General features: G+C 70.1%; 44 protein-coding genes and 1 pseudogene. 19 read left to right on the top strand and 26 right to left on the bottom strand.

Annotation, left to right across the window (positions count from 1 at the left end; translation table 11 throughout):
* Together AB0C96_RS31700 and AB0C96_RS31705 are read right to left on the bottom strand one after the other, a co-directional pair.
* Positions 1–209, bottom strand: a pseudogene (locus AB0C96_RS31700) (hypothetical protein); the annotation flags it as partial.
* A 657-nt stretch (positions 210–866) separates the two neighbouring features.
* Positions 867–1,661 (bottom strand): class I SAM-dependent methyltransferase, encoded by a 795-nt coding sequence (locus AB0C96_RS31705; protein WP_362922177.1) that lies wholly within the window; start codon positions 1,659–1,661, stop codon positions 867–869.
* Between the two features lie 630 nt (positions 1,662–2,291).
* Here AB0C96_RS31705 and AB0C96_RS31710 point away from each other — a divergent pair.
* Positions 2,292–2,999: a M24 family metallopeptidase gene (locus AB0C96_RS31710; RefSeq protein WP_362922179.1), complete on the top strand. Its 708-nt coding sequence runs from the start codon at positions 2,292–2,294 to the stop codon at positions 2,997–2,999.
* A 56-nt stretch (positions 3,000–3,055) separates the two neighbouring features.
* On the opposite strand, the gene AB0C96_RS31715 is transcribed toward AB0C96_RS31710, so the two are convergent.
* The 3 genes from AB0C96_RS31715 to AB0C96_RS31725 all read right to left on the bottom strand — a co-directional run bounded on the left by AB0C96_RS31715 (position 3,056) and on the right by AB0C96_RS31725 (position 6,569).
* A complete protein-coding gene (locus AB0C96_RS31715) occupies positions 3,056–3,706 on the bottom strand; it encodes a response regulator transcription factor (RefSeq protein ID WP_362922181.1) in 651 nt (216 codons plus the stop codon).
* Between the two features lie 197 nt (positions 3,707–3,903).
* Positions 3,904–5,607 carry a histidine kinase gene (locus AB0C96_RS31720; protein WP_362922292.1) on the bottom strand — a complete coding sequence of 568 codons (1,704 nt, stop codon included), beginning with the start codon at positions 5,605–5,607 and terminating at the stop codon, positions 3,904–3,906.
* Positions 5,608–5,942: 335 nt separating this feature from the next.
* Positions 5,943–6,569 (bottom strand): choice-of-anchor C family protein, encoded by a 627-nt coding sequence (locus AB0C96_RS31725; protein ID WP_362922182.1) that lies wholly within the window; start codon positions 6,567–6,569, stop codon positions 5,943–5,945.
* 443 nt (positions 6,570–7,012) lie between these two features.
* Between AB0C96_RS31725 and AB0C96_RS31730 the strand changes: the two genes are divergently transcribed.
* Positions 7,013–7,804, top strand: a complete 792-nt coding sequence (locus AB0C96_RS31730) for an alpha/beta hydrolase (RefSeq protein ID WP_362922184.1) — start codon at positions 7,013–7,015, stop codon at positions 7,802–7,804.
* A gap of 26 nt (positions 7,805–7,830) precedes the next feature.
* Here AB0C96_RS31730 and AB0C96_RS31735 read toward each other — a convergent pair whose 3' ends face one another.
* Both AB0C96_RS31735 and AB0C96_RS31740 read right to left on the bottom strand, forming a co-directional pair.
* A complete protein-coding gene (locus tag AB0C96_RS31735) occupies positions 7,831–8,322 on the bottom strand; it encodes a cupin domain-containing protein (protein WP_362922186.1) in 492 nt (163 codons plus the stop codon).
* Positions 8,323–8,506: 184 nt separating this feature from the next.
* The gene (locus tag AB0C96_RS31740; RefSeq protein WP_362922187.1) at positions 8,507–8,785 is read right to left on the bottom strand and encodes a hypothetical protein; all 279 of its coding nucleotides are present in this window, start codon (positions 8,783–8,785) and stop codon (positions 8,507–8,509) included.
* 102 nt (positions 8,786–8,887) lie between these two features.
* Between AB0C96_RS31740 and AB0C96_RS31745 the strand changes: the two genes are divergently transcribed.
* The gene (locus AB0C96_RS31745; RefSeq protein ID WP_362922188.1) at positions 8,888–9,361 is read left to right on the top strand and encodes a MarR family transcriptional regulator; all 474 of its coding nucleotides are present in this window, start codon (positions 8,888–8,890) and stop codon (positions 9,359–9,361) included.
* Positions 9,362–9,473: 112 nt separating this feature from the next.
* Here the strand turns inward: AB0C96_RS31745 and AB0C96_RS31750 are convergent, their stop codons facing one another.
* The gene (locus tag AB0C96_RS31750; protein ID WP_362922190.1) at positions 9,474–10,250 is read right to left on the bottom strand and encodes an ABC transporter permease subunit; all 777 of its coding nucleotides are present in this window, start codon (positions 10,248–10,250) and stop codon (positions 9,474–9,476) included.
* Positions 10,247–11,206, bottom strand: coding sequence for an ATP-binding cassette domain-containing protein (locus AB0C96_RS31755; RefSeq protein WP_362922192.1), 960 nt, complete (start codon positions 11,204–11,206; stop codon positions 10,247–10,249). Before AB0C96_RS31755 ends, AB0C96_RS31750 begins: the two co-directional genes overlap by 4 nt.
* A 295-nt stretch (positions 11,207–11,501) precedes the next feature.
* On the opposite strand from AB0C96_RS31755, the gene AB0C96_RS31760 reads away from it, so the two are divergent.
* The 3 genes from AB0C96_RS31760 to AB0C96_RS31770 all read left to right on the top strand — a co-directional run bounded on the left by AB0C96_RS31760 (position 11,502) and on the right by AB0C96_RS31770 (position 14,275).
* Positions 11,502–12,677 (top strand): sensor histidine kinase, encoded by a 1,176-nt coding sequence (locus tag AB0C96_RS31760; RefSeq protein ID WP_362922193.1) that lies wholly within the window; start codon positions 11,502–11,504, stop codon positions 12,675–12,677.
* Positions 12,674–13,414: a response regulator transcription factor gene (locus tag AB0C96_RS31765; RefSeq protein WP_362922195.1), complete on the top strand. Its 741-nt coding sequence runs from the start codon at positions 12,674–12,676 to the stop codon at positions 13,412–13,414. Before AB0C96_RS31760 ends, AB0C96_RS31765 begins: the two co-directional genes overlap by 4 nt.
* A gap of 174 nt (positions 13,415–13,588) precedes the next feature.
* Complete coding sequence (locus AB0C96_RS31770) at positions 13,589–14,275, top strand: LPXTG cell wall anchor domain-containing protein (protein ID WP_362922197.1); 687 nt, start codon at positions 13,589–13,591, stop codon at positions 14,273–14,275.
* Between the two features lie 138 nt (positions 14,276–14,413).
* Here AB0C96_RS31770 and AB0C96_RS31775 read toward each other — a convergent pair whose 3' ends face one another.
* Positions 14,414–15,085 (bottom strand): TetR/AcrR family transcriptional regulator, encoded by a 672-nt coding sequence (locus tag AB0C96_RS31775; RefSeq protein WP_362922199.1) that lies wholly within the window; start codon positions 15,083–15,085, stop codon positions 14,414–14,416.
* Between the two features lie 99 nt (positions 15,086–15,184).
* Here AB0C96_RS31775 and AB0C96_RS31780 point away from each other — a divergent pair, with 99 nt between their 5' ends.
* Positions 15,185–16,105: an alpha/beta hydrolase gene (locus AB0C96_RS31780; protein ID WP_362922201.1), complete on the top strand. Its 921-nt coding sequence runs from the start codon at positions 15,185–15,187 to the stop codon at positions 16,103–16,105.
* Positions 16,106–16,401: 296 nt separating this feature from the next.
* Positions 16,402–17,637 carry a glycosyltransferase gene (locus tag AB0C96_RS31785; RefSeq protein ID WP_362922203.1) on the top strand — a complete coding sequence of 412 codons (1,236 nt, stop codon included), beginning with the start codon at positions 16,402–16,404 and terminating at the stop codon, positions 17,635–17,637.
* Between the two features lie 105 nt (positions 17,638–17,742).
* Here the strand turns inward: AB0C96_RS31785 and AB0C96_RS31790 are convergent, their stop codons facing one another.
* Positions 17,743–18,228 carry a carboxymuconolactone decarboxylase family protein gene (locus AB0C96_RS31790; protein WP_362922204.1) on the bottom strand — a complete coding sequence of 162 codons (486 nt, stop codon included), beginning with the start codon at positions 18,226–18,228 and terminating at the stop codon, positions 17,743–17,745.
* A 203-nt stretch (positions 18,229–18,431) separates the two neighbouring features.
* On the opposite strand from AB0C96_RS31790, the gene AB0C96_RS31795 reads away from it, so the two are divergent.
* A complete protein-coding gene (locus tag AB0C96_RS31795; protein ID WP_362922206.1) occupies positions 18,432–19,349 on the top strand; it encodes an RNA polymerase sigma-70 factor in 918 nt (305 codons plus the stop codon).
* A 75-nt stretch (positions 19,350–19,424) separates the two neighbouring features.
* Here AB0C96_RS31795 and AB0C96_RS31800 read toward each other — a convergent pair whose 3' ends face one another.
* Positions 19,425–21,053, bottom strand: coding sequence for an alpha/beta hydrolase (locus AB0C96_RS31800; RefSeq protein WP_362922207.1), 1,629 nt, complete (start codon positions 21,051–21,053; stop codon positions 19,425–19,427).
* 261 nt (positions 21,054–21,314) lie between these two features.
* On the bottom strand, positions 21,315–21,662 hold the full coding sequence (locus AB0C96_RS31805; protein WP_362922209.1) for a DUF1330 domain-containing protein: 348 nt from the start codon (positions 21,660–21,662) through the stop codon (positions 21,315–21,317).
* A 365-nt stretch (positions 21,663–22,027) separates the two neighbouring features.
* On the opposite strand from AB0C96_RS31805, the gene AB0C96_RS31810 reads away from it, so the two are divergent.
* The gene (locus AB0C96_RS31810; RefSeq protein ID WP_362922210.1) at positions 22,028–22,873 is read left to right on the top strand and encodes a hypothetical protein; all 846 of its coding nucleotides are present in this window, start codon (positions 22,028–22,030) and stop codon (positions 22,871–22,873) included.
* Positions 22,867–23,454 carry a hypothetical protein gene (locus tag AB0C96_RS31815; RefSeq protein ID WP_362922212.1) on the top strand — a complete coding sequence of 196 codons (588 nt, stop codon included), beginning with the start codon at positions 22,867–22,869 and terminating at the stop codon, positions 23,452–23,454. The genes AB0C96_RS31810 and AB0C96_RS31815 overlap by 7 nt, the downstream gene beginning before the upstream one ends.
* Before the next feature lie 82 nt (positions 23,455–23,536).
* Here the strand turns inward: AB0C96_RS31815 and AB0C96_RS31820 are convergent, their stop codons facing one another.
* From AB0C96_RS31820 to AB0C96_RS31835, 4 genes are all read right to left on the bottom strand, one after another.
* Positions 23,537–24,274 (bottom strand): DUF1772 domain-containing protein, encoded by a 738-nt coding sequence (locus AB0C96_RS31820; protein ID WP_362922214.1) that lies wholly within the window; start codon positions 24,272–24,274, stop codon positions 23,537–23,539.
* Between the two features lie 196 nt (positions 24,275–24,470).
* Positions 24,471–26,543, bottom strand: coding sequence for a protein kinase (locus tag AB0C96_RS31825; protein WP_362922215.1), 2,073 nt, complete (start codon positions 26,541–26,543; stop codon positions 24,471–24,473).
* A gap of 59 nt (positions 26,544–26,602) precedes the next feature.
* Positions 26,603–28,783, bottom strand: a complete 2,181-nt coding sequence (locus AB0C96_RS31830; protein WP_362922217.1) for a protein kinase — start codon at positions 28,781–28,783, stop codon at positions 26,603–26,605.
* Positions 28,784–28,787: 4 nt separating this feature from the next.
* On the bottom strand, positions 28,788–29,609 hold the full coding sequence (locus AB0C96_RS31835; protein WP_362922218.1) for a serine/threonine protein kinase: 822 nt from the start codon (positions 29,607–29,609) through the stop codon (positions 28,788–28,790).
* Positions 29,610–30,157: 548 nt separating this feature from the next.
* Between AB0C96_RS31835 and AB0C96_RS31840 the strand changes: the two genes are divergently transcribed.
* Entirely contained in the window at positions 30,158–31,546 is a 1,389-nt protein-coding gene (locus AB0C96_RS31840; RefSeq protein ID WP_362922220.1) for an AMP-binding protein, read from the top strand.
* Between the two features lie 129 nt (positions 31,547–31,675).
* Here AB0C96_RS31840 and AB0C96_RS31845 read toward each other — a convergent pair whose 3' ends face one another.
* Both AB0C96_RS31845 and AB0C96_RS31850 read right to left on the bottom strand, forming a co-directional pair.
* Positions 31,676–33,403 carry a mycolysin gene (locus tag AB0C96_RS31845; RefSeq protein WP_362922222.1) on the bottom strand — a complete coding sequence of 576 codons (1,728 nt, stop codon included), beginning with the start codon at positions 33,401–33,403 and terminating at the stop codon, positions 31,676–31,678.
* Positions 33,404–33,841: 438 nt separating this feature from the next.
* Positions 33,842–35,269, bottom strand: a complete 1,428-nt coding sequence (locus tag AB0C96_RS31850) for an NAD(P)/FAD-dependent oxidoreductase (RefSeq protein WP_362922224.1) — start codon at positions 35,267–35,269, stop codon at positions 33,842–33,844.
* Positions 35,270–35,465: 196 nt separating this feature from the next.
* Between AB0C96_RS31850 and AB0C96_RS31855 the strand changes: the two genes are divergently transcribed.
* From AB0C96_RS31855 to AB0C96_RS31865, 3 genes are all read left to right on the top strand, one after another.
* Positions 35,466–36,002 (top strand): hypothetical protein, encoded by a 537-nt coding sequence (locus AB0C96_RS31855; RefSeq protein ID WP_362922226.1) that lies wholly within the window; start codon positions 35,466–35,468, stop codon positions 36,000–36,002.
* Positions 36,003–36,366: 364 nt separating this feature from the next.
* Positions 36,367–37,716 (top strand): NAD(P)-binding protein, encoded by a 1,350-nt coding sequence (locus tag AB0C96_RS31860; protein WP_362922228.1) that lies wholly within the window; start codon positions 36,367–36,369, stop codon positions 37,714–37,716.
* Positions 37,717–37,749: 33 nt separating this feature from the next.
* Positions 37,750–39,033 carry an NAD(P)/FAD-dependent oxidoreductase gene (locus AB0C96_RS31865; RefSeq protein ID WP_362922229.1) on the top strand — a complete coding sequence of 428 codons (1,284 nt, stop codon included), beginning with the start codon at positions 37,750–37,752 and terminating at the stop codon, positions 39,031–39,033.
* Here the strand turns inward: AB0C96_RS31865 and AB0C96_RS31870 are convergent.
* The 5 genes from AB0C96_RS31870 to AB0C96_RS31890 form a co-directional block, all read right to left on the bottom strand.
* Positions 38,978–40,462, bottom strand: coding sequence for a TfuA-like protein (locus tag AB0C96_RS31870; RefSeq protein ID WP_362922230.1), 1,485 nt, complete (start codon positions 40,460–40,462; stop codon positions 38,978–38,980). The two genes, AB0C96_RS31865 and AB0C96_RS31870, sit on opposite strands and share 56 nt — an antisense overlap.
* The gene (locus AB0C96_RS31875) at positions 40,462–41,646 is read right to left on the bottom strand and encodes a YcaO-like family protein (RefSeq protein ID WP_362922231.1); all 1,185 of its coding nucleotides are present in this window, start codon (positions 41,644–41,646) and stop codon (positions 40,462–40,464) included. Before AB0C96_RS31875 ends, AB0C96_RS31870 begins: the two co-directional genes overlap by 1 nt.
* A gap of 48 nt (positions 41,647–41,694) precedes the next feature.
* Positions 41,695–41,838 (bottom strand): hypothetical protein, encoded by a 144-nt coding sequence (locus AB0C96_RS31880; RefSeq protein WP_362922232.1) that lies wholly within the window; start codon positions 41,836–41,838, stop codon positions 41,695–41,697.
* A gap of 104 nt (positions 41,839–41,942) precedes the next feature.
* On the bottom strand, positions 41,943–43,109 hold the full coding sequence (locus AB0C96_RS31885) for an L-histidine N(alpha)-methyltransferase (protein WP_362922234.1): 1,167 nt from the start codon (positions 43,107–43,109) through the stop codon (positions 41,943–41,945).
* A 28-nt stretch (positions 43,110–43,137) separates the two neighbouring features.
* Positions 43,138–50,835: an SDR family NAD(P)-dependent oxidoreductase gene (locus AB0C96_RS31890; RefSeq protein WP_362922236.1), complete on the bottom strand. Its 7,698-nt coding sequence runs from the start codon at positions 50,833–50,835 to the stop codon at positions 43,138–43,140.
* Positions 50,836–51,990: 1,155 nt separating this feature from the next.
* Here AB0C96_RS31890 and AB0C96_RS31895 point away from each other — a divergent pair.
* Entirely contained in the window at positions 51,991–52,722 is a 732-nt protein-coding gene (locus tag AB0C96_RS31895; protein ID WP_362922237.1) for a glycosyltransferase, read from the top strand.
* A gap of 241 nt (positions 52,723–52,963) precedes the next feature.
* On the opposite strand, the gene AB0C96_RS31900 is transcribed toward AB0C96_RS31895, so the two are convergent.
* Positions 52,964–53,470: a DUF5959 family protein gene (locus AB0C96_RS31900; RefSeq protein WP_362922239.1), complete on the bottom strand. Its 507-nt coding sequence runs from the start codon at positions 53,468–53,470 to the stop codon at positions 52,964–52,966.
* 275 nt (positions 53,471–53,745) lie between these two features.
* Here AB0C96_RS31900 and AB0C96_RS31905 point away from each other — a divergent pair, with 275 nt between their 5' ends.
* The 3 genes from AB0C96_RS31905 (at position 53,746) to AB0C96_RS31915 (ending at position 56,644) form a co-directional block, all read left to right on the top strand.
* Complete coding sequence (locus AB0C96_RS31905; RefSeq protein WP_362922241.1) at positions 53,746–54,408, top strand: HEAT repeat domain-containing protein; 663 nt, start codon at positions 53,746–53,748, stop codon at positions 54,406–54,408.
* A 6-nt stretch (positions 54,409–54,414) separates the two neighbouring features.
* On the top strand, positions 54,415–55,419 hold the full coding sequence (locus AB0C96_RS31910) for a HEAT repeat domain-containing protein (protein ID WP_362922243.1): 1,005 nt from the start codon (positions 54,415–54,417) through the stop codon (positions 55,417–55,419).
* Between the two features lie 328 nt (positions 55,420–55,747).
* Positions 55,748–56,644 (top strand): LysR family transcriptional regulator, encoded by an 897-nt coding sequence (locus AB0C96_RS31915; RefSeq protein WP_362922245.1) that lies wholly within the window; start codon positions 55,748–55,750, stop codon positions 56,642–56,644.
* A 70-nt stretch (positions 56,645–56,714) separates the two neighbouring features.
* Here AB0C96_RS31915 and AB0C96_RS31920 read toward each other — a convergent pair whose 3' ends face one another.
* Entirely contained in the window at positions 56,715–57,509 is a 795-nt protein-coding gene (locus AB0C96_RS31920) for an SDR family oxidoreductase (protein WP_362922247.1), read from the bottom strand.
* Positions 57,510–57,671: the final 162 nt, after the last annotated feature.

Raw genomic sequence — 57,671 nt, forward strand, 5'->3', positions numbered from 1 at the left:
GACGCTATGTCCTCCGCATCCGCCGCACTGGACACAAAGACACCGGCCAAACGCCGAGCCGACTCGAAATGATGCTCATAGAGAACACCGAACGCGACATCGTCCCCGGCACGCGCACGCTCGACCAACTCCGCATCCGACCGCTCCGCCCGAACACCACTCCCTGCCTCCTCCAGATCTCCGGGCTCCAGCCACGGTTCCCCCGTCATCGCCACCCACCCCTGAAACTCACCACGCGCCCATCTGTCGTTGGAAGGCCCGGCCTCGGTGGCCGAGCGGAGCTGCGGGACACCGTCCCGGCAAACGGCGGTTCCTCGTCCCGCCGAACCCGTCAACTTTCCTATGTGCCAGGGCAGTTCGCGTCACGCCGGCGCGGTGATCCGATGCGAATCAGTGCGCGGGCGGCGCCCCCGAGGTCGGCGAGGTTAACACCGCCCCCATTCGTTGGCCGCCGCAGGCAGTGGGCACATCGCTGCCGGGGCGAGAGGGAAACGGCGCCACGGGGGCGGTTTCGCCGAGGAATCGTGTTTGTGGCAGCACTTCGAGGCGAAGGGGCGCGTTCGGAGCGACGTACGCCCTGGTAGAGCGGCTGCGGGATGGAACGCTGTGTCGGTTGGTTGTGGCCGCCCCCACCCGCGCAGCCCGTGAAGTCCCGGGCTGCCGGTGAAGTCCCGGGCTTCCCGGGACGCCTGGGCTTCCCGGGACTCCTGGCCTCGGCTGCATGAAGCGCGACGACCGCGGCAGGCTGAGGGGCGGAGGAGAAGGGCGCAGGGCCGCGCGGTCTTTGAGGAGGAGGAGGAGGAGGAGGAGGTTCTGCTCGCTCCACACGTCGGGCAGAGCCTGCAATCAGTTCCGCCCGCCGCCGCTCACGGGGTCGCACGGATGATGACGAGCGACCCTTCGTACGTCGGCTGTCTGCGCAGGTGGCCGAATTCTTCGTCCCAGGCGCCGGATTCCAGGTCGCGGCGCAGGGTCTCGTCGAAGTGTTCGCGGACGCGGTCGTCGACGAAGCTCCAGGCCGAACACGCCTGGCGGGCCGCCGGATCGAGCAGCATCTCGGGGCGGCCGAAGTACGCCTCGTTGAAGCCGTCCGTGCAGTCCAGGGGGATCGGCACGGTCTGGATCGTGCTGGTGCCGCCCAGGGTGGCGGTCAGCTGCTCGACGGGCGGGTAGCGGCGGGCCTCGGTGTCGAGGACCTCGGGCGCGTACCGGTACAGCCAGAAGTCCCCTACCCGGGCGGGGTCGCAGGTGAGGAGGATGACCGGCCCGCGGGTCACGCGCCGCATCTGGCGTAGGCCGACCTCGACGTCTGACCACTGGTGCACGCTGAACAGCGTCATCGCCCCGTCGAACTCCCCGTCGGCGAAGGGCAGGTCCTCGGCGACGGCGTCGATCGCCAGGGCGAGCCGGGTCGGGCGCTGGGCGCGCATCGACTTCGAGGGCTCGACCGCCGTCACTTCACGACCGGCACTCTCGTACGATCCGGTGCCGGCACCGACATTGAGCACCGTCCGGGCGTCGCCCAGGGCCTCGGCGACGAACCGGGCGATCCGCGCGTCCGGCCGTCGGGAGGAGGAGTATCCGGAGCCGATCGCAACGTCGTCGGTGTAGGCGGAGTAGCCGATGTCGCCGGCGCTGCCGGACCGGGTTCGTGTGGTCATGGGGGCCTTACCTCGCCTCGTGAGCAGGAGTCAGGGGTTGAGGGGAAGAAGAGCCCCGCGCGCTCTCGGTTGGGTGCCGGTCGGCGCAGATGGGGCCCGTGAAGTTGCTGCGACCAGAGTGGGAACGCTTCCCGGCTGTCGCCGGTACGTTCGCCGCCGGGTGTGGAGGCGGCTCCTGGGTGCCCCATAGTCAGGTGCGGACATCACTTTCGTACCCGCTGTCGGCCACCGATCCGCCTCCTTCACACCGGTGCATCTGGATGCCCATCCTGCATCTGCGGTTGAGATTCGACAATCTTCTGGCAATTGCTTGTTCAATCGCCCACACTGCATCGCAGATGAACATCGGATGTTGGAGGTAGTGACAGGGTTCACCGGCGCCGGAGCCGGAGCCGCGGCGTGGGCAAGTGACTGTCGTCCGGGACGGGTGGTGGGTCTACAGGGCGGTGCCGCACGTCGACTCGTCGGAGGCGCGTTGCGCATGCCGGTGTCAGGCGCGAATCCGCTTGTATCTGCGGAGGTGGCACGACGATGATCGGCCGGGAGTGTACGAAACACTCAAGTGTGTACATCGGCACCGTGCTGCGCCGATCTCAGCAGGGCGCCCGCCAGGACGTGAGGGAAGACTTCGTGACAGACGAGACGCTGGATGTGCCGGAAGCCCGGCGGGCCGAGGGGCTGGTCGCGGCTCAGGAGAAGGCCATTGCACTGTTCGCCGAGGTGGAGAAGCGCGGCCTGGTGGCGCCCGGCCGGGGGGAGCGCGAGGTCAGCGACCTGATCCGCGATCTGGCCAACGAGATGTTCGGCACCACCAAGCACTGGCACAAGCGGATCATCCGCTCCGGCCCCAACACCCTCCTGCCGTACCGGGACAACCCGCCGGACCGGGTCATCGGGTCCGACGACATCGCCTTCGCCGACTTCGGGCCGATCTTCGAGGAGTACGAGGCGGACTTCGGCCGCACGTACGTCTTCGGCGACGACCCGCACAAGCACCGTCTCCTCCAGGACCTGCCGCGCATCTTCGACGCCGGCCGTGCCTTCTTCGCCGCAAACCCGGACATCACCGGCCGACAGCTGTACGCCGAGGTCGAACGCCTGGCCACGGCGGCCGGCTGGACCATTGGCATCTGGCACGCCGGCCACCTCGTCGGCGAGTTCCCGCACGAGACGAACGACGGGGCCAAGGCCGAGTCCTACATCACCCCGGAGAACGACACCCCGTTGCGCCGCACGGACCGCGCGGGCCGGACCTGCCACTGGATCCTCGAACTCCATCTGGTCGACCGGGAACGGGGCTTCGGCGGGTTCTACGAACAGCTCCTCGACCTCGCCTGAGGCCCGGCCCGGAGGTCCGGGCGGTCCCGACGGTTCGGTGCTCAGCGGGCGGAGCGTCAGCTTCTCAGGCCCGCGTCGCTTGCCAGGAGTGCCGCCTGTACCCGGTTCTCGCAGCCCAGTTTGGCCAGGATCCGGCTCACGTACGTCTTGACCGTCGCCTCGCTCATATGGAGGCGGCGGCCGGCGTCCGCGTTGGAGAGGCCCTCGCCGAGGAGGGCCAGGACCTCCAGCTCACGGCTCGTCAGGGCTTCCAGCCGGCGGCGGGCCTGATCGGCGCGGGCGGTCCGGCCGGAGGCCAGCGAGTCCACGACGTGGCGGGTGGCGCCCGGTGACAGGTATGCCTCGCCGGCCGCCGCGGCGCGCACCGCACGGATGAGTTCCGCGGGTGCCGAGTCCTTGAGCAGGAAACCCGCGCTGCCCTCGGTGAGGGCGCGCAGCACGTTCTGCTGCGCACCGAAGGTGGTGAGGATCAGTACGCGGGTGTCGGGGACGGTCCGGCGCAGCTCGGCCAGGGCCGTGAGCCCGTCCATGACCGGCATCTGGATGTCGAGCAGCGCCACGTCGATCCGCTGGGCGCGGGCCAGCTCGATCGCCTCGCGGCCGTTGGCCGCCTCCGCGACCACGTCGATGTCGTCGGCCGAGGTGAGGATCATCTTGATGCCTGCCCGAATGAGCGGCTCGTCGTCCGTGACGAGAACCTTGATCACGACTCTCCTGTGCTGTTCTGAGCGGTGTTCTCCGGGGCCACCCTGCCATCATCCCCGGACGGGTCACCCGGCAGGACGTCAGGGGCCCGTCCCCCTGCGTTCCTGCCCCCCGTTCCTGCCCGCGCGCCCGTACCGCCCCTGCCCTTGGCCCTGCTCCAGCCCCTGGCCGTGCTCCTGCCCCTGCTCCTACGCCTGCCTCAGTTGCTGACCTCGAAGGACTTCTTCTCGATCAGCTTCCCGCCCTTGAAGCAGAACCGGAAGACCGGCTGCTTGTCCCATTCGCTGCTGGTCTCGTTGGACATGAGCGTGAGGCATTCGGCCCCCTCGGGCTCGGGTGGCGCGCTCTTGTCCAAGCCGTCGGTCAGGAACGATTTTCTCTCGGGCAGTTTGGCGCGGACCTGCGCCTCGGACTGTCCCACCTTCACCTCGTCGTACAGCTGCGGACCGATTCTGGCCTGGTCCGACTCACCGGCCAGGAAGAGTGCGCCCACGCCCATGGCGACCACCGGAACGAGCACGAAGATCAGCGCCGCGATCCCACAGCCGATGGCGATGCCGCTTCGCTTCTTCCTGCTCATCGCCTTTGCCAGCTCTTTGGGAAGAGCGCTCCCGTCGATGACCGGAACGCCCTCTTCCGGGAAGCCGGTCGGGGGCTGCTCCCGCGAGCCGCCGGCGGGATCGGCGAAGGCGGTCCCTGCGGCCCCCGGCGAGATGCTCGGGACACCGCGCTCCGGCGAGGTGTACGGCAGCACTCCCGCCAGCCGGAAGCCGCCGTCGGGGGTCGGGCCCGCGTGCACCATGCCTCCGATGAGCCTGGTCCGCTCCCCGAGCCCGGTCAGCCCCTGACCGCCGCTCACCACGCTCCGGCCGATGCCCGTCGCCTCGGCGGCGGGGCCGTTCGCGACCTCCACCACCAGCGCATCCGGCTCGTAGCGCAGCTCGATGGTGATCACGGCGCCCGGCGCGTGCTTGTGGGCGTTGGTCAGGCCCTCCTGCGCGACGCGGTACGCCGCGTGATCGGCGGTCGGGGCGAGCGCGCACGGCTCGCCGGAGCGTCGCAGCTCCACGGCCGCCCCCGCGGTCCGGGACGCCTCCACCAGGCTCTCGATGCCGGCGACCCCTCGGGACGGCACCGTGGGCTCCTCCTCGACGGGCTGGAGGGCGTGGGAGGCGGCCCGCTGGCCGGGACCCTCCGTGCCGTCCCGCAGCAGTCCCACCACCTCGCGCAGCTCGTGCATCGCGGCCACCGACGCCTCGCGCAGCACGCCGACCGCCTCCCGCTGCTGTCCGGTCAGCTCGCGGTCCACCTCCAGCGCGCCGGCGTGCACCGCGATGAGCGTGAGCTGATGACCGAGGCTGTCGTGCATGTCCTGCGCGATGCGCTGGCGCTCCCGCATCCTGGCCTGTCCGGCGATCATCGTGCGCTCGCGCAGCTGCTGGGCGTTGTACTCGCGCAGCGTGTCCGTCAGCGTGCGGCGCTGCGACCAGTAGCGGCTGATGAGGCCGGGGACGACCATCATGACCAGCAGCAGCGGGGCAGCGATGGCGAGGGTCAGCAGTGAGGGGAGCGTCTCCTTCAGGAGAGTCAGGCCGAGGCTGAGCACGTAGGCGGCGGCGAAGGTGCCGGCCGCCCTGCCGACGCCGTCGATCCGCCGCCCGGCCGACCAGGCGGCGATGAGGATCAGTGGAGTGAGGCTGTCGAACTCGGCCATTCCGGTGGCGGTGACCAGAAGCACGGTTGCGGGAAGGACCCGGCGCAGCGGTGACAGCAGTGCAGCGGCCAGCGCCACCGCGACGATCCGCACGATGCCGCCGCCGGAAAACGCCTCGATCATTGCCGCCAGCAGCCCTAGCACCGCGCACAGCAGCGTTTCGCCCACGATGCGCCAGGGCGTCCACATCCCGGGGGCGAACAGCGCCCTGGCCGGATCGGTCAGTCGCCGGGGCGCTGAGCGCAGCTGCGCCGCCAGCCTGCGACGGGCCGATTGCACCCGGTCCGTGCGCTCCACATCAGTCATCAGGCCACGTTAGACAGTCGCAGCCGGTCACCGCACCCGCCGTTGGTCGCGACGGCCGACGACGAAAGTTGTACAGCGCTGCGAGCCGAAGCCGCCATCGTCACCCGGCTGCGGCTGCGGCTGCGGCTGCGGCTCCGGCTGCGGCTCCGGCCCCGGCCGCGTTCGACATCGGCGGCGGCACGGACTGCGTCAGGGCAGTGGGGCGTCCTGGGGCGCCGTCAGTTGCAGCAGTCGGGCTTGCAGCGCTCGACCGTGACGTCGTCGATGACCGGCCCGCTGGCGGTCCTGGGAGCGGTGGTGCTGGCGAACGTCAAGGTCGTGGACTTGCCGGTGGCCACGAAGGCCACCTCGCGCATCACGTAACCCATGTCCTTGTACGACTTGCCGGTGACGTCGAAGGAGAAGTCCTGGACGTCCTGCCCGTCGATGAGCACCTTGCCGGTCTTCACGGTCGGGCCCTCCGGGTGCGGGTTGCCGGCCAGCGCGTACGACACCGTGTACCGGACACCTGGTGTGGTGGCGAAGGTCTGGGCCACCGCTCCCGGCTCCATGCCGTTGAGGTCCACGGACTGGTCCCCCTCGGCGGCCTGCCAGTATCCGGCGTCGTTCAGGTCGACCGATCCGCTGGTGACCTTCCACGGGCCCATGTGCTGCCCGGCCGTGAATTCCTGGAACGTGTTCGGCTCCACCTTCGGGGTCTCGAAGCTGCCGTCGTCGAAGTGGCTGACGGCGCTGGGGGCGACGGCCTGGCCGCTACCGGTGGTCGGGGCGGCCATCGCGGGGCCGGCACCGGCGAGAAGGAGTGTCGCGGTGAAAGCGGTGACGTAGGTACGTGCGGTCAGCATGTGAGGCCTCTTGGCTTTCTGGTCATTGCCGTGAACCGAAGTTCCGGACCGTCGACGGGGTGCGAGTGGCCGACCCGCCGTGCTGCCAACAATCGCCTCGTAGGGCGTCACTGCATATGGCTGTTGGTGCGACCCAAGAGGCAGTTCCGTGCCGACCATCGGGCGGCTTGCGGCACTGTCCGAAAACCCCTCCTCTCCCGAAAGACTCAATGGCTGGTCACGGCATGGACGAAAAAAGTCGCAGTGCCGGTCGAGGTTGTGCCGGATCCCATCGTCTGCAACCCCGGCCGAGCCCCCGAAGGCCGCCCGGTACCGGCATTGATCACGGTTCGCTATAGGTGTAGGAGCGGATCGCTCATTGGTCGGCGGGCGTGAGCGCGGTTGGCTGAGGACACCACCAACCGCGGGACCCGCAGGGGCCCACGAGGCGAGGAGACGCCACGATGCCCTACCTGGACGTCGACGACATCACCCTCTACTACGAGGACGAGGGGACCGGCCCCGCGCTGCTGTTCCTTCACGGCTGGGGCACCAGCGGCCTGACCTGGGGTGCGCAGCTTCCCGACTTCACCCGGGACCACCGGGTCGTCACGCTCGACTGGCGGGGCTGCGGTCGGTCGGACCGCCCCGTCCGGGGCAACATCATCGCCGAGGTGGTCGGCGATCTGGTGGCCCTGATCGGAGCGCTGCGGCTGGACCGGCCGGTGGTCGTCGGCTCGTCGATGGGGGCGGTCTTCGCCGCTGAACTGGCAGTGCAGCGGCCCGAGTTGATCGGTGGCGTGGTTGCCGTGGGCGGACCGGGGTACTGGCCGACGACGAAGGCCCAGGCGCAGGCGGAGCTCGTGGCCGACCTGCGCCGCGACCGGGCCGGTACGGTCGCCGGCTGGGTACCGAAGTGGTACGCGCCGGGCACCTCGCCCGCGCTCATCGACTGGACGGTCCGTCAGATCCTGGACTCCGGCGTCTACATCGACGAGCACCAGGCCACCGCCGTCGGCTACGACCCACGCCCGACACTGCCCGGGCTTCAGGTGCCGATCCACTACATCCACGGTGAGCTGGATGCGATCCCCCTGGAGGTGGCCCGGACCTGTGCCGCCCTCACGCCCGGCGCCGAGGTGACCGCGATCGTCGGCTCCGGCCATCTGCCGCACCAGGAGCTCCCCGACGAGTTCAACGCCGCGCTGCGCGCCGCGCTCGCCCGAATGGCCCCGGCCGCCCGCGCCGTCGCGTAACCCACGCGCACGTGCCAGGCGGCAGACTAGTGCGACGCGTCCGTGGAGGCCTGGTAGGGGCTGGTGCGGTAGCGGCTGCGGAACTCGGTCAGGAGTTCATCGGTCGCCTCGGCTCCGGCGCTGACGGCGGCGTGGACGTCGCGGAAGTAGTTCTCGTAGCCGGCGGGGGTGTAGAGGCACAGGGCGCGTGCGGTGGTCGGGCCGGCGTTGCGGAAGCCGTGGGGCGTGCCTCGGGTGGCGGCGAGCAGATGTCCGGGGCCGGCCGTCACCTCGCCGTCTCCGGTGTGGAGCGTCAACTCGCCTTCGAGAACGTAGAAGTATTCGTCGTGTGCGTCGTGCACATGCGGCCTGGCGCCGATGGTGCCGGGGGCAAGGGTGAACTCCTCGAAGGCGAAACGCCCGTCCGTGTGCTCGGCGGTGAGCCGGAAGAAGTGCTCGACGCCGGCGACGTCGAGGAGTTCGCCGTCCTGGGGGCTGCGCAGCAGCGCGCGGGCGGGGGTGTCCATCTGATCACTCATGACGGCATTGTGGCTCAGGTTGTGGCCCGCGCAGCGGTGGGTGGGGGAGTTCGGTCACGCCCGCCACGTGCGGTTGGGGCCACCGGACTGCCCGGCGGCCCCAACCGGGCAGTCCCAGCCGCTCGGAGATCGGCGGGTGCAGTGAACTGGCGTGGCTTCAGCGGGCGTTGTCGGCCCCTTCGTGCTACGCGGCGTCGGCGAGGATGCGTGCCACCGCGGGGGAGCGGGGCTCGAAGACGTCGAGGAGTCCGATGGTGTGCAGGGCGGGGGCGAGCTCCCGCATCTGTGTGAGGAGGGCTTCGTACTCGGGGGTGTCCTCGGTGAGGTCGTCGAGGCGCTTGGCGTTGGCGACGAATGCGGCCACCGAGCCCTTGCGGACGGTGTGTCCGTTGATCTCGGTCGAGTCGATTCCTGTGGGCAGGACGTCTTCGGGGCGTACCGCCGGCTGGTGCTGATGCGACATGACAGTCCTTTGCGTGGTCGATTTTGCGTGTTCAGTGCACGTGCTTTCTGCACGCATATGACGTTAGCAGGACTCCGTGTTTTTTGCACGTATCATTGAGGGGTGAGCGAAACGACCCGTGACCGTACTTCCGCCGCCCGCGTGGCCGCAGCCATCGGAGCGCTGACCATGCGGTCCACCCGTGCCGGGCTCTACAGCCGGCTGACTTCGGGCGTGGAGGGCGTGGACGCCACGACCTACCCGGTGTTGTCCGGGCTCGACCGCCTGGGGCCCGCCACCGCCACCAGGCTCGCCGAGACGATCGGCATGGACCGCACCGTCACCACTCGCTACGCGACCCGGTTGCAGGAGGCCGGGCTGATCAGCCGCCGCCCCGACCCGTCCGACGCCCGTGCCACCCAGCTGGTCCTCACCGAAGACGGTGAGCGGGCCGTCGTGGCGCTGCGCAAGGCGCTGGAATCCTTCCTGGCCGAGGAGATGACGACGTGGTCGCCGGGTGAGGCCGACGCCTTCGCCATGCGCCTCGAACGCCTGACGGAAACCCTTGCGCACCTGGACGGGGGCCGTACGCCCTGAAGCGGTCCGGTGGCTTCAGGGCGACGTCGGGGCGCGGTCTGCACGGCCTATACGGCCTATATGTCTGCGGCCTGCACGGGCCTTGAGTCGCCCGTTCGCCGGCCCGCGGTGTTCAGGCGTCGCGGTGCCGCAGGGTCAGACAGCCACCGAGAAGGGCAACGGCTGTCCATGTCGCGAGGATCGACAACGCCCCCCACGGGCCGTAGTCATGGCTGAAGCGCGGGTCGCCCTGCGGACCGGTGAGGTGCATGAGCACCATGCCGGCCTGGTCGGGAAGGTACTGGAGGACGGTCTTCAGTGCCGGGACGTTCCCCAGCCCCTGGGAGCTGAGGAACAGCAACGGGAGCAGGATCCCCAGCGAGATCACGGAGCTGCGCAGCAGCATCGCCACTCCCGTGGAGAAGACGCAGATGAGCGTCAGATAGGCGCAGCCCCCCACCAGCGCGGGCAGCACCCCGTCCGAGTCGATCCCGGTGCCGTAGGGCCCGAGCGCCGACTGCGCCGCGACGAAGGTGACGGCCACCGTCACCACCGAGACGCCAAGCGACACCAGTGCCCCGGCCAGCACCTTGCATCCGAAGAGCACACCACGCCGCGGCACCGCGGCCAACGAGGTCCGCATGGTCCTGGAGGAGTACTCCGAGCCGACGACGAGCACCCCGAAGGCCACGAGGGCCAGCTGACCTATCGTCAGTCCGTACAGCCCGGCGAAGATCGGGTCGAAGTTCACCACACGGCTGATGCCGGCGCGGAGACTGCGCGCGACCAGAGTGCCCGAACCGGCGCTGAGAACGACCACAAGGCCCAGCGCCCATACCGTCGACCGCAGGGTCCAGATCTTGATCCACTCGGACGCCAGGACCACCCGCACGAAAGCCACGTTCTTCACCGCTGCCCGCTCCCGTTCCCGTTCCCGTGCGGGCTCCCGCTCCAACTCCCGCTCCCGCTCCGGTGGTCCGCGCACTGCCCGGTGAGCCGCATGAACGCCTCCTCCAGCGAGGCCGCCTGCCGTGTCACCTCGTGCACCCTCACCCCGTGCGCCGCCACAAGCTCACTGATCCGCTCCGGACGCACGTCGACGGCCACCAAACCGCCCACGTCGCTCCCTTCCTCGACCCGGACCCCGGCACCGGCCAGCACCGCGCGCAGCCGCTCGGGCTCGGGAGAACGCACATGTACGCACGACCGGGTATGGCGGTCGATGAACTCGGCGGTGCCGGTGTCCGCGAGCAGTCGCCCGCGACCGATGACGATGAGGTGGTCCACCGTCAGCGCCGCCTCGCTCATCAGATGGCTGGAGACGAGCACCGTCCGGCCCTCGTACGCCAGGTCCTTCATGAGACTGCGGATCCAGCGGATACCCTCCGGGTCCAGCCCGTTGACCGGCTCGTCGAGCAGCAGCACCCGGGGATCGCCCAGCAACGCCGCGGCGATACCGAGCCGTTGGCCCATGCCCAGGGAGAACGTCCCCGCCCGCTTGCCCGCCGCGCTCCGAAGCCCGGTCAGCTCGATGACCTCACCCACCCGGCGCTCGGGGATGCCGTTGCTGCGCGCCAGCCACCGCAGATGCGCACGGGCCGTCCGTCCGCCGTGCACGGACCCGGCCTCCAGCAGGGCGCCCACGGTGCGCAGGGGTTCGCGCAGCTGCCGGTAGGGCAGGCCGTCGATGCGGACTTCGCCGCTGGTCGGCCGGTCCAGGCCCAGCATCATGCGCATCGTGGTGGACTTGCCCGCGCCGTTCAGCCCGAGGAAGCCGGTCACGCAGCCGGGGCGTACTTGGAAGGAGAGTCCGTGGACGGCCGTGGTCCGCCCGAAACGCTTTGTCAGTTCGCACACTTCGATCACATGACGGACGCTCCCGCACGACGGTGCTCCGGCGCATCGGCCCCGGGCGGGAGCGCGCCGGCTCCGCCCACAGGCGGAGTGGCCTTGCCGAAACGGTCGGTTGATCCGCCCCGAGGATGAGAGACGGCGGGCAGCCGGGAGGCGGAGGCGGTGTCCGGCCCGCCGTGGATATGTTCATGCGGTGGACCTACGTCATGCGGTGGACCGAAACCGAGCCGTGGAACGACGCCGAGGGGTGGCTCGATGCCGATCGGTGGACCGGCGCCGAGCGGTGGAAGCGGACGACCGTCCCCCGATGTTCGCCCGGCGGCCGAGCCGGTGCCGACTGGTCACGGTGGACGGTGCGGTCGCGCTCGCGTATGCGGCGGCGACGGTGCTGACCGGCTCCGCCCGGACCGCTCCGGTGCCCGGGCCGCTTCCCGGTGGGCCGTCGCCGTGGCAGCAGTTCGCGCTGATAGCCGCGGTCGCCGTGCCGATCGCGTTCCGGCGGATCCAGCCGCTGCCCGTGTTCACCGTCGTCACCGTCGTGACCGCGGTGGCCGTGGCCCAGAACGCGGTGTGGGACCCGTTCCTCCCGGCGGCCTGCGCGCTCTACACCGTCGCCCTCACCAGCCCGCTGCACCGCTGGTGGGAACGGTGGCTGCCCGGCCTTACGCTCGCGCTGCTCGGTGCGGCCGGCGTCCTGGGACAACTCCGCGCCGAACAGCCCTCCTGGCGAACGGGCGGCCTCGGCATGCCCCTGCTCGGTCTCGTCGCACTGCTGGGGGCATGGCAACTGGGGCGTGCCGTCCGGCAACGACGCGCCTACGCAGTCCGTATGGCCGAGCATCTCGCTCAACGCGCCGTCACCGAGGAGCGACTGCGCATCGCCCGCGAACTGCACGATGTCGTCACCCACAGCATGGGCCTGATTGCCGTCAAGGCGGGCGTCGCCAACCACGTCGTACGCACACGCCCCGAAGAGGCCCACGACGCGCTGCGCATCATCGAGAGCACCAGCCGCGAGGCGCTCACCGACATGCGGCGGATGCTCGGTGTACTGCGCTCCGACACCGACGGCGAACGGCTGCCACCGGCCGCACTCGGCCCCGTACCCGGCCCCGACGCGCTGCCCGAACTGGCAGAGCGGGCAGGCGCCGAACTATCGGTGCACGGCGTCGAACGGCTGCCGGACGGCATGCGGCTCACCGTCCACCGCATCGTGCAAGAGGCGCTCACCAACGTGGTCAAGCACACTGCCCCGGGCACCCGCTGCCGGGCGGTGGTCCAAGCCAACCACCACGAGGTGCACATCGAGGTCACCGACGACGGACGCCGTCAGACGTCACCGGCACCACCCACCACCGGCGGCCACGGCATCCTCGGAATGCGGGAACGGGTCGCGATGTACGGCGGAACCTTCGCCGCCGGACCACGCCCCGAAGGCGGATTCACCGTCACCGCCACCTTGCCCTACCAGAAGGCCTCATGACAGACGCAGCCCCACCGAGCCACCCGCCCCCCGGCCCCACCATCCGGGTTCTGCTCGCCGACGACCAGGCACTGCTGCGCGGCAGCCTGCGCGTCCTGGTGGACGCCGAACCCGGGTTCCTCACCACCGCGGAGGCCGCAACCGGCGCGCAAGCGGTTCAGCTCGCCCGACAGGAACCGCCGGACGTGGTCCTGATGGACATACGGATGCCCGACATGGACGGCATCGAGGCGACCCGGCAGATCTGCGGCTCACCACAGACGGCGGACGTAAGGGTGCTCATCCTGACGATGTTCGACCTGGACGACTACGTGTACGCAGCCCTGCGCGCCGGCGCCAGCGGCTTCCTGCTCAAGGACACCCCGCCGGGCGAGCTGCTGGCCGCCCTTCGCGTCATCGCCGCCGGTGAGGCCCTGCTGGCACCGGCCGTCACCCGGCGCCTGATCGCCGAGTTCGCCCGCCGCCCCGAGCCCTCCCAACGGCTCGGCCGTGCCCTGAACGGCGTGACGGCGCGGGAACGGGAGGTACTCACGCTCATCGCCCGCGGACTGTCCAACACCGAGATCGCCGAGCGGTTGTACCTCGGGGTGGCAACCGTCAAGACGCACGTCAGCCACCTGCTCACCAAACTCGACGCCCGGGACCGCGCCCAGTTGGTGATCGTCGCCTACGAAAGCAGCCTGGTCGAGGCGGCACGGCCATGGCCGCCGGACAGCCCCCACAGCCGGCCAACCTGATCGTCGGTCTCCGGAAAGATCCGTGGCCCATACCCAATCGTTATGTGGGACCAATGGGGCAAGAGATGCGCTAAATGCCATAACGGTTTTGGGGATGCCTTGACGATCTCCTGGGGAGGGCAGGAAGCTGAGCCGCCCCCCACGGCGACCCTCCTCTTCCCCGATGGAATGCCCATGCGCCCGCTTGTCAGTGCAGGCACGCTCACGGCCGCTGTGGCCGCTGCCCTGCTGTCGACCCCTTCCGCTCACGCCACCGCCCCCGGCGACAACGGCACCGTGAAGATTCACGACGCCGCGACCGGTGAGGAACTCCGCAAGAACGAGCCTCATGTGTGCACCTTCTACCTCGATGCCTTCGGCTTCGACACCAACCAGAAGGTCGACTGGCGCATCGAAGCCTGGGCCCCGACCGCCGACGTCAAGGGCGAGACCGTCAGGTCCGGCTCCCTGACGCTCGACGGTCAGGGACACGGCCGGACGCAGGACCTGTCCCTGCCCGACGGCCACTACAAGCTGTTCTGGAACTTCGACGGCGAGCACGGCCGGGCCAAGCACAAGGTCTTCTGGACCGACTGCGCGGACACGTCCCAGCCGGGCGGCGGCAAGCCGTCGGCGTCCGCCACCGCGTCCCCGTCCGGCCACACGCAGCCGAGCGCCGCTCCGGCCTCCTCCGCCCCCGCCGGCACCGCGGCGAAGCCCGCGGCCTCGTCGTCGCCGTCCAAAGCCCCGTCCGAGCAGGGCGGTGACCTCGCCGAGACCGGTAACGGCGCGCCCGTGGGCCTGCTGTCCACGGCGGCGGCCGGGCTGGTCGCGGCGGGCGGATACCTGGTGTTCCGCCGTCGCAAGGCCCAGCAGCACTGACGCACCGGCACGCCGCAGGAGCTCCTGGACGTGTGCCCTCTCGACGCGCACGCCGTCCGTACGGCGGCGTGCGCGCCTCCCAGCGTGCCCGGCGAGCCGCCGTCCGCCGCTGCGCTGCGGCCGCTTCGGCGCTGGATGTCAGCCCAGAACGCCGGCGAGGGCGCGGGGGAGTACGACGTCGAAGGGGTCGGGTGGGCTCGGGTTGGCGGGGGCGGCGGCGAGGAGGGCGGCGATGCGGGGGTGGCTGCCGGTGGCGGCCACGTGGGTCAGGTAGGCGGCCTGGCGCCGGGAGTTGGGTTCCGTGGTGGCCAGTTCGTTCTGGACGAAGAGCGCGGTCAGGGCGTTGAGCAGGGCGAAGGCTTCGAGCTTGGCGGCGGGGGCGGCCGGGTGGTCGGCGAGCACGTCGAGCACGTGCTCCAGGAGGTCGACGCCGCGGGGGCCGAGGGTCGGGCGGGTGATGACCAGGGCCGGCAGCCAGGGGTGGCGTCGCATGATCTGCCGGGCCTGCTGGGCGATGCCGAGCAGGTCGGCCTGCCATTCGCCGGTGGGGGCCGGTAGGTCGTACTCGCCTGCGGTGCTGTCGACCATCAGGTCGAGCAGGTCGTCGCGGGTGGCGACGTAGCGGTAGAGCGAGGCGGCGCCGGTGCCCAGGGCCGCGGCGACGCGGCGCATGGAGACGGCCTCCAGTCCCTCCTGGTCGGCCAGCGCCAGCGCTGCCTTGGTGATCTCGGCGCGGCTGCGCTCGGCCGGACGTCCGACCGCTGCTTGCTCCGGCCGCAGCCAAATCACTGGTTCCTGTTGCGCTGTCACCGGTACCTCCTCTGATTGCCATCACCCTACCCCTTCGCATACGTTGTTCGCGAACGCCGTATGCGAACATCGTATGCGAATGATGTGGAGGGTGGACCGATGGTGCGTTACGCGGACAACGGCGGAATCCAGATCGCCTTCGAGGATCTCGGTGGTGCGGGCGGTGACCCACTCCTGCTGGGCATGGGGCTGGGCACCACGCGGTTCTGGTGGCCGGACGGACTGGTCGACGAACTGGTGCGCCGCGGCTTCCACGTCGTGACCTACGACCAGCGCGACGCGGGCCAGTCCACCCATCTCCCGGCCCGACGCGTCGGTCCTCCGGTCAAGGCTCTGCTGCGTCGAACGGCTCCCGCCTACAACGCCGAGGACTTGGCGGACGATGCGGTCGCCGTGCTCGACGCCCTCGGCTGGCAGCGCGCCCACCTCTTCGGCCACTCCATGGGCGGACTGCTGGCCCAGCGCATCGCGATACGCCACCCGGAGCGCGTGCTGAGCCTCATCACCTCCTCGGCCGTGCCCAGCGACGCGAAGGGCCTGGGCCTCCTTCGCTACGTGCGCCCGGCGGCCGTGATCCGATTCGCGCGGCTCCACCATCCCGACACGCCCGAGGGCGACCTGGCCCTCGCCGTGGCCGTCGCCCGCATGCTGGCCGCGCCCGGCAAGAGCATCGGTGAGCGCGACGTACGCGAGTTCGTGGACAAGGAGGCCGCGCACCAGGTCACCAGCTTCCGCGACGCGCAGGCCCAGAGCCGGCAGATCGGCGCGAAATGGCACGGTGCCGGGCTCGCCCGGATCACCGCGCCGACCCTCGTGCTCCACGGCGAGCAGGACCCCTTGCTACGCGTGACGGCCGCGCGCGACCTCGCCGCGGCCATCCCCGACGCCCACCTGCGGACCATGCCCGACGTCGGCCACTTCCTCACCCGCGACGACTGGCCCGCCTATGCCGCCGCAATTCGCGCACACGCCGACCACGCCGGCCCCAACCCGCCCCATGCCAGGACCGCAGCCGCGTAACAACCACCGCCCCGGCCCGCCGGAGGGCCTGGCGCGGATGCAACGGCAACTGCCAGGCCAGGACGGCGTGTTGGTCGTAGCGTCAAAGAAGCGGGTCCAAGACGGCGTGCGGCCGAGGGGAGATCCTCGGCGCGTGGCCGAGGGGAGATCCTCAACGGCAAAAGACAAAGGCAAGGAGACCCCACTCCCTGCCACTATCAAGCTATAGCGCACAGGGGGGCTTGCGGCAAGACCCTGGTCGTACCGCAGAATCGGCGGCCGAAAGCCAGAGCCTGAACACATGGGGGATTCGCGACATGCGTGTGGTGTTGTCGACGTGGGGGTCGCGCGGGGACGTCGAACCGCTGGTGGGACTCGCGGTGCAACTGCGGGAACTCGGCGTGGAGGTGCGGGTGTGCGCTCCGCCGGATCAGGAGTTCGCGGCGCTGCTGGCGCGTGTCGGCCTGACGCCGGTGCCGCTCGGCCCGACGGTGCGCTCGGTGGTTGCCGGTGAGCGGCCGCCGTCGGGGGCGGACGCGTTCCGGCTCGCGCCCGAGCTGGTCGCCGCGCGGTTCGCCACGCTCACCGCGGCGGCGGAGGGATGTGACGCGCTGCTGGCAACCGGCCTGATGCCGGCCGGCGCACGGGACGTGGCCGAGAAACTGGGCATCCATTACGTGTACGCGTGCTTCCACCTGTCCGGGCTGCCGTCGCGGCACTTCCGTCCTGGGGTGCGGCCGGGGAAGCCGTCCCCGCAGGACGAGACCGACCACCGAGTGCTGTGGGAGCAGGACGCCCAGAGGGTGAACACGTTGTACGGCGGGGCGCTCAACAGCCACCGGGCGGCGATCGGTCTGCCGCCGGTGGACAACGTCCGCGACCATGTCTTCACCGACCAGCCCTGGCTGGCGGCAGACGCGACGATGTGTCCGTCGCAGGGCATGACGGACCTCGACATCCGGCAGACCGGGGCGTGGATCCTGCCCGACGACCGTCCGCTCCCAGAGGGACTGGAGGCGTTCCTGGACGCCGGCGAACCACCGGTGTACGTGGGCTTCGGCAGCATGGCCGCGCACGCCCCGAAGGACATCGCCCGGGTGGCCACGGAAGCGAGCCGCGCGCACGGCCGCCGCGTACTCCTCGCCCGGGGCTGGGCCGACCTGGCCCCGATCGACGAGGTCGACGACTGCTTCGTCGTCGGCGAGGTCAACCAGCAGGCACTGTTCCGCCGGGTGGCCGCCGTCGTGCACCACGGCGGCGCGGGCACCACGACGACGGCGGCCCGGGCCGGGGCGCCTCAGGTGGTGGTGCCCCGGATCGCGGACCAGCCGTACTGGGCCGACCGGGTGGCCGAGCTGGGCATCGGCTCGGCTCACCACGACCCGACGCCGACCGTCGACTCCCTTTCCGCCGCGCTCACTACGGCCCTGACGCCCGAGACCCGCGCACGGGCGAGGGCCGTGGCCGGCGCCATCCGCACCGACGGGGCGACGGTGGCCGCGAAACTGCTACTCGACGCAGTCAGCCAGGGAAGGCCGCCGGTGTCCGGGTGAACCACCACCGACCAGACGGTCAGTTCAGGGGCGCCGCCGTGCCCGCCATATGAGCGCCCGGCCCGGGGCGAATGTCCCCGGGCCGGGCGGCTGTTCGCCTGCCGATCAGCTCGACGTACTGCCGAACATGCCGGGCTCGTAGGAACCCCCTGCATTGCGCACGATCACGCCGAGCCGGTTGGCGGCGTTGATCTGGGCGACCAGGGAGACCAGCGCGGCGATCTGATCGTCGTCGTAGTGCTTGCGGACTTGGTCCCAGGTCTCGTCGGACACGCCGTGGTGGGCGTCGGCGAGCCGTGTCCCCTCCTCGGCGAGCGCCAGCGCGGCCCGCTCGGCCTCGGTGAACACGGTGGACTCGCGCCAGGCGGCGACCAGATGGAGACGGACTGCCGTTTCACCGGCGGCCGTTGCCTCCTTGGTGTGGAGATCGGTGCAGAAACCGCAGCCGTTGATCTGGCTGGCGCGCAGCGACACCAGCTCCTGTGTGGACCTCGGCAGCGACGACTGGGCGATCACCAGGCTGGCGTTGCCGAATCGCTTGGCGAACTTGGCGCCGACCTCATTGTCGACCAGGTGGAAACGGGGCTCCATGACGTTCGTCCTCACTCGTGGAACTGCTTGCGCGCCGCGCGCATCGTCTGCGCGGCGTCCTGACGCACACCAGATGCCGGCGACCCGGATCCTGTGACACCCGCGGTCACGTGACGTACGCCACCGACCGCGGATGTCACAGAGCGGCGCGGACCGGCGTCTTGTGCGCGACACGGTCGAGAGAGAACAGGCAGGGGCGAGCGATGAGTGAACGAACAGCAGGCACAGCCGAGCACCTCGCTCGCGGCGGCCGCATGGAAACCGCCACCGAGGGGTTCGTGGCCCACCGGAACCTGCTGTTCACCGTCGCCTACGAGATGCTCGGCTCGGCCGCCGACGCGGAGGACGTCCTACAGGAAACCTGGTTGCGGTGGGCGGGCGTCGAGCTCGATGCGGTGCGGGACCAGCGCGCATACCTGGTCCGTATCACCACGCGCCAGGCGCTCAACCGACTGCGTACGCTCCGCCGTCGCAAGGAGTCCTACGTCGGCCCCTGGCTGCCCGAGCCGCTGCTGACCGCACCCGACGTGGCCGAGGACGCCGAGTTGGCCGACAGCGTCTCGATGGCGATGCTCCTGGTACTGGAGACGCTCGCGCCGACCGAGCGGGCGGTGTTCCTGCTGCGCGAGGTGTTCGACCTGGGGTACGACGAGATCGCGGCAGCCGTCGACAAGAGCCCGGCCGCGGTCCGCCAGATCGCCCACCGGGCACGGGCGCACGTCACTGCGCGCCGTCCACGCGGAGCCGTCTCTGCGGCCGAGACCCGCGACGCGCTCAAGGCGTTCCAACGGGCGGTCGAGACAGGCGAGTTGCAGCACCTGCTCGACATCCTCGCGCCGGACGTCGTCCTCCTGACCGACGGCGGCGGCGTCGTGCGGGCCGCCCTGGCGCCCGTCGTGGGGGTCGGCATGGTGGCTCCCGTGCTGGGCAGGATCGCCGCCACGGTGTCGCTGCGGGCAGCACAGGTCAATGGCTACCCGGCGCTGATTCTCCGGCTCAACGGCGAGATCGACACCGTCATGGCGGTGCGTGTCGACGACGGCCTCATCACCGGGCTCTACGCCGTGCGCAACCCCGCGAAGCTGTCGCGTATGGAACAGGAGACCGCGCTGCGCCGTTGAGGCCGGGTGCCGGGTGCCGGGTGCCGGGTGCCGGGTGCCGGGGCTGCGGGCTGTTGTGGGTTGCGGGTTGCGGGGCTACGACCGGTTCCGGACGACGCCGGCCATCCCACCCCCGCCGGTGGCGACGCCACCGTGCGGCTTGGGTGCGGAGAAGGGCGGCATGTCCTGGCGGCACGCCGTTCCGGGCGGCGGGAGGGTGCCGTCGATGAAGTAGCGGCTCTCGTGTGCGGTGATGCAGCCACTGGGGTTGACCAGTGCGGCGTGCCCGTAGCCGTTGTTGGTGAGCAGGCGGGCGTTGGCCAGTTCTTCGGCCATGGCCTGCGCGCCTGCGTAAGGGGTGGCCGGGTCGTAGGTGGTGCCGACCACGAGGACGGGGTGTGCCGTCCGGTTGTTCCACGGGCCGTTGTAACCGTTGGCGGCTACCGCCGACCAGGTGGCACACGGCTCTGCGGCCCACGTCCAGAAGCGTCCGGTGTCGCCGGCACGGATGGCGCTGGCCTCCTCCAGTGCGTGATAGACGCCGGGGTCACGTGGATTGGGGCTGTCGCCGCAGAGCACGGCGGCCGCCTGCTCCAGGCCCGTGTACGGAGTCGGGACCGGAAGCGCGGGTGGGGGTGCGGACGGCGCCGGGACGCGGCCGTGCCACAGATCCTGAAGCCGGCCGGCGAGATCCGTCCACCCGGGGTGGACGATATGGAGGCCGTTCACTGCGTCACCCACGGTCTTGCCGTAGGTCCACGTCTCCACCGGACGCTGCCGGAGGCGCCCCATCAGCCGGTCGAACTTGTCCCGGGTTGCCTTCGGGCTGCCGGCGGAGAAGCCGCACGAGGCGGTGGTGGTGGATCCGCACAGGGTGAGGAACTGGTCCAGGGTCGCTGCCGCGCTGCGGTCCGAGCCCATGCGCAGGAACGTCGGGAGCCGGGGATCCTCGCCGGAGGCGTGGTTCGTCCAGGCCTGCGGGGCGATGTTGCTGTCGAGGACCATGGCGCGGACCTTGGCGGGGAAGAGGTTGGCGTAGGTGGCGCCGAGGATCGTGCCGTAGGAGATGCCGAGGTAGGTGAGGCGCGGGTCGCCCACCGCCTGGCGGAGCTGGTCGAGGTCGCGAGCGGTGTCGGCGGTCGACACATGGCGCAGGAGTTCGGGGTCACGCTGCTGGCATCTGCGGGTCAGAGCCTCGAACGCAGCTATCCAGGTCCTCCGCTCCTGTTCGCCGACCGGAAAGCCGGCCGGTTTGCCGGCATCCCAGGCGTCGGCATCCGCGCGACGCGTGAAGCAGTTCACCGCCGTGCTGTTGCCGACCCCGCGGGGGTCCCAGCTGACGATGTCGAACCGCTCCCGTACCTCCCGTGGGAAGACCCCGATTTCCTGCGGCATCTGGACCGTGCCCGGCCCGCCGGGTCCGCCGGGGTTGAAGAACAGGGTGCCGATGCGGCGTCCGGGGCCGGTTGCCTTCCGTTTCACGACCGCCAGGTCGATGGTGCGGCCGCGGGGGTTGCCGTAGTCCAGCGGCACCCTCGCGGTCGCGCAGTCGAACCGACCGCCCTGAACGCAGGGTCTCCAATCGAGCTTCGGGGCGGACACCGAAGGCATCGGCCTGCCGTCGGCGACGAGGTCCAGTCCGCTCAGTGTCGTCGAGCAGGTCACCACCGCGGCGATGACCGCGGCACAACATCGACGGCTCGCCACCGGCCCAGATATGCGCATGCCAGGTCCTTTACGGCTGAGCGCCCGGCCCACCCGTGTGCGGGACGTCGGCACGCATCCGTGTCAACGACACCGCGGTCCGGCACGGCGCGCGAGCCGAGCGCAGCCGAGTGGCGGACCCGCCGCCCACATCCTTTTGGGACCGGGACCGGGACCGGGACCCCGACCGGGAACGGCACCGGTCCCGCGCCGCGAAGCACCTGGTCCGTGCTCGGAACCTCCCGGCGCCGGCACCCCGGGGACTGCTCGGCACCCCGGGGACTACTCGGCAGGCAGGGCCTCGCGGATCGCCTGGGCGGTGGTAGCTGGGTCGTAGCCCTCGGGGACGCCATCGACCAGGATGATGTCGCCCTCGATGTGCCGCGAGCGCAGCGGTGCGATCTCCTGGTACTCGGGCGAGTCCCACCAGGCCCGCGCCTCGGCGATCCCGGGGAAGCCGATGACCACGACATGCCCGGGCCAACTGCCCTCCTTCACCTCGTGCTGCGTCGCGTGCACGAGGAAGCGGCCGCCGTACGGAGCGAAGGTCGCAGTGATGCGCTCGATGTACTCGGCGATCTCCGGGTGCGGAGCGGCCTCCTGTAGGTGGCCTATGACGTAGGCGGGCATGGCGTCCTTCCGGTCGGTGGGGCTCCGATACTCCGACGATCATGGCATGCGGCTACGCCGGGGGCGGTGACTTCACAGATCAAGTGCCTTCAGCGCGACGGCGGCGTCGCCGTCGGGCCGGGGCCGGCCGAACGACCGGGGGCGATGTTCCGCGGACGGCCGGCGGCCAGCCAGCTGTGAGGCCTCGATATCCCGGAAGTACGGCGTGATGCGTCGCTACGATGGCGGGCGTGGCGGCGAGGAGACGATCAGTGGCGGCGAGGAGCCGATTAAGGGTACGCACGGCCTTTCCGCGGGCGCGAAGGACGCCTCAGCCGACGGAACCGCGTGGATTCGCCAAGTGGCTGACGTCGTCCAGGGTCTGGGTGGGCACCATCGTCGTGGGAGTGGCCGGCACGGTGCTCACGAGCGGGCTCCTCGCGTTGCCGGGACAAGTCCTCAACCCCCTGGCGACCAAGGACAAGTTGAGGTCGGGACCGGACTTCTCCGCCAGCGCCGACGTGGTACGCCTTGATGACGAGGGCAGAAGCGCGGTCACGCAGGACGAGTTCCGGCCGAGCGCCGCGCAGGCGCGGTTGCTGACACGTCCGAACTCGGCGGCCACCGCGGGCTTCACCCGGCTGCTGCGGTCGATCGACGCGGTCAACCTGGACGCCGTCACCGTGCGCGTGACACTGACCGGCCACCGCAACCAGCAGATCGACATCGAGGACATCCGTCCGCTGATCGTGACGCGCACGGCCCCGTTGTCGGGCAGTCTCCTGTGTGTACCGCCTCAGGGCGGCGCACCCACGATGAACATGGTGTACGACATGGACCGCCTGCTTCCCGTGGCCCACGACGTGAAGTTCGGCAGCGACGACGCTCATGGCGACGGGAACCATGAACAGGGGCTCGGCCCACCGTTCTTCGCCCAGCGCACCATCACCCTGCACGACAACGAACAGCAGGTGCTCCTGATCCGGGCCACCACGCGGCGGCACTACGTGGCGTTCCGGCTTGAGGTCGACTACATGCTCGGCAGCCGGCGGAAGAAGGCCGTGATCGATGAGCACGGCAAGCCGTTCCGGACGAGCGCGCTCGTGCCGACGTCCGCGGGAGGGCGGCCGGCCTATCGCAGCGTCTACACCTTGCAGGAGGACTACTCCGTACGCCGGGCCGATCCCTCGGCGTCGACCGTTCCGAACGGCCCACGGAAAGTGACATGTTGAACAGCCGGGACGCGGGTCGCCGACGCGTCCGATGGCTGATGCTCGTACTGCTTGTTGCGGCGGCCGTTGCGACGTCGGTTTGGCTGCTGTGGCGGGACGAGGGCGGCGTACCGTCCCGTGCGTCGGGGAAGTCGCAGGCGCACCCTTCGGCCACCGCGGCGCGGTGCTCGCCGACGAACCTCGCCGGGGTGGGCGGGCAACGAGCCGCCGCCGCTTGGCGCAAGGTGGTCGAACCGGTCCACCAGGCAGCCTGTGCCCACGACTTCGCCGCGCTGGCCCGTCTGCTCGGCGGAGGCCGTCCGACGAACTTCCTCACCGAGGAGTGCACCGGGTGCACATCGGCCGAGATCGTCGCCATGTGGCGCGAGGAGTTGGGCTTTGATCCGGCCGCGCTCGCCCGTCTGCTGGAGGTTCCCCCCGTCGTGGACCAGGGTGGGCTGACCTACGAGCGCGACGACATGACGGCGGTCTTCGCCCGGGGGACATGGCAACTGCCCGGAAACTGGTCGGCGTTCTTCGTGCAGTGCCATGAGGACGACATGTGCGCCGGGTTGGCGCCGTCGCCGTCCGGCGTGCCTTGAGCGGGGCGGGCCTGATCGCCCTCTCGGTTGAGCGGAGTCGGCGTGGACGGCGAGCAGGGTTTCGCGGATCTCGCCGACGTCGTCACCGATCATGTACGGAGCGGCCGGCCGCCCGCAGTTCGCCGACGGCGAGCACGATCAGGAGAACGAAGGCGGCGAGGGCGGTGAGCGTGCGCATGTTGTTGAACAGTTCCCAGCGCCGCAGGACTTCCGCATGATCGGCCGGGGCCGATGTGAGCGCCCACTGCTTGATCCGTCCGTTGATCGGCACGTTGCCGAACCGGGTTATCAGGAAGGACGCCAGGGCCAGAAGACCTGCCGCACCCGCGAGCAGCCGGGCGCGGCCCGCTGTCAGGACGGCGAGCGTCAGGGAACTCAGGATCGACGCACCCATCGCTGCCTGCATGGTGATGCCGTTCATCTTCATCAGTTCGGCGTGGAATGACAGCCGCATCTCAAGCGGGACGGCGTTGAAGGTGGGGACGAGATTGGCCGCGCCGTAGCCGAACGCGCCGGCGAGGAGGCCGGTGCAGAGCAGGGCGAATCCATGGACAAGTCTGACGCGCATGTTCGTCGGCTCCGGTGCATTGGCTTGGGGGTGGATGAATGGCCCGTGGGGTCGGCCCCGATAGGCGATGAGCCGGGAGCCGGGGCCGGCTTCAAGGCTGGCCGAGTATCCGCCGGAAGTCCAAGATCCTTTACTTCTGGCATCCAGAACCATCTGTTCTGAAACATCGGCGACTGCGGTAAATCGACATTGTGGCGCCGGACGCAAGCCCGCATGGATCGTCTCCCACGGCCCGAATCTCTCGCAGGTCACGCCACTGCACCCTGGACCTCACCCGGTGCGGAATCCTGTTGGTCACCTGTCGGTGATGTCGCCACCGGCCACAACGCCCATTGCTCACCGGTGGGAACGGTTCAGCCGTCCCCACTCGGCATCCGCCAGATCGCCCCGCCCGACGCCCACCTCAACGACCACCGCACACGGCTTCACATGGGCGGGCCGACGGGTCCTAGTACACCGGCAGCGCGAGCAGTGTCGTCTTGTTGAGGACGAAGAGGCGGTTGCCGCTGCCGGCGGTGGTGCGGGAGGCGCCGGTGAGGGCGTACGTCTGGCGCTGGATCCCTCCGGAGCGCGGCAGGCCGCTCACGCCGGTCTCGTCGCTCTCCACGACCCAGACGCTGTTCCCCTGGACGACCGGCGGCCGCCACGGCGGGGCGACGCCGGCGATCATCATCGGGTCAGCGGCCTGGCTGCCGTCGGAGTGCAGCGACCGCAGCGCCCCGCCGTCCAGCGCATAGACCACTCCGCCGGCCACGGTGGGTGGGCCCCACCCGTACATCCCCCGTCTGGGGGGGTACATCGGGTTTTGGGCCCACAGCTGGCGGCCGCCGGCCACCTGCACCGCCGCCAGGCTGTAGCCGCCGAGATAGACGGTCGTGCCGTCGATGGCGGGCCGCAGCGGCCCTGCGGCCTGTCCCTTGCGGACCCATGCGCGGGCACCGTCCTCGGCCCGGACCGCGGCCACGTCCCCCTTTTCGGTGCAGAGCACCAGATGGCCGGCGCCGAGGGCCGCGGCGGGGTGGCCGCCCGACAGCGGAAGCGGTGGCCGCTGAGTCCACCGCACCTTCCCGTCGGTCCCCACGCAGCGCAGCCGGCCGTCCGAGGTCAGCAGGTAGACGGCGTGGGCGTCGGCGGCCAGCAGGGCACCCACCTCCGCGTCCACCGTCCACCGGGGGGACCCGGTGGCGGCCACCCAGGTGCGTAGCGTCCCCGCGCCGTCGGCGGTGGCCACCAGCCGGTCCCCGATCGACAGGTAGCCGGCGTCCGCCTTCGCATCGCCGATCCGCCACCGCTCCCGGCCGTCGGTGACCCGGCGCGCCGCGATGCCGCCCCCGGAGGCCGCGAACACCACCACGTCGCGCACCGGTAGCGGGGCCGGCGACGAGGCGTCGGCCACGGCCTGGACGCTCCAGAGCGGTTTCGGGGGGCCTTCGGCGGAGCCCAGCGGTGCGGCCCGTACCTTTGCGGCCGGTGGGATGTCGAAGGGGTCGGACGGGGCGTCGCTGCGGCTGAGCCACCAGGCGGTGCCGCCGCCCGCCGCGGCCAGCAGCGCCCCGCCGCCGGCGGCCGCGACCAGCAGCCGCCGCCGGGTGAGGCGAGGCGTGCCGCCCTCGGGGGTGGACGAGGGACCGGTCGCCTGGGCCGTCAGGCGGCGCGCCGCCGCCTCACGCTGCCGGATCTCCGCGCCCAACTGGCCCGACGCCCACAGCCGTTCGGTCTGCCGCGGCGCCGCAGCGGCGTCGGCGACCTGGTTGGGCAGCGGGCGGGCCGCCGGGTCCTTGGCGAAGCAGGGTGTGATGAGGTACCGCAAGCCTGCCGGTACGGCCTCCAGGTCCGGTTCGCCGTGCACGACCTCGTACAGGACGGCCGTGACCTCGGCGCCGGTGTACGCGGGGCGGCCGGCCGCGGCGAAGGCGAGGACGGCGCCGAGGGAGAAGACGTCGGCGGCCGGTCCGACGCGCTGCCCGAGGACCTGTTCCGGCGCGCCGTAGCCGGGGGTGACCGGGATCTGCCCGGTACGGGTGAGGGTCAGGCCGTGCTCGGGGCGGGCGATGCCGAAGTCGATCAGGCGGGGGCCGCGCGAGGTGAGCACGACGTTGGGGGGCTTCACGTCCCGGTGGACCAGCCCTGTGGCGTGCACGTCCTGGAGCGTGCCGGCCAGCGACCGCGCCAACTCCCGTACGGCGGCGTCGTCGAGCGGACCGAAGCGTCCGACGGCGTCGTCCAGCGTCGGACCGGCCAGGAACTCCGTGGCGATCCACGGCCTGCCGCCCTCCAGTTCGGCGGCCAGCACGCGCGCCACGCCCTCGCTGGTCACCGCCCGCGCGGTCTGCGCCTCCCGGAGGAAACGGTCGGCCAGGTGCCCGTCGTGGGCGAGCTCCGGTAGCAGGACCTTGACCGCGGCGGGGCGGCCGGAGGCGTCCGCGCCGAAGTACACCTTGCCCATGCCGCCCTCTCCGAGGACGCCGTGGAGGCGGTAGGGGCCCAGGCGCAGCGGATCTCCCTGGCCGAGGGGTTTCACAGGCGGTCGTCTCCTGGATCGGGAACGGGGCGGTGTGTCCGCCGGGCAGTGGCGAGGGGTCAGGCGAGCGGGAGGGCGATGGTCCGCTTCTCCTGACGGATGTACAGCTGGCCGCCCTTGGAGTCGGCGGTCAGGACGAGGGGCGTGGCCTCGTACGTCCAGACGGCCTTGCGGGTGTGCAGGTCGATGGCGCGCAGGCCCTTGTCGTCGGCGCAGTAGGCGTACTGCTTGCCGATCGCCGGGGCCACGTCCCGCTTGCTCTTCCTGCCGGACAGCCCCTTCTCCTGCCAGTTCAGCGTGCCGGAGAGGGCGTCGACGGAGATCAGTCCCCGGTCGCCGTCGGTGCAGTAGACGACTCCGTCCTGGACGGTGGGCGCGCCGTACCGCCGCTCCCCGCCCGCGCTGCTGTCGCCGTCGCCCCCCATGCCGACGAGCCACTCCAGCCCGCCGTCCGACAGCCGGCGGGCGGTGAGGTTCGCGGCGCCCAGGTAGACGTTCCGGTCGTCGGCGACCAGCCGGGACGGTGGGGTGCCCGCGAACGTCTCGGACATCTCCCACAGTTGGCGGCCGTGGCCCTTGTCGTGCGCGGAGAGGCCGATGAACGACGAGCCCTTCGACGGGCTCCCGCACAGCACCACCCGGGACCCCACCACGGCGCCGCACAGCACCGCCGGGACGCCCTCGGCCTGCGGCCCGTCCACCGGGCTGCGCCAGCGCTCCTTGCCCGACCCGAGGTCGGCCGCGACCAGGTACCAGGCCTTGCCGGAAGCCGCCCGGGCCACCAGGTACGCGATGCCGTCGGCCACGCACAGCAGCTGGTTGTACTGCTCCTTGCCGGTGAAAGCGGAGAGCTCCACCAGGGGCTTGCCCGGGTAGCCGGTGGTCTGCGCGACCTCGCACACCGCCAGCGACGCCGCCGCCTCGTCGTGCTCCCGCAGGGCGTACACCCGGGTCCCGTCGGTGGCCGACCGCCAGGGGTCGGCGATGTTCGCCTGCCACGTCGACTGGCCCGACTCGGCGTTGATGCCGCAGAGCACGATCCCCGCACGCATGACGAGGTTCCGGCCCACCCTCATCACCTCGCCCCCGGAGTCCGGGCACCACAGGGCGTTGCTCCACAGCTGGGTCGGAGGCTTCGGCCGGTCGACGGCATCCTTCTTCTTGCCGCCCCCTGTGTCCTTGGAGCCCGCAAGCAGGGCCCAGCCCCCACCGCCGAGGAGGCCGCCGCCCAGGAGGGCGCCCCCGGTCACGGCCAGCAGCCGGCGCCGTGAGACGCCCGGCACGGGGGCGGTCTCGGCCCGTGGTGCCTCGGCGGGCACCGGCGGCGGCAAGCGGTGCGGGGGCTCGCGCCACACCTCGTCGCTGCGCCGGGAGATCTCCCGCAGCACCGCGTCGGGCAGCAGGTCCGCGAAGCCGCCGCGGTCGCCCGAGGCGCCCCCGGCACCGCCCAGCGCGGTACGCAGTTCGGTGGTGGACGGGCGGTGCGCCGGGTCCTTGGCAAGACAGCGGACGAGCAGGGGCCGCAGCGCCTCGGGAACGCCGCCGAGGTCCGGCTCGCCGAACCGGACGCGGTACAGCAGGTCGGTGGGAGCCCCGCCGCCGAACGGGCCGCGGCCGGTGGCGGCGAAGACCAGCACACCGGCCAGGGCGAACACATCGCCCGCCGCCGCGTGTTCCAGACCCGCCGCCTGCTCGGGCGACATGAACGCCGGAGTTCCCACGGCGCTGCCGACGCTCGTCAGGTGCTCGTCGCCGAAGGCCCGGGCGATGCCGAAGTCGATGATCCGCGGGCCTTGGGCCGTCACCAGGACGTTGGACGGCTTCAGGTCGCGGTGCACCACCTCCGACCGGTGAAGCTGCTCCAGTCCGGCGGCGAGGGACGCGCCGAGGGCGCGCACGGCCGGCTCCGGCAGCGGCCCGCCCGACTCGACGGCCGTGTCCAGCGGCGGGCCGAGGACGTACTCCGTCGCCAGCCACGGGGTCGGTGCCTGGGGGTCGGCGTCGACGACCACCGCACCGTGATCGGTGCCGATGACGCGTGCCGCGTCCGTCTCCAGCCGGAAGCGGGTGCGCAGCGTGGTGTCCGCGGCCAGACGGGTGTGCAGCGTCTTCACCGCGACGGTGCGTCCGCCCGTCGAACGGGCCAGGTAGACGGTTCCCATGCCGCCTCCGCCGAGGCGGGCGAGGATCCGGAACGGCCCGACGGTGTACGGGTCGTCGTGCAGAAGTGGGGAGAACATGGCCTCAGCGCCCTTGGGTGGGGAGTGCGGCGGCGAGGACCTCCGCCGACTGACGGGACAACGCCTCGACGACACGGCCGGGAAGCGACATCGGCTCCGTGGAGCCGGCCAGCGTTCCGTACGCCGCGCCCGGCAACAACTCCGCCAACACCTGAGCCGGTTCGGGCCGGCTCTGCGGGTCGCGCGAGCGGCACGCCGTGATGACGTCCCGCAGGCCGGCGGGGATCTCCTGCCGCTCGGGCACGGTGTGCCCGGTCGCCGCGTACGCCAGCACGGCTCCTAGGGCGTAGCTGTCCGCCGTCCGGTCCGCCGGGCTCCCCGACGCCAGTTCGGGAGCGAGGCAGCCGGTATCCAGACCCGTTGCCGCCGTGGGGGAGGCCCCCGGGTTCGCTCGGGTCGCGCCGAAGCAGCCCAGGAGCGGCCCACAGGCGGTCAGCAGCACGCCCGCCGGGCAGACGCCGCCGTGCACGATGCCCAGGACATGGGCCGAGGCCAGGGCTTCGGCCAGCGTGCCGCCGAGCGTACGGACCAGCGGTTCCGGCAGCGGGCCGCCGTGCGCGGCCAGGACGGCGGGCAGCGGCAGTACGGGCCGGTAGGGAGCGGAGTACCACGGGAAGGCCGGCGTCCCCCCGAGCTGGACGACCGGCCACAACCCGGGCTGGGCCAGCCGGGCCGCCTGCTGCGCCTCGACCGCCCACGGTGCCGGGTCCCCGCCGGGCGGCGGCAGGCACGCCAGCACGGTGTGCCCGCCGTCAGCGCTACGGGCCAGATAGCGGCGTTCGGGAACGCCCCGGCTTCCGTCGGCGTCGAGACGGGCCAACGTCACAAATTCCCCGATCTGCGCAGGATCGTCCTGCCGCAGCCTCTCCACTTGGTATATCCCCCGTCAGGCTCGTTTTCGACGCGAGCCTATATGTGGGCCGAACGCGGGACGGGAGGGGGCCCGCCTTCAGGGCGGCGGACGCCGACCGGCATCCGTAGTGCGCGTTTCACGCGGGAGACGCCCCTGCGGCATCCGCCGCCGACCTTGCCGGAGCAACCGGTCCGGGACAAGGTCCCCCCCGTATCTGTAGGAACACCACCCGCCGGACGAGCCGGCGAGGTCGGTCACGGTCACAGGCCTCCTGGTCAGCGGCGCTCATTGGACTTTCCGCTGAGGGAATTCCGGGTCCATGGTCGGGAAAGCGCATTGCCTATAGGGGTGTTGACAGATTGGCTTGTCAAGGTCAGGGCGGAGGGGCGATGGGGATGGAGGCCGGGGCCGCGGCCATAGAGATCAGAGGCCACCGCTGCCACGCCCCCGTCACGGCGACACACGACGCGCACGGCTTCCGGTTCAGAAACCTGGAAACCGACCGGTACAGAAGGAAGCGAATGACATCCATGCTCGACGGCTGCACTCCCTGGCCCGAGGAGTTCGTCGACCGCTACTGGGCGGCCGGGCACTGGCGGGGCAATACGCTGGACAACCTGCTGCGCGGCTGGGCCGTGCAGTACGGACTGCGGACCGCGCTCGTGCACGGCGGAACCCGCATCACCTACGCGAACCTGAACCGGCGCGTGGACCGCATGGCCGCCGGATTCCGGCTGCGCGGCCTGCGGCCCGGGCAACGGGTCGTCGTCCAGCTGCCGAACGTTCCCGAGTTCGTCATCACCGTGTTCGCGCTGATGCGCGTCGGCACGGTCCCCGTGCTCTGCCCGGTCTCGCACCGCGCGCCCGAGGTGTCCCACCTCGTGCGGGTCACCGAGGCGACCGGCTACGTCGGTCCCTCGACGTACCAGGGCTTCGACCACACGGCGATGGCCGCGGACATCGCGGCCCAAGGGCCCTTTCTGCGGCGGGTGTTCACCTATGAGGCGCCGGGCGCCTCGTCCCCGTACGGCGGCCTTACGACCGACCGGTCCGGCTGCCACTACTTCCCACTGGGCTCCATCGAAGCCCCGCCCGGGCCGGCGTGCGCGCAGAGCGCCGACCAGGTGGCGTTCTTCCTGCTCTCCGGCGGTACCACCGCGGCGCCCAAGCTCATTCCGCGCACCCACAACGACTACGCCTACCAGGCACGGGCGGCCGCCGAACTGGTATCGCTCGCCGAGAACGACGTGTATCTCGCCGCGCTGCCCGCCGAGTCCAACCTCACCTTCGGCTGCCCAGGCATCGTAGGCACCCTCTCCGTCGGCGGCACCGTCGTCCTGGTCGAGAACCCGGATCCCGCCGAATGCCTTTCGGCCATCGAACGAGAACGGGTCACCGTCACATCGCTGGTGCCCGCCGTCGCCGAGCGCTGGCTCGACGTACTTCCCACGGCCCAGGCCGACTTGAGCAGTCTGCGTCTCGTGCAGGTCGGCGGCGCGCCCTTGCACCGGGCGACCGCCGAACGGATGGGCCCCGAATGGGGCTGTCGCTTGCAGCAGGTCTTCGGCATGGCTGAGGGGCTGCTCACGCTCACCCGGCCCGCCGATCCGGACGAGACCGTGCTCACCACGCAGGGCCGCCCGCTCTCGCCCGACGATGAGATCCGCATCGTCGACGTCGACGGCCAGGACGTGCCCGACGGGGAGCCCGGCGAACTCCTCGCCCGAGGTCCGTACACCCTGCGCGGCTACTACCGGGCGCCCGACCACAACGCACGCACCTTCACCACCGACGGCTACTTCCGCACCGGCGACCTCGCGCGGCGCACCCCGGACGGCAACCTGGTGGTGACCGGCCGCCTCAAGGACGCCCCGCGGCGGACCGACCACGGAGATCCATCCGGCTTGTGACGGGCGAGGCCGGCCGCCTGCCTAACGCTCTGGCCGCCCTGACATGGCGGACACGACCTGGCGCACACGCATGGACCGGGCCGACAGTGGGCCCGGTCCATGGGTTTTTGGAGCTGACAGCAGTCGGTATCAGTACTGGATGGTGTGGTTGTAGAGGATGTTCTGGGCCTTCGTGCCGCTGTCCAGGCCGTAGTCGGGCCGGTCGGTGACGAAGTACTCGCGGAAGCTGGACTGCCAGGTCCGGGACATCATGGTGTTGCTCTTCGTCCAGCCGCCGTCGACCTGGGACCACAGGTCGACCAGCGCGGTGGCGACGCGGGCCTCGCAGGCGTCGCCCGAGTCGATGCCGGTCGTGGAGCGGTCGTTGGCGAGGTTCATGGAGCTGCCGTTGCCCCAGTAGTACGTGCTGTCGTTGAAGGTGTGGAACGCCACCGCGTTGGCGAAGCCCTCGGTCCAGCCGCAGCTGGTGGAGGAGGTGCGGTTGACGTAGTGGGGCGAGCAGTTGCTCACGTTCGGCCACCAGCTCTTGTAGAGCTTGCCCATGAGGGCGTGGCCCGCCTCGTGGACGGTGGTGTGCTCGGAGTCGGGATCGTTGTCCGCAAGGTGGATCTTGTCCTCGCCGGTGGTCCAGTACGTGCCGTCGGTCGAGCCGGGGTACCACTGGACGGTGATCGGGGTGCAGTGGCCGTCCTGCTGGCTGCTCGCCCAGCAGTTGGTGGTGGAACCGCGGTTCCGCCACAGCTTGTTGAGGGTGTCGAAGGCGTGCCAGGCACGGCTCTGTCCCTCGTTGGCGTACACATTGCCCAGGTTGGTGCTGCCCGAGATGTTGTTCAGCGCGTACGTGGCGGTGGCGTAGAGCCGGCCGCTGCCGTCGACGACCGACCACATCCGGCCGGCCTGCGTCTGGAACTCCACCCATGCCTGGGGGATGACGGAGGCGCTCGGGGTGTAGCAGAGGTTGAATCTGCCGTCGCCGTTGCCGGTCATTCCCGTGGCGAGCTTCTGCGTACCGCTGTTGGCGGTCGGCTTGCCCCACAGGGTGATGTTGACGTTGCTGACCGGCTCGTCCCGGTTGGCCTTGCTGTTCCAACTGCCGCCCTCGGCGGACTGGAAGCGGTTGCGGAAGGTGCCGCCGACGCAGACCTGGCCGTTGGACGCGGCCGCGGTGCTGGCGCGCGGGGCGGCCGGTGCCGAGGCGGTCGAGGCAGGCGAAGCAGAGGCAGGAGCAGGGGCCTTGGGCCTGACCGGGCGTGCCGGCCGGATGCCGGCCCTGGGGCGGTGGACCGGGGCCGTGTCGGCCTTGGTGACCGAGACGCCCTTGTCGGAGGAGCCCTTGGACCTGCCGACGGTGAGCTCCACCGAGTCGTGCCCGGCGCGGCGCGGGTCGGGACGGTCGATGTCGCTGATGTCCGCCTGGATCTGGGCGGGTCCGGTGGCGACGGCCTTGACCTTGAGCTTGACGGTGTGGGCGCCGGGGGTGAGGGCGAGCGTCTGGCTGGTGCGCTGGCCGAAGGCGTCCGTCGTGGGTGCGGCGAGGCCGGAGTCCCCGCCGATCATCCGGAGCGCGGGCGGCAGTTGGACGGACAGTCCGGCGTGCTGGACGTCGGCCTGCGCCCGGACATCCACGGTGAGGGTGGCCTGCTCGCCGACCGCAGGCAGGTGGTCGAGAGAAGCGGTGACGCCGAGACAGCTGAGCGGCGCCTCGGAATCCTTGGCCGTGGGGCGGATCGTACAGGTGCTGCCGGCCGGGGTGGTCGTGCCCGCGAACGCGGACGGTACGACGACGATTGCCAGACAGGCGCCTACGCCTGCCAGCGCGGTCAGAGCGGCGGGTCTCGTGACCCGTATTCGGGACATGGGCATGCCTTTCTGCGGCGCGCACGGCCCAGGTCTGGCACGACCGGGTCCGGTGCACGCGGGCAGAGCTGTGAGGGGGGTAGGGCACTGCACCCCGGGGCGCCGCAGTGTTCGGCCACCGGATCAACCATTGGCCAGAGCGACACCCTAGGTAACAGTGGCCGAACCATATACCCGTGGCCTACTCATGTCATCGCCCGAGCAGAAGATGTGGCTCGGGTACGAACTAGCGGTCCGGGCAGTGGTGTTGAGCCGCAACAAGCCGCTTGCGTCTCCAAGAACCGCCATCAACGACTCGGCTCGCAGCCCACCCCGGATTCCGCAGAAGCCAAGTGCCCTGAGAACCCCGAGCCGAGTGTTCTCAATCGACCTGGCAGCCCCGCATCTCGGGACGAGATCCACGGACAGGCCCAACGCGGCGGGACGATCAGGGTAGTTCTACGCCCGGCGGGACCGCTGGAGGTGGCGCAGCGCTGCCTGGGCCGCGTGGGCGCCGCACATGCCGTGCGCGCCCGGTCCCGGCGGTGTGGCAGCCGAGCAGATGTACATGCCGGGGATGCCGATGTCATAGGGGGAGAGTGTGGGCCGCGGGCCGAAGACGAGTTGGCGTACGTCCTTGGCTCCGGTGACGATGTCGCCGCCCACGTAGTTGGGGTTGTAGGCGGGCATGTCTGCGGTGGACCGCGATACGTGCCCGACGATGCGTTCCCGGAACCCGGGGGCGAACCGCTCGATCTGGCCGATCACCGCCTCGGTGGCATCGCCGGTGTAGCCGTGAGGCACGTGCGCGTAGCTGTACACCGGGTGGATGTCGCCCACCGAGCGTTGCGGGTCGGCGAGGTACTGCTGGCCGACCAGGACGAACGGGCGCTCGGGCATGCGGCCGGCGTGGATGTCCCGTTCGGTGGCGGCGATCTCGGCGTACGGGCCGCCGAGATGGAGGGTGCCGGCCCGGTGGGCGTCCGGGTTCGTCCAGGGGACGCCGCCGTCGACCGCAAAGTCGACCTTGAAGGCGCCGGGGGCATGCCTGAAGCGGCGGTAGGCGCGGGTGACGCGTGGCGGCAGTCGGTCGACGAGGATGTCGGCGACGGCCCGGGGAGCGAGGTCGAACATCGTGACGTCGGCAGGGGGCAGGTCATGTGCGTGCTGCACCTTGACGCCGGTCTCGATCTTGCCGCCGTGTTCGGCGAGGACCGCGGCCAGCGCCGTCGAGATCGACCGCGAGCCGCCGGCGGCGACGGCCCAACCGTGGCGGTGCCCGGCGGTGATGATGCCCAGGGCGATGGCGGAGGTGAGCGGGTAGTGCAGCGGCCGGAACGCGTGCGCCGCCACGCCGCCGAACAACGCCCGGCCCCGTTCGGTGGTGAACAGCCGGGCGATGGCGGAGCCCGGCAGCAGTGTCGGCAGGCCGAACCGGGCCAGGGCGAGCGGATGCTTGGGCAGGCGCAGCAGCGGCCCCATGATGTCCTCGCTCAGCGCGTCGAAGCGGGCCGAGGGCGCGGCGAACGCCAGCCGCCAGCGCGCACCGTCCTGTTCGAGCCCGGCTGCGGTCTCCTCGACCGAGCGGTGCAGCACACCGGCCTCGCCGCCATCGAGCGGGTGGACACAGTCGATCTCCGGCCAGCGCCAGGTCAGCCCGTGCCGCTCAAGGCCGAGGCTCTGCAAGAAGGACGATCCGACGGCCATCGGGTGGATGGCCGAGCAGTGATCGTGCAGCAGCCCCGGAACGATGGCCTCGCCCGAACGGGTGCCGCCACCGATCTCTCCGGCCGCCTCCAGCACGGTGACCTTAACTCCCGCCCGTGCAAGGACAACAGCAGAGGCGAGCCCGTTGGGCCCGCTGCCGACGACGATCGCGGTACTCACCCGAGCAACCCTGGTGGCCCCGACCCGGACCGATCTCCGCCGCTCCCGCAGGGCGTGGAACCACCCTGCTGACCAGGGACTAAGCCAACTGCAACGCTCGGTCCCACAAACTCGTCACAGCTCTCAGCGGCCGTCGAGGAGTCGCGGAGCGAAACAACGTCAAGTCGCCTCAGTTTCCGAGCTATACCGTGTGGCCATGTCGGCGTTCATACAGCAGCTCCCCGCCCTGATCGGCGTGGTCATCGGCGCGCTCGGATCGTACTTGGCGAGCACGCGCGGCGATCAAGCCCGCTTCCGTCGGGAGCAGGCGGCCCGTTGGGAGGAACGGCGGCTGGAGACCTACGCCGACTACGCCAGGGCGCTGAAGAAGAGCGTCACCCTGACGTACCGGATCGCGGCCCACCTCGGCAACGACCCTCACCCGCACCCCTTGTCGCCCGAGGAAGCGGCGCCTCACCTGGCCGATGCCACTGATGCCCGGGATCCAGCCGGGGAATCTCTGTTGATGCTCGGTACCCCGGACGTGGTGGAGAAGGCCCGCGAATGGGTCGTCGTGGTGATGGAGATGGAAGGGTTCCTGCGAGCCCGGACTCGTAACCCGGAAACATGGTCAGCCATGCTGGAGCGCCAACGCGCCGCACGTGAGGGGTACTACGCGGCCGTCCGACGCGACCTCGCGCTCCCACCCGGCCATTCCGGGGAATGGCGGCTTGTGCCGACCCGGACTCCCTGAGTACGCACCGCCATGGCGGCCCGGCGCTGTCGCGCTCGGGGCGCCAAGGCTGAGCAACGTCCGCGAAGCCGCTGATCCATGCGTCGGAGGTCCGGCCGTAGGGCGGAGGAACGCAGGACGCCGGCAGGGACGGCGGCGGAGATCGTCACTGCGGTTCCGGCTCGGTGCTGCGGGAGCAGCAGGAACGACTCGGGGCCGCGACGACCAGGCCGACGGCCGGGGCGAGCCACCAGTCGGGTCGGGCAATATCACCCGGATTACGGAACGTGCTCAGTGGCTCACGTCTTACGGAATAGCTGTCGGCCGATCGGGGCAGGGAAGGGCCCGGGACAGCGGGGTTCGGCCCGCTGAGGGAGGGAGCAGCATGCCCATGGATGCGGACGTCCGGCGCGCAGTGGTGGTCGGGGCGGGCATGGCGGGTCTTGCCGCCGCCCGCGTCCTGGCCGACGGCTTCGAGGTCGTCACCGTCATCGAACGCGACACGCTTCCGAGCGCGTCCGCTCCCAGGGCCGGGGCGCCGCAGGGACACCATGTCCATGGCCTTCTGGCCCTCGGTGCCGAGGTGTTCGAGGGGTACTTCCCCGGGCTGCGGTCCGAGCTGGAACAGGCGGGTGCGCCGGTGTGGGACTGGGGCGAAGGGCTGTGTGCCGTGCTGCCCAACGGCACCCCACCGCCTACACCGATGGGCATGCCGATCCAGACCTTCTCCCGCCCTCTCCTGGAGCAGGTTCTCCGCCAACGGGTAACGGCGCTGGAGCCCGTCACCTTACGGGACGGACTGACCGTCACCGGCCTGCGCACGGCCATGCCCGGCAAGGTCACGGGCGTGCGCGTCAAGGACGGCGACGGCGAGGACGAGATCGCCGCGGACCTCGTGGTGGACGCCTCGGGCCGCTCCTCCCACCTGCCGCAATGGCTGGCCGCTCTCGGCCTGCCCAGCCCTCGTACGACGACCGTAGATGCCCAGGTCGGCTACGCCTCACGCACCTACTCCTACCCGGAGGGACAGGCCCCGCCCTCGTGGATGGGCCTGCTGCAACCCCTGCGGGCTCCTGACTTCCACAAGGGCTGCTACGCGATCCAGATCGAGAACAAGGCACTCCACGTCACCCTGCACGGAGCCAACGGAACCCAACTGCCCCACAGCGACGACGACTTCCTCTCCTTCGCCAAGACACTGCGCGGCCCTGTCGCCGACACCATCGCCTCCCTCACCCCCACCTCCGCCGTGCGCCGCTACGCCCGTACGGTCAACCGAAAGATCGCCTACCACCGCCTTGCCCGCTGGCCCGACGGGCTGATCGCCCTGGGGGACTCGGTGTGCACCTTCAACCCCGCCTACGGTCAGGGCATGACCGTCGCCGCCCTCGAAGCCCGTCTCCTGGAACAGATGCTCGGCAACAGGCACGCCCGCACTCCCCTCGACGGGCAGGCCTTCCAGAAGCGGCTGGCCCGCCTCACCGCCTCCTCATGGCTGATGGCAACCACCCCCGACCGAGCCTGGCAGCAGTCGCAGCCCTGGCCGGTCAAGGCCGGCAACTGGTTCATGAACCGTCTGATCGACACCGTCCCCCACGACCCGCAGCTCTACACTGCCTTCTCCGGCCTCTTCCACATGACCGCGGGGCCCCTGACACTGGCCGACCCGCGCCTGCTGTCCCGTGTCCTCATCGGCCCCCGCTCAGGAGAAGGCCCGCGCACGACCACGGCCTGAACGGCACCACACCTTGAAGGGGGCGATCAGTGCATGACCAAGCCTGAGAGCGCCGGATACGACTACGACGTCGTCATCAGCGGAGCCAGCCTCGCCGGCAGCGCCGCGGCGATCTTGCTCGCTCGACGCGGCGTCCGCGTCGCACTGCTGGAACGCCGCTCGGACCCCGAAGCGTACAAGGCGCTTTGCACCCACTCCCTCCAGGCCAGCGCCTACCCGGTGCTGGACGAACTCGGCCTGATACCCGCCCTGGAGAAGGCGGGAGCCGTCCGCAACGAGGCCCGCTGGTACACCCGCTGGGGATGGATCGAGCCGAGGGCCGCGCCGGCGGGCCCCGAGCTGCCGTACGCGTACAACGTTCGGCGCAGCACCCTCGACCCGATGATCAGGTCCCGTGCGGCGGAGACCCCTGGCGTCGATCTGCTCCTCGGCCACCATGTGACCGGGCTGGTCCGGGAAGCCGGGCGAAGCTTGGGGGTGCGCGCGTCGACACCACAGGGCGAGCGCGAGATCCGGGCCCGTCTGGTGGTCGGCGCCGATGGCAAGGACTCGGCCGTAGCGAAGTTCGCCGGGGTGCCTGCTCGGCTGTACGAGAACGCGCGGTTCGGCTATCTCGCGCACTTCCGCAACCTTCCGCTGCACGGCGGGATCGGCCACGCCTGGTTCCTGGAGCCCGACATGGCGTATGCCTTTCCGAACGACGACGGGGTGACGGTCATCGCCATGCTCCCGGACAAGAAGCGGCTGCCGGCCTTCCGTGAAGACCTGGAGGGCAGCTTCTTCGCATTCGTCCGCGCCCTACCCGAGGCACCGGCCATCGACTCCGCCGAGCGCATCACGAAGATCACCGGCACTGTCAACCACCCGCTCCACAGCCGCAAGCCGACCGCACCGGGCGTCGCGTTCATCGGCGACGCCGCCCTGACCGGCGATCCCCTGTGGGGAGTGGGATGCGGGTGGGCGCTACAGTCCGCGCAATGGTTGGCAGAGGCGGTCGCCTCGGCCGCAACCGGTCGGGGCGACCTCGACAGGTCGCTCGCGGTGTACGCACGCAGACACCGGCGCCGGCTGGGAGGTCACCAGTACCTCGCCGCCGACTTCGCCAAGGCCCGTCCGTTCAATCCCTTGGAGCGGCTGATGTATGCGGCGGCGGCGCGCGACGAGTCGGTGGCGCGGCACATGCATCTGTTCGCATCCCGTCTGATCGGTCCTCTGCGTTTCTTGAACCCCGTGGCAGTGGCCAAGGCCTTGGCCGTCAACATCAAGCACCGCGGGGCGGCTGTGCCACCCGCGCACCTGTCGCACACGGGGTCATGACCGGCGCCCCTTTCACTCCACTCGCTCTCGGCAGCTTCCGCTGATCGATCCGCAGGTCCATGAGGTCCGGGTTGTACCGGGACAGGAGGTAGTACGGTCGGGCCGCGGCGATCAGGACGTCCCGCGAGCCTATTCCCCGGTCCAGTGCGTGCAGTTGCAGGGACTCGGCTTCGGCGCCCCATCGTTCGCTGATGTGGATCGAAATACGGCCCGCCGACAGGGTGTGGATGTCGAAGGTGGGCTCGGTCCGCTGCGCATGGGCGTTCACCGACTTCGCGGCGTTGACGAGTTTCGCCGCTGCCGTGAAGACCGGCCGTCGACGCAGCGCGTCCAGCGCCAGACCGTCCGCGGGAGCTCCAGGCGTGAGCTGGAAGCTGCGAACGAGAAAGCTGCCGAGCTGGTCCTTCAGTGGGCGTGAGGCTCGCTCGGTCGGGGTCAGCCACAGGTCGAGGAAGCTCAGGTCTCCGAGCTTGCTCGATCGGGGGTCCGGGATGACGTTGCGATGCTGTGCGTGCTCCAGCGCCCTGTCGAGGGTCGCCTCCGTGTGCTGGGTCCGGCAGTTGGTGGCGCACTCGTGGACCAGATGGTTGAAGACCAGGTCACGATAGAAGTCCGGGTAGTCGTGGGCGAAGAGCTGGCACACCCGCAGAACGCTCATCTCGGCGGTCCGGCCGTCCTCGGTGTCGACGCTGCGGGCCAGCAGCTGCCAGCGGTGCACGTAGATGGTGGGTGCGACGGTGGAATGGGACGAGTGGCGCGTGGTGTCGTTCGCGTGGCTTTTCCTGAGCGTGCGCAGTTCGTCGACCAGTTGCAGTGCGTCTTCGCGTTTGAGGTTGACGGCCCGGGTCGCGCACAGCTGCTTCAGCGCTTCGATCTGCGGGGCTGGTGTCCCGGTCTCGCGGGCGAGCTGGACGAGCTCCGGGTAGGAGCGCAGACGGTACGGCCGCCGGGCCAGCGCGGCGATGAGATGGCCGGCGGTGGGCTCGTCGAGGATCCCGTCCCGTATGCACAGGCGCAGGGTCGCCCGGATGTTGACGAGTGCTTCGGAAACCGGTCTGTAGCCTTCGCCTGCCTGCCCGTGCAGGAGGGCCACCTCGTCGTCGGCCGTCAGCCGGCCTTCTCGGTAGTCGCGGTAGATGCGACCAACGCCGTGCATGCCGAAGGTGTCGAGTTCGGCTGCGCGCAGCGCGCCCATACTGGCGGCGCCGAGGACCGTCACACCGCTCCGGAGGAGCGTGAGGATCTCCTTGTGCCGGACTGCGCGGGTCTGGCGGAAGTAGCCGTCGATGATGCCGACGACGTCTCCCTGCCGGGGGGCGAGTTTCAGCAGGTCTCCTGCTGCTACCGGCGGGAGGACGGTGATGTCGTCCGCCGCGAGCAGGTCGGGGGCGTCGGGCAGGCTGGGGCCGACCAAGAGGTACTGGTTCATTACATGAATGCCGGTTCGCTGCTGAGGCCTGGGCAGACCACTCGTACGACGGGGATGCCCAGTTGGGGTCTGGTGTGTTCCGCGACCAGGGGGGATCGTCCGGTCAGAGAGAGGACGCTGGTGACTGCGGTGTGCAGGTCGTCTGCGAGGGATGCGTTGCGGACGGAGGCGATTTCGTCGTAGGTGAGCCAGTCGGCTGTCGGAAGCGGTGTGGGGGGTGCGGATCGGCTGGCGACGGCGCGCCGGTAGGCGCCTGTGGTGAGGTCGTCCCGGGATCCGGCGATCTGGGTGGCGCGCGACTGTGCGGCTTCGGTCAGAGCGCGGCACAAGGCGACGTCACGGTCGAGGTGGGCGCCGGCGCCGGCGAAGAGCACCGGGAACTCTTCGCTCCAGATGATGGTCAGAAAGCAGGCGAGCCCGGTGGGCGAGGGGAGCACTTCGACTCGAACCTCGACCGCGGCCGCGTCCATGAGGTCCAGCAGTTCCCGAGCCGCGCCGTCCACGGTGGTCAGGTCCAGGGCCGGTGATGTGCCCGTCTTGGCACGGGCCAGACAGTCGCGTTCGATGACCTCGTAGATGCCGTGGAGCGTCGCTTCGGCGAGGGTGTTGCCGCTGGCGAGTCCGTTGCTGTTCTGGGCGAACAGCGGCGGCATCCAGGTGTCGCGCACGCGGCCGTCGAGGCGCAGCAGGTCGGTTGGCAGGAAGGTGTCCGTGCCGTCGTCCAGGCGGCGTGCTCGCGTCCAATCGAGCTCCAAGCCCGGCCAGAGGTGGTGCCGAGGTTCCAGGGGCAGTTCCCGGACGCGGTAGCCGCAGACGCGTTCCATGTCGGCAACGGTCGCGGTTGTCTCGCCGGGGTCCAGACGTTCAGCGTGCCAGGACTCGATCGATTCCATGGCAGCGGAGACTTTGGCGAGGTCGTGAGTGAGGCCCTTGCCTTGACTTACCGACACCGTACGGGAGTTGGGCCGGACAGCCTGGTAGACCGGTATGCCGATCTCGTCGAGCCATGTGACATCGGCGAGCCGGGTGATACCGACGACCGGGAAGAGCGGCTGGATCCGACGCAGCGTCTCCGCGGGGGTCAGAACGCGGTGAGTGCCGGACACACAGGCTTTGCGGGTGTCGTCGGGTGAGAGGACGGGGCGAGCGAGCGCTCCGTCCCCTCCCGACACGATGTCCGCCATGCCGCTGTCAGCGTGGTCGACCGTGGTGGGGCAGCTCAATCGGGACCGTCACACGCCCTGGATGTCGGCGGGCTCAAGGTCGTCGTCGTTCTTCAGCTGGACGGACCAACAGGTGTCGCTGCTCGCCGCCTTGAGGGTCTTGAGGTCCTGCTCGTCGCGGAGTTCGGCTGTCGTGGGGAACTTGAGAGTCATGTGCCAACCCTTTGCCGTAGACCGGTTTCTGGCCGAATGTAGCCGACTTATGACCATCCTGAGAAGATCTCGACCGCTCGAAGATCGGGCGTGAGCTTTCGCGTTCAGTGCGCCGGCGTCGCGGCGACGAGGACCGCCTGTCTGTCCTGGCCGTGTTCGAACAGGCGCACCTGAAGCCCACAGTGGGTCAGCTGATCGGCCACCGCCGTGCTGTCGTGGTAGAGGTAGCGCCAGACGAGCACGGTGTCGCCGGGCTCGAACGACACGGTCCGGTGGCCCTGTTCGCCGTCGAAGGTCACGGCGACCGGCTCCAGGAACCGTGCCCGGACGAAGACTTCGCTGCGCATGCGGTCGAAGCCGGTTTCGGTGACGTACCAGGAGCGGTCGATGGCGAGCAGGTCCAGTCCCGCCAGTTGCTGCGGCTTGTAAGGGCCGCCAACGCTGACCTGATCCATGAACGGGGGCCTGTCGACGCCGGTGTCGATGCGCAGCGTCAGCAACAGCACGTCGGCGTCGCTCATGAAACGGCGTACGTGGCACAGGACTTCGGCCGGCTCGGCGAAGTTGTACAACGTCGCGCCGGCCAGGACGACGAAGCGGACCGGATCGGTGCCATCGTGGCCGGGTGAATGCTCGGCGGTGAGGACCCGGGCGAGATCGGGGCCGGTGAAGTCGCCGCGGCACAGCTCGAAGCTCTCCACGTGAGCGGGGAAGTCGGCCCGCAGGTTCTCCCTGGCCAGCTCAAGGATCTCCGCGCTGATGTCGAGCGCGCGATAGCCGGCCAGGCGGGTGCTGTCCAGCAGGTGGCGGATCAGACCGCGCACGGGACGCGTCGTTCCCGGCCCGAGATCGATGATCTGCACCGGCGGCGATGACGGGACAAGGGCGAGGAGCTGCTCGGCGTGGCGCGTGAGGAGTGTGTCGAAGTCACCCAGCATCGGCGCGAGGTCGGGGTTGGACGCCACTTCGCGCTCTCGCCACAATTCGCTCCCATCACCGAGGTAGGTCAGTTGGTACGGGAACTCGGCTCGGTGGCTGAGGGAATCGACGATGACATCCACCTGCGCTGCCGAGTAGAGGCGGTAGAAGTCTCCGCTTGGCGTCACCGCATGCTGTTGTATGCCCATCCGGCGGAGAGTACCTCGTCGGCCGAACACATCCGTCCAGTCGCGTGCTACGGCCCTCGGCTCGGGCCGGGCCGAAGCTCCACGTCGCCCACCGCCCCACGGGCGTATCACCACCTTCTCCGGCGCTATGCGCCGGAACAGCACCCCCCCACGACTCGTCGGTGCCATCCACTCAGCAGGACTCGTCATGCCCGGCAGACGATCCTCGCGCCAAGGGAAATGACGTCGAGGCCGACTGGTTCTCTGTGGAGCGGGAGAGCCCCAGTCGGATGTACACGATGCGGGCGATGTCCGCGATGGTGCCCTCGGACCTGAGCAGTTCCATGGGCGGTAGGTCGAGGTCGAACTGCTGCCTGACGGTGACGAGCAGTTCGGCGCCCATCAGGGAGTCCATGCCGTACTCGTCCAGCCGTCGGTGATGGTCGACCTGATCGGGCGACATGTGCAGGACATCGGCGAAGAGTCCGGCGATGGTGTCTGCGATGAGGCCCCGGGCCTCGGTGGGTGTCATCTGTGCCAGGGCGCGCACCAGTTCTTCCTTGCTGTGGACGGCGTCGTCGATGAGGACCGGCAGGAGTGCGGTGAGGCGAGGTGCTGTGCTGGCAGGCAGGAGGCGCGACAGCGGCCCCCAGTTGAAGCAGCCGACACCCAGGACATCCGGGCTGTGGGCCAGGGCCGCGTCGACGGCTCGTAGAGCCTGCCGGGGGCCGACCGGTTCCATGCCCATGCGGCTCATGGCGTCGGTCAGGCCATGGCGGGCGACGTAGCCGATTTCGCCCAGTGCGCCCCAGGCAAGCGCGCATGCCGGGAGCCCCATGGCTCGCCGCTGGCGCACGAGGGCTTCGAGGTAGAGGTTGCCGGCCACGTAGTTCGCCTGTCGCACGTTGCCCAGTGTGGCGGTGGCGGAGGAGTACAGCAGGAAGAAGTCCAGGTCCAGGTCCTTGGTGAGGTGGTGGAGCACTGCTGCGCCGGTCATCTTGGGTTGCAGGACGCTGAAGAACTGCTCCTCGGTCAGCTCGGACAGGGGACCGTCGTCCAGGTGCATGGCCGAGTGGATGACGCCGCGCAGCGGGTGTCCGACGGCGGTGGCCCGGGACACGATCTGCCGCATGGCCTCGGTGTCGCTCACGTCGGCGCGGTGGACCGATGCCTGTACCCCCTGGGCGGCGAGCTCGGCCAACAGGGTCTCGGCTTCGGGGGTGTCCGCTCCTCGCCGTCCGACCAGTGCGAGATGGCGCGCCCCGCGGTCGGCCAGGTGGCGGGCGGTGAGTGCGCCGAATCCGGACAGGCCACCGGTCACGAGGTAGGTGGACTCGGCGTCAAGGGCGGGCGGGCACGTGCGCGGTTCGACGAGGGGTGCTTCGTCCAGCGGGTCGAAGGTCACGATGACCTTGCCGACGTGGCGTGAGTGTTGGAGCAGTCGGAACGCCTCCTGTACACGGGCGGCCGGGTAGCTGCTGTGCAGTAGGGGGCGGTAGGCGCCGCTGTGGATGAGCTCGGTGACCTGGGCGAACTGCTCCATGGCCAGTTGCGGGTCCTGGAGGAGACCGATGAGGTCCACACTGTAGAAGGCGATGTTCTTGCGGAACGGGCGCAGGAGCAGAGGCCGGTTCTCGTAGATGTCCCTTTTGCCGAGCTCGACGAAGCGTCCCCCGTGGGTGAGCAGTTCGAGGCTGCGGGTGATGGCTTCGCCGGCGAGCGAGTTGAGGACGACGTCCACGCCTCGTCCGTCGGTCAGGTGGCGGATGTCGTCCGCGAAGGCCAGGCTGCGGGAGTCCAGGACGTGCTCGACGCCCAGGCGGCGCAGCAGGTCACGCTTGGCTTCGGACCCGGCGGTGGCGATCACTCGTGCGCCGCAGCGCCGGGCGAACTGCAAGGCGGCCAGGCCCACGCCGCCGGCGCCACCGTGCACCAGCAGGGTTTCTCCCGCGGCCAGTCGGGCCAGCCGGCCAAGGCTGTGGTGAACGGTGAGGAAGGCCACCGGAAGGGTTGCCGCCTCCACGAAGGACATGGAGTCCGGGATACCGCTCGCTGCGTGCTCGGACGTGACGGTGTGGGTGCTGAAGGAGTTGGGGGCGACAGCGAAGACACGGTCGCCGGCGCGCAGCGAGGCGACTCCGTCACCGACCGCGGTGACGATGCCCGCGCATTCCAGGCCCAGCCCGGCCCGCCCGCCGGTGATTTCTTCCGCCTCGGCGGGCAGTAGCCCGACCACCTCCAGGATGTCGCGGTAGTTGAGGGCCGCTGCCCGTACGGCGATGGCCACCTGCCCCGGGCCGACCGGCGGAGGCGTGCTCTCCTGCCAGGCGAGATCGTAGGACAGGCCCAGATGGTGCGCGGCCAAGGTGTAGGTGGGAATGTCGGCCCCGCGTCGGGTATCGACGGGGCAGGGCAGCTGGGTCAGACGCGGTACAAAGCGGCCCGATGCGGTCAGGACCAGTTCGTCCTCGTCGGTCGCGGCCAACAGTTCGCGGACGACCCGCGGCGCGTCTGCGGCCGGATCAGCGGTGCGATGCAGGGACAACCGCCTGACGGTCAGGTTCGGGTACTCGTTGCTCACCGTCCGGGCCACGCCCCAGAGGGCGGCGTCCACGGGGAACAAGGGCTGCTCCGGGGCGGGTAGGGCTCCGCTGGGTCGGGAGACCAGCCACAGGGCGTGCTCGCAGCCGACGGGGAGCGTGTCCAGGTGACCGGCGATCGCACGCAGGACGCCGGCGCGCCGGGACGTGTGCTGCGCCGCAGTCGTGATGCAGAGGTCTGGTGCGGTAGGGGTTTCGGGGTCCTCCAGGACGACGACGACGGCCAGGCTGGAATGCTGGGTCGGCAGCCATGCCTCGCCGTCGCCGGTCAGTTCCGCGGCAGAGGTCTGTCGGACCGAGGTCGCGCCGGCGGTGGTGAGCGCACCGGCCACCGCTGCGGACAGTGCGCCGGGGCCGGTGTCCTCGGCGACCACGAACCAGGCGGTGTCGGCGTCGGCCACCGGCGCGGCGGGCGGGTCTGCCGACTCGCTGGTGGCGGTGGCGGTGGCGACGAAGACGGAGAACTGTTCGTCCAGGGCGTCAAGCGCGGAGCCGACGGATGCGACGTCGGTGAAGCCGCAGGAAGGCAGCAGTCGCCGCCACACGTCGGCGGGCAGGAAGATGGAGTCGCCACGCAGCTCGTGATCGGTGAAGTTCCAGAAGCTTTCCAGGGTTCCCGAGAACGGGGCCAGCAGTTCCAGGACATGCGTCTCCAGAGCGATCAGTCGCCCGCCCGGGCCCAGCAGACGCTCCACCCGCCGCAGCGCCGGTGCGACCTCGGTGGCGGTGTGCAGCGTGTTGGCTGCGATGACGAGGTCGAAGCCGCCTTCGGCGAAGCCCTGCTCGGCAGGTTCCTGATCGAGGTCGAAGGTGCCGTATTCGACGTAGTCGTAGTCCGCGAATCGCTTCTGCGCCGGAGCCAGGAAGACCGGTGAGACGTCGGTGAAGACGTACTGCGTGCGATCCGACGGCAGGACCGGCAGCACGGCCGCCGTCGCGCCCCCGGTCCCGGCACCGATCTCCAGCACCCGCAGCGGGCGGTCCGCAGGCCACAGTTCGACCATCTGCTCCACCACGGCCTGGATGAGGCGGTTGTACCGGCGGCAGGGGAACTCGATGTCGTAGAACAGCTCGATGGCTGCGGTGGCACCGCTGGAAACGATCAGTTCCAGCATGTCGGTGGTGCCGCGCAGCAGCGAGGCCTGGTGGAGAAGGCACAGACCGTACAAGAGCGTTTGTGCCGGGCCCTGCGTGTTGTCCTCGATCAGGTGGCGCAGCAGTTCCGCGGTACGGAAGCGGGTCGTGGTCAGCCGGAACCGTTCGCCGTCCAGACACTCGACGAGGCCCGCCCGCTGCTGGAGGCCGATCAGGAGCCGGGCCAGCTTCCGGTGCCGTGGCAGCATGCCTCCGGCCACCAGGTCGTCGAGACCGAAGGGGGCGGTCGGGTCCGCGAGCAGTTCGGCGAAGACCTCCGCGGTGTTGTGAGCCCAGGCGTCCTGCAACTCCCGGTTCCACTCGGCGTCTTGGTCGTTGTCCCCAAGCAGCGCCGTGACCCGGTGCCGAGCACCGGTGAGCACGACGGGAGTGGGCGGCAGAGGGCTGGCCGGCACGGCCTGGTCGGGGTGCGGGGCAGCGCGCAGCGCCATCCGGTGATGGCTCAGGGGTGCGGTGCGCATGCCGTCGAAGCGGTGCAGCCGGCAGCCTTCGAGCTGCGCCCACACCACGCCGGTCACATCGGTGACGGTGATGTCCCAGCACCGTTCGGTCGTGGAGCGGCTGCGTTCACAGACGTGCACCAGACCCTCGACGGGTGGGGTGTCCCATACGCGCACGGCGCCGAATCCCACAGGGAGGTAGGCGTCACGCTCCTCGGCCAGCACCTGCTGGAGCAGGGGCAGCCCCGCTTGTAGCGCACCGTCGAACAAAGCCGGATGCACCTCGTACGCATCCGTGGCGGCGGCGTCCTGGCGGTAGCGGGCGAGGACTTCGCCGTCCCCTACGAGCAACTCCTCCAGTACCTGGAAGGAAGGGCCGTAGTCGAGGCCCAGACCGGCCATGGTGGCGTGGTGGAGGTCGGCGCCGATGCGGTGCGTGCACCGGGCTCGCAGGGCAGAGACGTCCACGTCAGCGGGGGGACGGCTGAGCAGCCGCCGTACCCGCCCGCGGGCGTGCTGACGTGCGCGTCCGAGCCTGCCCTCGCCGGCGGCGATACTGACCACGCCGTCCTCGGCGGACCAGGTCAGCTCCAGGCGCACCTGGCTCGGATCGTCCCAGGGGACGACGATGGGCCTGGCGAGCTCCAGGTTCTCGACCTCGCAGGCTCCGTCCAGGACCCGCCGTCCGGCCGCCAGGGCCATTTCCACATATCCGGTGGCGGGGAGGATGACGGAGCCTCCGACACGGTGGTCCTCCAGCCACGGGACGAGAACGGGCTCCACCTGACCGGTCCATGTCGGTTCCTGGTGGGGCGTTCGCACGCCCAACAGCGGGTGGTCGTATTCGCCGATTCCCCCTGTCCAGGCGCAGCGTTCCGCGTTCCAGTGCCGCTCGCGTTGCCATGGGTAGGCGGGAAGTGGGACGACTTTCCCGGAGTGGGGGAAGTGCGCCCTCCGGTCGACTCGGGCCCCGGCGGCGATCAGACGGGCTGAGGCTGCTTGCATCTGCCGCAGGCCGTCTCCGTGACGGATGAGCGTGGGCACGACTGCCACCGGGACGCGAGAGGAGGCCGTGAGGCGTCGTAGGTACGGACGCATGACCGGATGAGGGCCGACGTCGACGAAGACGTCGTAGCCCTCGTCCAGCAGACCCGTCACCACGGGCTCGAACCGGACGGTGTCGCGCACATTGCGCCACCAGTAGGCGGCATCGAGTTCGGGGCCCGCCACGGTCCGAGCGGTCACGGTGGAGACCATGGGGATGGCGCATGTGTGGGGCCGCAGCTCCGCCAGGCAGACGAGCAACTCCTCCTGGATCGGGTCCATGGCGCGGGTGTGGAAGGCATGGTCCAGGTCGAGCGGGACGCAGGCCACGCCCTGGCTTGCGCAGTGCTCGGCAAGGGCTTCGATCTCATCGGTAGGGCCGGCCACGGTCACGTCGCGAGTGCTGTTCACACCGGCGATCTCCACCTGCGGGTACTGCGCCAGAAGCTCCTGGGCCTGCTGGTCGGACAGGGTGAGGGCTGCCATGCGGCCGGTGCCCGCCGTGGCCGCCTGGGCCCGGCTGCGTACGGCGATGATGCGTGCGGCGTCCGGCAGCGACAGTGCTCCCGCCACGTGCGCGGCGGCGATCTCTCCGACGCTGTGCCCGAGCACGGCGGCCGGTTCGATGCCCTGGCGGCGCAGCATCGCCGTCAAGCCGATCTGGACCGCGAACAGAAGCGGCTGGGCCACCTCGGTCCGTGCCAGCCGCCACTGTTCGACGGGCAGCTCCAGCACGCTCCGTACGGACCATCCCAACTCCCGTGTCAGGGCCGCGTCCACCGCCACGAACGTGGAGCGGAAGGCCGTGTCCTGGTGCAGCAGGTCCGCACCCATGCCCGCCCACTGGGCACCGTTGCCGGAGAAGACGAACACCGGACGCCCGTCGCGGACCGCCTCGGCCCGCTGCGCCGGAGGTGTCTTGGGTCGTGCCGGGCCCGAAGGGACGGCCGCCGTGAGCGGCTCGCCGTCCACGTTGGCAGCGTCACGGTCAGCGGGCTGTGCTGCGGGAGCAACCTCTTCCTCGGAGGGCCGGGTGCTCGTGGCCTCCGCCGCAGCCGTGCCCTCCTCCTTGGCGGCGCCCTCGGTTTCGGGATTCCCCACCAGGCGGGTCAGCGCCGCTGCTGCCTGGCTCGGGGACGTGGCCAGCACCGCCGCGCGCAGGGGATGCCGGCCGCGCCGCTGGTCCATGGTCCACGCGAGGTCGTAGAACGACCGCGAGTCGGCCGTCGCCAACTGCTGTGTCGCTCGGCGGAGTGCTTCGTCGAGCGCGGCGGGCGAGCGTGCCGAGACCACCACGGGCAGAGGGCCCTCAGCGGGCGGCGCATCGACGCCGATGCGGGCAGGGGCGGGGGCAAGGACCGCGTGAGCATTGGCCCCTCCGAAGCCGAAGGAGTTGACGCCGACCACCGACCGTTCGGTGATGCGGACCGGACACATACGGTCCACCAGATGGAGGCGCAGCCGCTGGAAGTCGATGTTCGGGTTGAGAGCTGCGGCGTGCAGCGATGGCGGAACGACACCGTGCCGGAGCACAAGAAGCGCTTTGAGCAGGCCGGCCATGCCCGAAGCGGGCTCCAGATGGCCCACATTGGACTTGATCGACCCGATCGGCAGAGCGCCGACGGTGCGGTGGGCTCCCAGCGCCCGTCCGATCGCCTCGGCTTCGATGGGGTCGCCCACGGGAGTGCCCGTGCCGTGCGCCTCGATGTATGTGATGTCGTCCACGTCCAGTCCGGCGCGGGCATAGACGTTCTCCAGCAGGGCGCGCTGGGATTCCATACGCGGCAGGGCCAGTCCGGGCGTGCGTCCGTCGCTGTTGGCGACGCAGTCGACGATCACTGCGTCCACCCGATCTCCATCGGCGAGGGCGTCGGGAAGTCTCTTGAGCAGGACCATGCCCCCGCCCTCGGCCCGGACATACCCATCGGCGTCCGCCGAGAAGGAGCGGCACCGACCGCTGGGCGAGAGCATGGAAGCTTGCGAGAAGCCGACGAAATGCTGCGGGCTGAGCAACAGGTTGACGCCGCCGACCAGGGCGGCCCGACTGCTGCCGTCCCGCAGCGTCCTGCACGCCTCCACCAGAGCGACCAGGGACGACGAGCACGCGGTATCGACGATCATGCTCGGGCCGTGCAGGTCGAAGAAGTGCGAGAGCCGATTGGCCGCGATGGACGACGCGGCCCCGGACATGGTGTACGCGTTGACCCTCTCTGGCACCATCAACTGGAGGGCGCCGTAGGAATGGTCCGACACACCCACGTACACGGCAGTGTCCGATCCAGCCAGCGTGGCGGGGTCCACCCCGGCGTTGTCGAAGACCTCGACGGCCATCTCCAGGAGCAGCCGGTGCTGCGGGTCCATCTGTACCGCTTCCTTGGGCGAGATACCGAAGTAGGCAGCGTCGAAACCACTGATGTCCCCAAGGAAACCACCGGCCTTGGTGTAGCTCTTTCCTGGCCGTGGCATCGTGGAATCGACGAACCGCGCAACCTCGAATCGGCTCTCCGGTACTTCCGTCACCTGATCCGCGCCGGCCGACAGCGCCGTCCACAGCTCGTCGAGGTCGGTGATGCCGCCGGGGAGGCGGCAAGCCGTGCCGATGACGGCAATTCTCCGGTCTGGAGAGGGAACGCCGTTGGAGTTGACTGACATGAGGCTCCCAACGCAGATAACGCGAGGGCGGCACGAACCCACTGACTGGGCGTCGAGGCGGCCTCGTCACATGCCACGGTCCCTGTGAAGCTTCCTTGTCCGACATCAACGCATCCTGACCACAACTTCCCAGGAGGGCAAGGGTGTTGTACCTCAAGTGAGTTACAAGTCCGCGCAGAAAAGGGATTCGGGACGGCGTCCATGGTCTATTCCGTTCTCCGTGATCACGCCAACTGTTCGTTGAGGTCGCGGCGCGGCTGAAACACGGAATCCACATCTGCCCCATGACGTTCTATCGGTCACAGTGGTTGATCTGATGCACTGTTCTGAGATTGCATGTCAATGAACACAAGAAGTGCGGGTGGCGCAGCCGATTTCCGTGGACTGTGCCACCCCTTGCGGGAAGCAGACACTCGATCGAGGCAACCGCGTCGTGAATGTCGCGCGCAGCGGAAGGGTCGAACAAATTCTTTGACCTGGACGGAGTTTCCTCTGAGTTGAGTGCGTGAAGAGTCCAGCGATGCTGTTTTGCTGCCCCGAGGAGCTCCGATGAGGCGATTCTTCTCGGCTGTCTTTCTGGTGGCCGCTCTGACGATCCTCCGGAGGGCGCACTCCCTGTGGGTGTGGTGGCAAGGGTGGCTGGCCCGCCGAGTGCCTTCGTGGAAGCGCGCGCGATCGAAACCGCCACTCCGCTGAGCGGAGTTGCGGGGTGGCCCGCGGACGGCGGGGGCGTAAGGGGCCAGAATCCGGTGCATCTTGGCGATGAAGTCGGGGACGGTGGACGCTTTCCACGGGGTCGTGGTCCGGTGCAGCCTGCGTGCCGAGTCGCCGGGACGGCCGCCCTGCTCGGCGCGCCGCTGACCATCTGGGTCACCTTCGTGCCGTGCTTCCTGTTCATCTTCCTCGGCGCTGCCCACATCGAGCGGCTGCATCGAGCGGCTACGCGGAAATCGCCAGGTCTCCGCTGCACTGAGCGGCATCACCACTGCTGTGGTCGGCGTCTTCGCCAACCTCGCGCCGTCCTTCGCCGAGCACACCCTCTTCGCCTTCGGGCTCGCAGCTGGGCGGACGCACACGGCACCGAGGGTGAAACCTTGGCCGTTGGTTCATGTCATGATCACGGACGGGCCAACCCTCTCCGACAGGACCCATCCCATGCGAACCATCAGCGTCATCACCGCCGTACACGAAGGCGGCCACCACTTCATCGGCGACACCTATGAATCCCTGCGCGAACAAAAGCTCCCAGACGACTGGGAATGGGAGTGGTGCGTGCAAGAGGACGGCACCTCGGGTATCCCTGCGAACAGCCTGCCCAGTGACCCCAGGATCACATTCGGGACAGGACTGCGAGCACGCATAGCGGTCACACGCACACACGCCCTCGCGCGCGCGACAGGAGACCTGATCCGGACGTTGGACGCAGATGACGTACTGCTACCGGGCGCGCTGGAGCGGGACATCGAGACCCTGGAACGTGTGCCATGGTGCGTATCCGCCTGCGTCGACCTCCACGAGGACGGGAGCACGGCACCAGGGCCGTGCGACCCTCCGGGTGGCCCCTTGGAGCCCGCCCGCTTCTATCGCGAGATGCTGGAGCGGCGTCTGTCCGTTCAGGCGACCACCTTCGCCGCTCACCGTCGCCTGGTGCTGGCGCTCGGCGGCTGGCAGGCACTGTCCGGAGCCGAGACTGTCGCCCTGCTCCTTGCCGCGGAGGCTGTGGCACCCGGTGAATTCATAGCGGAGCCGAGCGTCTTCTATCGCAAGCATCCCCACCAGACGACCGCATCCAACCGCTACTGGGAACCGACCGAAGCAGCCACTCGGATCGACGCGCTCATGCAACGCGCCAGCGCCCTGCGCGAGTCGGGTTGGAAGTGGCATTAGGTACACCACAGCGCCGGCGCGCGTCCCCGACGAGGACGAGCGGGTGAGGGCTCGCATCCGGTGGCAGGTCGTTGACCTGTTTGGTTGCAGTCCCGCGTAGACGACGGGTCGGAGGGGGAGGCGCGTCGGCGTGTGTGGCAGCCCCACATCTCGGATCGCGCAGCGCGATGTACATCGTGCCGGTGCCGACCACTACTGAGATCGAACTCGTGATGTCGGACAGATCGACAGGTGGCACGCCTCAGCGCTTGCGGCTGGGGCTCCACTCGTAGACCATCGGCGCCGTCTCGACGACTTCGCTGGGCCAGGTCTGCCTCACCTGTTCCAGGCGCTCTTGGTGATCATTGACCCAGCCCTCTTCCGGGCAGATCGCCAATAGAGCAGTGAGGCGGTCGGGATCTTCGACCGTGACCGACAGCCGGCCGCCTTCGTGCATGTGGAGCACAAGGCTGAGGCCACGATCTTCTCCCATGCCGGCCTGCCGGCCTGGGGCGAGGTCGGACAGGTCTCGCTGCCATGCGTCGAGATCCCGCTGGAAGAGGTGGACGTTCAGCCGGGCGTCGATGAAGCTCGCGGATACCAGCACGTCGGCGCGCAGGATGTCGTGGCCGGTCAGCACGCCCGGCTGAAGGCGTCCGGTGACGCGGACGATGCAGCGGTTCCCGTCCGCGTCGGCCAGGTGGATCAGATCCGCCGGGGCAGATTCCGTCATCACGACACTCGCTTTCTTGCCATTGGATGAACGCATCTTCCCCCATCGCCACATGAGCGACGCAGACGGCCCAGGGCAGTGAGGGTCCCCCGAGAGCCGAGCTGGTGCCGGCGAGGCAGCCGTCGATCACGTCGGGGCGGTACTGGATCTGCTTGAGCGTGCGCTTCACAGCCTTGGTGATATCGCCCAGGTCCGCTGCGGCGAGCGTGAGGGCGGCGTACACCCTGTCGATCCCGGCATGACTCCGCTTGACCTTGACACGGTGACAAGGTCTTCACTGCGGAGCAGCCAAGGAGGTGGTCCCGACGACCATGCCGAAACAGGACACGAACACGATGCAAGCTCTCCAGGGGTTGGAGAACAGCAGCTCGTCGGTGCGGCTGAAGGCAGCGCTGGCGGTCGGCACGACCCCGGACCCGCGGTTCATCGACAAGCTCGTCGAACGATGCGCGATCGAGCCCGAATTCTACGTACGCGAAATGCTCACCTGGGCACTCACCCGCCACTCGGCATCAATGACGGTCCCAGAGCTCATCGATGAACTCCGCTCGGAACTCGCGCAGGCACGAAGCCAGGCGTTGCACACGCTGTCCAAGATCGGGGATCGGCAAGCATGGCCGGCGATCACACGGGCGCTGCTGACCGACGCCGACGACGAGGTGGCGCGAAGCGCCTGGCGGGCAGCGGTCGTGCTCGTGCCCGAAGGAAAGGAGCACGAGTTGGCCGTAGTGTTGGCGACACAGCTCGGGCGCGGCGAACGTGAGACGCAGCTGAGCCTCAGCCGGGCGCTGATCGCGCTCGGTGAGACGATCACGCCGCCCCTGCGTGCTGCGATGACGGATCTCGATCCTCGCGTGCGCGCGCACGCAATCGCCACGGAACGGCTGATGCGCGACCCGGATGCCGGATTCGAGTTCGCAATCGAGGAGGCGAAGCGCATTGTGGCCCTCGGCACGACCGGTCAGGAGAAGTGACAGCTAGTGTTGATCGGTGATGTGGCACGACGGTCCGGCGTCAGCGCCCGCATGCTCAGGCATTACGACTCGCTCGGCCTGGTGCGGCCGACGGGTCGTACCGACGCTGGCTACCGAGAGTATTCCAGCGAGGACATCCGGCGGATCTTCCATATCGAGAGCCTGCGGTCACTGGGGCTGTCGTTGCGTGAAGTCAGGCGCGCGCTCGATGATCCCGGCTTCACGCCCTCGGAGCTCGTCGACGACCTCATCCGCCAGACGCGAGAACGCATTGCAGCGGAGACGGAGCTGCTCACGCGACTCCGTCGGATCGGTGCCGCGGAACCCGCCGGCTGGGACGACGTCCTCCAGGTCGTTGCACTCCTCCAGGCATTGGGGTCGAAGAGCGCTGGGACGCGCCAGCGCGCGGCATTGTCCTCGGTCGAAGAGGTTCCGGTGCCAGTGGAAGCACTGGTCGAGGCAGCGCTGAGCGAGACGGACCCGAACGTCGCCGGAGCCCTTCGATGGGCTTTGGCGCAATCCGGCGATGGCGGATTGGCGCTGCTGGCGGAGGGACTCGGCTCACCAGTAGCCGAGGTGCGGAAACGTGCCGTCGAGGCCATCGCCGAGTTTGCGGACGGTGCGGCGACCGCACTGCTGCGGGACGCCCTTGCGAACCCCGACGTCGTGGTCCGCAGGTATGCGGCTCTGGCACTCGGGGCACGTGGAGTAGCCGACGCGGTCCCGACGCTGATCGACATGATCGTCGAGGAGACGAACGACGTCGATGCAGCCGATGCGCTGAGCGCGCTGGCGAGCGATCCCGCGTTGGCGGATCGGATCGCCACCGGGCTCGTCGACTGGCTCGCCCACGGCACCGTTGAATCGTCCGCACGTCGACGGCTGACACAGGCGCTCGCGGATATCCCGGGAATCACGACGTCACATGCCCTCGCAGAGCTGTCACATGACGAAGACCGTGCCGTTGCGCTGACTGCGGCATACATTCTCGGGATACGCAACGCACGATGACGGACCGGCCGGCATCCCATTCCACCCAGTCGATGCGGGTTGGCTCGGTACCAGGTTTCATCGCCACCGCTCGCTGGCGGAAGCGGCTGAGCGGACGGTGGGCGCGTAGGTGGGCTTCGGGGGATCGGCCGCGCCGACGGCGGTGCGGCGATCGGCGTCGCCGCGCACGTCGATGACGCGCGGGGTGGTGGTCCGTGCGGCGAGTCGGTACGGGTCGACGACCTGGCCGTGTCCGCGGGAATCTCCGCCAGCGGATCCGGGTTACTTGCTTTTACAACGATCACCACGGGATGGACCGCGGCCCACCGCAGGGAAGGGACGGGAGCCGATGAGCCTTCGTCAGTTCGAGTACGCCCTGGCCATTGCCGAAGAGGGCTCGGTGACGGCGGCGGCGGAGCTGCTGCGCGTCGCTCAGCCGTCGGTGTCCCAGCAGATCCGCGGCCTGGAGCGGGAACTCGGCGTGACGCTGTTCGACCGCACGCCGACCGGACTGGTGCCCACCGTGGTCGGCCGCGCGTTCCTGCGGGAGGCGGAGGCCGCGGTGAGCGCGGCGCGGCGGGCGAGGGCGACGGCGCGAGCCGGTGCCGACGAGCTGGTGGGCGAGCTGGTGGTCGCGGTGCAGATGGGCCTGGGCACGCGGCAACTGCCGCGCGCGCTCGGCGCACTGCGTCGCCGCTTCCCGCGGCTGGAGGTCACCGTCTTCGAGGAGCCGAACCCCGCCGAGCTGGAGCGACTGGGGCGCCGGGGCGTGCTGGACCTCGCCCTGGTGGCCGAGCCGTGCGAGGGCCCCGCCGACGCCCATCACCTCGGCGACGAGGAGTTCGTCGTGGTGATGGGCGTCGGGCACCCGCGGCTCGCCGCGGACCGGGTCGAGCTGCGCGACCTGGAGGGGGAGCCGTGGGTGAGGTTCGACCGCGACAGCACGCTCGACTGCGTACTGCGGGACGTGCTGCGGGACCACGAGCTGACCCCGACCACGGTCGCCCGCGTGTCCCAGACGGCGACGGCCGTGCGCTGGGCCGCCGACGGGCTGGGGGTGACGCTCGTGCCGGCCTCCGCGGTGCCCCAGGGTTACGAGCACCTCGCGCGCCCGGTGTTCCCGGTCGTGTCCCAGCCCGTCGTCGCCGCGCTCCGGAATGGCGCGGGCCCGGCGGAGAGGGCCCTGCTCGAATTCCTGCGCCAGGAGACCTGGCACAAATCCGCCTTCTTCTCGCCGGCATCCTGACCGGCTGAGAAGGAGGCGGGCGCCGCTGAATTCCCTTTGCCGAACCCGGCGTTCCGGAATTCCGCCGGCGTCAGCCCCTGGGGAATTCGCCGCCGTCCACGACGAGATTGCTCCCGGTCAGCCAGCTCGCCCGGTCGGACACGAGGAACAGCACCGCGTGGGCGATGTCGTCGGGCTGACCATCGCGTCCCAGCGGGGGCGTGGTGTTGTCCTGGCCCGGCCCCGCGTCCAGGCGCGCCCACTGCTCGCGCGTTGCCTCGCCGCCGGGGGTGGCGGTTCTGCCGGGAGTCACGGTGTTGACCCGGATTCCGGACGGGGCCAGCTCCGAGGCCAGTCCCCGGCTGTAGTTCTCCAGCGCCGCCTTCGCCGCCGTGTAGTGCAGGAACGGTGGTGGCGCGACGGGGACCGCGGCCGAGGAGACGTGCACGATCACCCCCGAACGCCGTTCCCGCATCCCCGGTGCCAGCAGCGAGTCCAGCCGCACCGACGCCAGGAAATTCAGGTCCAACGCGTTCTGCCACTCCTCGTCGGGGATGGCCACAGCGTCCGCGTACGGCCCCGCCCCGCCCGCGTTGTGGACCAGAATGTCCACCTCGCCGAGCACCTCCTGCGCGGCCGCGGCGAGCGCCTCCGCTCCAGCCCGTGTCCGCACGTCGGCGGCCACGAAGGTGGCCCCCTCCGGCACCGTGCTCGTCGCCGACCTGGCGGTCGTGAGCACCTCGGCGCCCGCGTCCAGGAGTTGGCGCACGACGGCCGCTCCGATTCCGCGAGAACCACCCGTGACCAGGGCCCGCTTTCCCGTGAGTTCTCCCGCTCCCATTCCCGACCCCGTTCCCGTTCCCGATCCGTTCTCGATCGTGGTCATGCCACTAGTCCTCTCGATCGCGTAATTGTCCGCTCGACGGAAGAAGGATCGACGTGCACAGAGCGCGAATCTCCGGAGAGATCGCGGTGAGCACCTCGTCGAGCTGTTTCACGGTACGTACGGAAAAGAGCGAGAGGCAAAGACGAAATGTCAGCAGGTGCT

This window comes from Streptomyces sp. NPDC048506 (assembly GCF_040651315.1).
Classification (GTDB): domain Bacteria; phylum Actinomycetota; class Actinomycetes; order Streptomycetales; family Streptomycetaceae; genus Streptomyces.

Coding starts and splice junctions, on each gene's coding strand:
- AB0C96_RS31705 (WP_362922177.1), bottom strand. CDS start 1,661: ATGACCACACGAACCCGGTCCGGCAGCGCCGGCGACATCGGCTACTCC.
- AB0C96_RS31720 (WP_362922292.1), bottom strand. CDS start 5,607: ATGTGGACGCCCTGGCGCATCGTGGGCGAAACGCTGCTGTGCGCGGTG.
- AB0C96_RS31725 (WP_362922182.1), bottom strand. CDS start 6,569: ATGCTGACCGCACGTACCTACGTCACCGCTTTCACCGCGACACTCCTT.
- AB0C96_RS31730 (WP_362922184.1), top strand. CDS start 7,013: ATGCCCTACCTGGACGTCGACGACATCACCCTCTACTACGAGGACGAG.
- AB0C96_RS31735 (WP_362922186.1), bottom strand. CDS start 8,322: ATGAGTGATCAGATGGACACCCCCGCCCGCGCGCTGCTGCGCAGCCCC.
- AB0C96_RS31740 (WP_362922187.1), bottom strand. CDS start 8,785: ATGTCGCATCAGCACCAGCCGGCGGTACGCCCCGAAGACGTCCTGCCC.
- AB0C96_RS31760 (WP_362922193.1), top strand. CDS start 11,502: ATGTTCGCCCGGCGGCCGAGCCGGTGCCGACTGGTCACGGTGGACGGT.
- AB0C96_RS31765 (WP_362922195.1), top strand. CDS start 12,674: ATGACAGACGCAGCCCCACCGAGCCACCCGCCCCCCGGCCCCACCATC.
- AB0C96_RS31770 (WP_362922197.1), top strand. CDS start 13,589: ATGCGCCCGCTTGTCAGTGCAGGCACGCTCACGGCCGCTGTGGCCGCT.
- AB0C96_RS31780 (WP_362922201.1), top strand. CDS start 15,185: ATGGTGCGTTACGCGGACAACGGCGGAATCCAGATCGCCTTCGAGGAT.
- AB0C96_RS31785 (WP_362922203.1), top strand. CDS start 16,402: ATGCGTGTGGTGTTGTCGACGTGGGGGTCGCGCGGGGACGTCGAACCG.
- AB0C96_RS31790 (WP_362922204.1), bottom strand. CDS start 18,228: ATGGAGCCCCGTTTCCACCTGGTCGACAATGAGGTCGGCGCCAAGTTC.
- AB0C96_RS31795 (WP_362922206.1), top strand. CDS start 18,432: ATGAGTGAACGAACAGCAGGCACAGCCGAGCACCTCGCTCGCGGCGGC.
- AB0C96_RS31800 (WP_362922207.1), bottom strand. CDS start 21,053: ATGCGCATATCTGGGCCGGTGGCGAGCCGTCGATGTTGTGCCGCGGTC.
- AB0C96_RS31805 (WP_362922209.1), bottom strand. CDS start 21,662: ATGCCCGCCTACGTCATAGGCCACCTACAGGAGGCCGCTCCGCACCCG.
- AB0C96_RS31815 (WP_362922212.1), top strand. CDS start 22,867: ATGTTGAACAGCCGGGACGCGGGTCGCCGACGCGTCCGATGGCTGATG.
- AB0C96_RS31830 (WP_362922217.1), bottom strand. CDS start 28,783: ATGTTCTCCCCACTTCTGCACGACGACCCGTACACCGTCGGGCCGTTC.
- AB0C96_RS31840 (WP_362922220.1), top strand. CDS start 30,158: ATGACATCCATGCTCGACGGCTGCACTCCCTGGCCCGAGGAGTTCGTC.
- AB0C96_RS31845 (WP_362922222.1), bottom strand. CDS start 33,403: ATGTCCCGAATACGGGTCACGAGACCCGCCGCTCTGACCGCGCTGGCA.
- AB0C96_RS31855 (WP_362922226.1), top strand. CDS start 35,466: ATGTCGGCGTTCATACAGCAGCTCCCCGCCCTGATCGGCGTGGTCATC.
- AB0C96_RS31860 (WP_362922228.1), top strand. CDS start 36,367: ATGCCCATGGATGCGGACGTCCGGCGCGCAGTGGTGGTCGGGGCGGGC.
- AB0C96_RS31865 (WP_362922229.1), top strand. CDS start 37,750: ATGACCAAGCCTGAGAGCGCCGGATACGACTACGACGTCGTCATCAGC.
- AB0C96_RS31870 (WP_362922230.1), bottom strand. CDS start 40,462: ATGAACCAGTACCTCTTGGTCGGCCCCAGCCTGCCCGACGCCCCCGAC.
- AB0C96_RS31875 (WP_362922231.1), bottom strand. CDS start 41,646: ATGGCGGACATCGTGTCGGGAGGGGACGGAGCGCTCGCTCGCCCCGTC.
- AB0C96_RS31880 (WP_362922232.1), bottom strand. CDS start 41,838: ATGACTCTCAAGTTCCCCACGACAGCCGAACTCCGCGACGAGCAGGAC.
- AB0C96_RS31890 (WP_362922236.1), bottom strand. CDS start 50,835: ATGTCAGTCAACTCCAACGGCGTTCCCTCTCCAGACCGGAGAATTGCC.
- AB0C96_RS31895 (WP_362922237.1), top strand. CDS start 51,991: ATGCGAACCATCAGCGTCATCACCGCCGTACACGAAGGCGGCCACCAC.
- AB0C96_RS31900 (WP_362922239.1), bottom strand. CDS start 53,470: ATGCGTTCATCCAATGGCAAGAAAGCGAGTGTCGTGATGACGGAATCT.
- AB0C96_RS31905 (WP_362922241.1), top strand. CDS start 53,746: ATGCCGAAACAGGACACGAACACGATGCAAGCTCTCCAGGGGTTGGAG.
- AB0C96_RS31915 (WP_362922245.1), top strand. CDS start 55,748: ATGAGCCTTCGTCAGTTCGAGTACGCCCTGGCCATTGCCGAAGAGGGC.
- AB0C96_RS31920 (WP_362922247.1), bottom strand. CDS start 57,509: ATGACCACGATCGAGAACGGATCGGGAACGGGAACGGGGTCGGGAATG.